Genomic DNA, 57,671 nt, shown 5'->3' on the forward strand with positions numbered 1-57,671 from the left:
AGCAGGTAGGCATGGGCATGCTGGCTGCGCCCGGCCAATTGCTGCCAGAGCGTATCCTGCCAGGCGAAGGCCTCAGCCACGGGCGCGCTCCAGCATGGCCGGCAACAAGCTGTCGATGTCACGCTGCACCGCCTCCAGCGATTGACCGGCGTCGAGGATGCTGTAGCGCTGCGGGTCAGCCTCGGCCCGTGCCAGATAGGCGTGGCGCACGGCCTCGAAGAAGGCTGTGCCTTCTTGCTCGAAGCGGTCCAACCTGCCGCGAGCAGCCGCACGTGACAGGCCGATCTCGATCGGCAGGTCGAACACCAGCGTCAGATCAGGGCGCAGATCGCCTTGGACAAATGTTTCCAGCGTAGCAATGCGCTCGACCGGCAAGCCGCGGCCGCCGCCTTGATAGGCGTAGGTGGCATCGGTGAAGCGGTCGCACAAGACCACTGCACCGCTCGCCAGCGCCGGGCGGATGACCTTGGCCAGGTGCTGGGCACGCGCCGCGAACATCAACAGCAATTCAGTATCCGCTGCCATGCTCTCGTCGCTGGGTGCCAGCAGCAGCTCACGAATCTGTTCAGCAACCGGTGTGCCGCCTGGCTCGCGGGTCAGCACCACATCCAGGCCCTGCTCGCGCAAGCGCTGCGCCAGGTACTCGCGGTTGGTGCTCTTGCCCGCGCCTTCGGGGCCTTCCAGGGTAATAAACAAGCCGCTCACGCGCAGTCCTTAGGGTTTGTCATCGGGGGTCGGCGCCGCTGCCGGAGCAGCGTCGGTCGCTGGTGCGGTTGGCGGTGTTGACGCAGGTACGTCTGCCGGTGCATCCGCAGCAGGTGACGCCTGGTCTCCCGCTGCCGGTTCTGGTTGCTCAATCGCATCCGGCTGCGCCTGCGGCGCGGGGCTGGAGCGGTAGTCGCTGCGGCGCTTGAGTTGATACTCGCGCACGGCCGAGTTGTGGTTGTCGAGGTCGTCGGAGAACACGTGACTGCCGTCACCACGGGCAACGAAGTACAGGCTGGTGCCGTTGGCCGGATTCAGCGCGGCATGAATCGCCTCGCGGCCGACGATAGCGATCGGCGTCGGCGGCAGGCCGCTGATGGTGTAGGTATTGTAGGGCGTGGGCTCACGCAGGTCGGCACGGGTGATCTTGCCGTTATACCGCTCACCCATGCCATAGATCACGGTCGGATCGGTCTGCAGCATCATGCCCAGGCGCAGACGCCGCACGAACACCCCGGCAATCTGCGCGCGCTCTTGCGGGATACCGGTTTCCTTCTCGACCAGCGAAGCCATGATCAGCGCCTGGTACGGGTCGCGGTATGGCAGATCAGAGGCCCGCTCGGCCCATTCCTTGGCCAGCACCTGCTCAAGACGCATGTACGCCTGCTGCAGGAACTCGACATCGCTCATGCCACGCACGAAGCGGTAGGTATCAGGGAAAAAGCGCCCCTCAGGGAAAACACCACTGTGGCCGAGCTTGTCCATCACCTCGGCATCGGACAAACCGTCCAAGGTCTGGGTGATTTTCTCGTGCTTGGCCACTGCCGCGCGCACCTGGCGGAAGGTCCAGCCTTCGACCAGCGTCAGGTTGTACTGGACCACGTCGCCACGGCGCCAGGCATCGAACAGCTGGTTGACGGTCATGCCCGGGGTCAGCCGGTATTCACCGGTGTGCAGGGGCGTGCCGGCCATGTTGAAGCGCCAGTAAAGGCGCAGCCAGACGGCATCGTCGAGCAAGCCGTCGGTCTGCATGCGGTAGAACATGCGATTGGGTGTGGTGCCATTGGGCACCTCGAGCATCCGCTCCTGCTCGACGTGCAGGGGCTGCTCAAGGGCCGAATGGACTTTCCAGGCCGACCAGCCCAACGCCAGACCGGCAAGGATCAAGCCTATTTCCAGCAGCAGGAGAAATTTGCGTCTCACGAATCAGGTATCCAGTAACGTCCGGGCAACGGCCTGCAGTTTACGGGTGAGCGGCCCCGCCGGCCAGTTCAGCTTGAGCGCAGAGCACTCCAGAACCGGCCAGATTCCATACACGCTGTTGCAGAGAAAGACTTCCTCGGCCTGTTCCAGGTCAGCCAGGGTCAGATCACTCACCTGCACGCGGATGCCCAATGCCGGCGCTTGCGCCAGCAAGGCGCCGCGCATTACCCCGGCTACACCGCAGCGACTCAGCTCAGGCGTATGCAGCACCCCGCCACGAACCATGAACAGATTGCTGTAAACGCCCTCGATGACCCGCCCGTGACTGTCACGGACCAGCCCCTCCGCGTGCTCGGCGTCCTGCCATTCGGCGCGGGCCAGCACTTGCTCAAGACGATTGAGGTGTTTGAGGCCAGCCAACAGGGGTTGCTCCGCCAGGCGCGTCTGGCAGGCGAACAAGCGCACGCCTTGCTCGGCATTGACTGCGGGATACTGTGGCAGCGGGCTGCCCTGAAGGATGCGCCGAGCCGCGGCGCCAATGCCTGGCGCGTAGCCGCGCTGGCTGTCGCCACGGGTGACGATCAGCTTGGCTACGCCCTCGCCTAGATGGCTGGCAAAGCGCAGCAGTTCATCGCGTACCAGTGGCAGGTCGATGCTGATAGCCAGACGCTGGCAGCCCAGTGCGAGGCGCTGCAAGTGCAGCTCCAGCAGGCTGGGCTTGCCGGCACGTACGGCGATGGTTTCGAACAAACCATCGCCGTAGGCCAGCCCGCGGTTATGCAGGTTGACTGCAGTCGCGGGTTGGCCGTCGATCCAGCTGTGCATCAGTCGGCGAACCGGCGGAACACCAGCGAGCCGTTGGTACCACCAAAGCCGAACGAGTTGGACAGCACCACGTCGATCGGCATGCTGCGGGCGTGATGGGCAACGAAGTCGAGATCGCAGCCTTCGTCCGGCTCATCCAGGTTGATGGTCGGCGGCGCCATCTGGCTGTTGATCGCCAGCACACTGAAGATCGCTTCCACGGCACCGGCAGCACCGAGCAGGTGACCTGTCATCGACTTGGTCGAACTCACAGCCACCTTGTATGCATGCTCACCAAACACACGCTTGATCGCGGCCACTTCGGCGATGTCGCCAGCCGGGGTCGAGGTGCCGTGGGCATTGATGTAGCTGACTTCTTCCGGGGCGATACCGGCATCGCGCAGGGCGTTGGTCATGCAGCGCGCCGCACCCTCACCGGAATCCGGTGGCGAGGTCATGTGATAGGCATCACCGCTCATGCCAAAGCCAACCAACTCGGCATAGATGGTGGCGCCGCGCGCCTTGGCGTGCTCGAGCTCTTCGAGCACCAGCGCACCGGCACCGTCGGACAGCACGAAACCATCACGGCCCTTGTCCCAAGGCCGGCTGGCCCGGGTTGGCTCGTCATTGCGCGTCGACAGCGCCCGCGAAGCACCGAAGCCGCCCATGCCCAGGCCACACGCGGCCATTTCAGCGCCACCGGCGATCATCACATCGGCTTCACCGTAGGCAATGTTGCGCGCGGCCATGCCGATGCAATGGGTGCCGGTGGTGCAGGCGGTGGCGATGGCATAGTTCGGACCCTGCAGACCCAGATGGATCGACAGGAAGCCGGAGATCATGTTGATGATCGAACCTGGCACAAAGAACGGCGAGATGCGCCGCGGGCCTTGCTCGTGCAGGGTCCGGCTGGTCTCTTCGATGTTGGTCAGGCCGCCGATACCGGAGCCCATGGCTACGCCGATCCGCTCACGGTTGCTGTCGTTGATTTCCAGCCCGGCGTTACGAAACGCCTGGAAACCTGCGGCCAGGCCGTATTGAATGAACAAGTCGAGCTTGCGGGCCTCTTTGACCGACAAGTACTGCTCGACTTCAAAGCCTTTCACCGAGCCGCCAAAACGGGTGGAGTAGGCCGTCAGATCGGAATGTTCGATCGGACCGATGCCACTGCGGCCAGCCAGAATGCCCTGCCAGGTGCTCGGTACATCGGTACCCAGCGGCGACAGCATGCCCATACCAGTGACCACGACGCGTCTACGCGACACAGTACTCTCCTCATTGTCCAGTAACAGAGTCTCTTGCCGTTGCATTCTGCAGCAAAAGGCAATGGCAAAAGGCTCTTGGGGCCTGTTTCACACATCTCGCAAAGAAAAAACCGCACGCCAGTGACGGCAGTGCGGTTTTCCCCGACAAGAAGCGTCGACTACAAACGTCTTAAGCCTGGTGGCTGGTGACGTAGTCGATAGCAGCTTGAACGGTAGTGATTTTTTCGGCTTCTTCGTCAGGGATTTCGGTCTCGAATTCCTCTTCCAGAGCCATCACCAGCTCAACGGTGTCAAGCGAGTCGGCACCCAGGTCTTCGACGAAGGAAGAGGTGTTCTTCACTTCTTCTTCCTTGACGCCCAGTTGCTCGGCGACGATTTTCTTGACGCGCTCTTCGATGGTGCTCATACCTAGTTTTCACTCCTAATGGACATATGTCAGGCAGCTGGCCGGTGACCGAGTTTATAGCAAGACGCCTGCTTTTCAAGCGTAACGCGCCCTGCCATCAACTGGCTAAGTGGTCACTCGACCCTCTGCCCGGAATCTGGTTGCAGCTTTATAACGGATTTTAAGCTCGGAGTATGACTCTTTTTTGAAGCAATCCGTCACATTGAGTTGCGGTGTTACATGTACATCCCGCCGTTCACAGGCACTGTAGCACCTGTGACATAGGCTGCGCCGTCGGACGCCAGGAAAGCAACTACCTTGGCGATTTCGTCGGCTTGGCCCAGACGGCCCAGCGGAATCTGAGTCTGCAACGCTTCACGTTGTGCCTCTGGCAGCTCACGGGTCATATCGGTGTCGATAAAACCTGGAGTTACCGAGTTGACGGTGATGTTGCGCGACCCGACTTCACGTGCCAGAGCGCGGCTGAAACCTTCCAGACCGGCTTTGGCGGCGGCATAGTTTACCTGACCGGCGTTGCCCATGGCACCCACAACCGAGCCGATGCTGATAATGCGGCCCCAACGCGCCTTGGTCATGCCGCGCAGCACGCCCTTGGACAAGCGGTACAGGCTGTTGAGGTTGGTGTCGATCACGTCGAACCACTCGTCGTCTTTCATCCGCAGCATCAGGTTGTCGCGGGTGATGCCGGCGTTGTTAATCAGGATCGCGGTAGTACCGAACTGCTCCTGAATCGCGGCCAGGACGCTGTTGACCGACGCTTCGTCAGTCACGTTCAGCTCCATGCCGGCGCCGGTGATGCCATGCTCCTTGAGCGTGGCAGCAATGCGCTCGGCACCCGAGGCAGAGGTCGCGGTACCGATGACGGTAGCGCCCTGACGGCCCAGTTCGAGGGCGATGGCCTGGCCGATGCCACGGCTGGCGCCGGTGACCAGTGCAACTTTACCTTGCAGGCTCATGCAAGCTTCTCCAGTTTCAGGCCAGCGCCGCACGGGTGGCGGCGATGGCATCAGGGGTATTGAGGTTGTAGGTGGTCACGCCTTCAGCGCAACGCTTGTTCAGGCCGGCCAGGACCTTGCCCGGGCCGCACTCGACCAGATTGACTGCACCATTGGCCGCCAGGGTCTGCACGCATTCAACCCAGCGCACGGGCTGGTACAACTGGGCCAGCAGGTCTTGCTTGAGTACGCTCAGGTCAGCCGGGATGGCTGCAGAAACGTTCTGCACCACAGGGATCTGCGGCGCCTGCCAGTCGATGGCGTTGACCGACTCGGCAAAGCGCTCGGCAGCAGGCTGCATCAGGGCGCAGTGCGAAGGCACGCTGACCGCCAGCGGCAAGGCGCGTTTGGCGCCCTTGGCCTTGCACAGCTCCATGGCGCGATCTACCGCTGCCTTGTTGCCAGCAATGACCACCTGCCCTGGCGAGTTGAAGTTGACCGCGCTGACCACTTGGTCTTCTGCGGCTTCAGCGCAGATGCTGACAACTACCTCATCGTCCAGACCGAGAATCGCGGCCATGCCGCCATGGCCTGCCGGGACCGCTTCCTGCATCAGCTGGCCACGGCGCTCGACCAGGCGCACTGCGTCTTTCAGGCTGAGGCTGCCGGCAGCGACCAAGGCGCTGTACTCGCCAAGGCTGTGCCCGGCGACGAACGCAGGCTTCGCGCCACCCTGGGCCAGCCACAGGCGCCACAAGGCGATTGAGGCCGTGAGGATGGCCGGCTGAGTCTTGTCGGTTTGATTGAGTTGCTCTTCCGGACCTTGCTGAACCAGTGCCCACAGGTCGTAGCCCAGAGCGTCGGAAGCTTCCTTGAAGGTTTCGACGATCACCGGCTCTACTGCGCCGATTTCGGCGAGCATGCCCAGTGATTGGGAACCTTGACCCGGAAAGACAAATGCGAGGGATGCAGACATTGAACAAGCCCTTATGATCTTGTCGTCGGAGAGGATGCGTCCAGCCCACGGCCGTACGCGGAATCTGAAAACTTGGATGGATACGAAAACCCAGCGGTCACATTTAACCACCTCATGGCGATTATGCCTAAGGCAGCAGGTCTTCAAGGCGACTGTGCAGGCGCCCTGGCAGGTTTTCCTCGATCTCGATCAGCGCACGCTGGATAGCGCTCTGCAGGCCCTCGACCCCTGCCGAACCGTGACTCTTGATGACGATGCCCTGCAAACCGAGAAAACTCGCGCCATTGTGCCGTGCAGGCGCCAGATCAGCCTGCAAGCGCTTGAGCAGTGGCATGGCCAACACGCCAACAGCGCGGGCCAGCACACCACCCTTGAACAGCGCCTCGATCCTGGCACTGATCATGGTTGCCAGGCCTTCGCTGGACTTGAGCAGGATATTGCCGACAAAGCCGTCACACACCACGACATCCGCTTCGCCGCGGTACAGGCCATCACCCTCGACAAAGCCGACGTAATTGATACCGCGGGCATTCTGCAGCAGCGTGGCCGCCAGCTTGACCTGCTGATTGCCTTTGATGTCTTCGGTGCCGATGTTGAGCAGCGCCACACGTGGGCTCTGAATGCCCAGGGCCTGCGCCGCCACCGAGCCCATCAAGGCGAACTGGTAGAGGTGCTCGGCACTGCAGTCAACGTTGGCGCCCAGATCGAGCAACTGGCAAAAGCCTGACTGGGTCGGGATCGCCGCGACCATGGCCGGCCGGTCAATGCCTGGCACGGTCTTGAGGACAAAGCGCGACAGCGCCATCAGCGCGCCGGTATTGCCGGCACTGACGCAGGCCTGGGCCTTGCCGTCCCGCACCAGTTCGAGGGCAATGCGCATCGACGAGTCAGGCTTGCTGCGCAACGCTTGCGAAGGCCGCTCGTCCATCTCCACCACTTCACTGGCCGCCACAATCTGCAGGCGCGCGCGATCGGCAGCTGCAAGGCCGCTGACGAGTGGTTCAAGAAGGGAGGGTTGACCGACGAGGGTCAGGTGCAGCGAGGGCGTAGCCGAGAGGCAAGCGATACTTGCCTGAACAATGTTGCGGGGACCGAAGTCCCCGCCCATTGCGTCGATCGCGATGATCTGAGCGGACAAGATTTACTCGTCAGCGCCCTTGTCGATCACTTTGCGGCCACGGTAAACGCCTTCTGGCGAAACGTGGTGACGCAGGTGAATTTCACCGGTGGTTTTTTCTACCGACAGCGCGTTTTCCGACAGGGCATCGTGCGAACGACGCATGTCACGGGCAGAGCGGGATTTTTTGTTCTGCTGAACAGCCATAATTGATTAACTCCTAAACGTTTGGGTCACGCTTTAACTGCGCCAGGACGCTGAACGGGTTGGACCGCGTTACCTCGTCCTCGCTCGATTCGGGCTCATCGAGGCCCGCCGGCTGCTGGCATTCTTCCGGATGATGAGCAGGCACGATGGGCAAGGCGAGCAAAAGCTCTTCCTCGATCAGCGCCTGCAGATCCAAAGGATCTTCGCCCAGTTCCAGCACGTCATAGCCTTTCGGCAACGACTGGGTATTCGCACCCTCCTTCACCACCGCGTAGGAACACTCGCTGTGGATCGGTAGGGTGACCAGCTCAAGACAACGCTGGCAAACCATTTTGACTTCGACGTCGAGCTCGCTGTGGATAACCACGGCATGCTGTTCATCTCGTTCAAAAACGAACTTCGCCTGCACCGTACCGACATTGTCGGAAAGCGGGTCGCAGAGTCTTTCCAAATCAGCGAGTTGCGACGAACCTTGGAGGGTTACGCCACGATCGGCCAATTTGCGCGGGTCAACGTGAGGTGGAATCGGGTCATTCAACATAGGCGCAGCATTCTAGGGATGGCCCCCGCCCCTGTCAAAGGAAATTCGGCGGCAAGTGGATGATAGAATCGGTTGATCTGCCAAGGAGTCTACCATGCTGCCCCTGTTACTGGCTTCCAGCTCTGCCTACCGGCGCGAATTGCTCGCCCGCCTGCGCCTGCCCTTCACCTCGGCAAGCCCCGACCTAGACGAACAGCGCCTGCCTGACGAACCCGCCATCGCGCTGGTCAAGCGGCTGGCGCAGCAAAAGGCCGAGGCATTGGCAGCAACCCACCCCAGCCATCTGATCATTGGCTCTGATCAGGTCGCGGTGCTCGGCGAACAGATCCTTGGCAAGCCGCACACGTTCGAGCGCGCCTGCGAGCAGTTGCTTGCCGCAAGCGGCCAGCAGGTGACCTTCCTGACCGGCCTGGCACTGCTCAACAGCAGCAGCGGCCACTGCCAGGTCGACTGCGTGCCGTTCACGGTGGTTATGCGCGAGTTGAGCCAGGCCAGCATCGAGCGCTATCTGCGCGCAGAGCAGCCCTACGACTGCGCCGGCAGCTTCAAGGCCGAGGGGTTGGGAGTAAGCCTGTTCCAGAGCACCCACGGCAGCGACGCGACCAGCCTGGTCGGGCTGCCGCTGATTCGGCTGGTGGATATGCTGTTGGTGGAAGGCGTGCAGGTGCCTTGAGGAATCATGATCTCTGGGCATCTTCAGAATTGCGAATGACTTGAGTACGCCGGGGCTGCGTTGCAGCCCTTTCGCGACACAAGGCCGCTCCTACAGTTGGGCGTCTGTAGGAGCGGCCTTGTGTCGCGAAAGGGTCGCGTAGCGGCCCCAGCATCGTTAGCCAGCAACGCTTAACGCAGGGTCGGGCCCTGGAAGCCCATCCACATCGCCAGGTGCTCAGCTACGCTGGCGCCGATGCGCTTGGAGAAGCGATCGAATGGCGATTCCTGAACAGTGAAATCCACCAGGTTCTTCTCGCCAACGATGTCTCTGGCGACGTAGCTGGCACTGCCCAGACCATCGACCAGACCCAGCGCCTTGGCCTGCTCACCAGACCAGATCAGGCCACTGAACAGCTCAGGGTGCTCTTTGTCCTTGAGCCGATCACCACGCCCCTGCTTGACCATCGCAATGAACTGCTGGTGAGTGGTGTTGAGCACACCCTGCCAGAACTCGGTCTCTTCAGGCTTTTGCGGCGAGAACGGATCGAGGAACGCCTTGTGCTCGCCCGCCGTGTAGGTGCGCCGCTCGATGCCCAGCTTGTCCATGGCGCCGACAAAGCCATAGCCCGCCGCGGTGACGCCGATCGAACCAACCAGGCTGGCCTTGTCGGCGTAGATCTCATCGGCAGCACTGGCGATGTAATAGGCGCCCGAGGCACCGAGGTCGGTGATCACTGCGTACAGCTTGATCTGCGGGTATTCAGCGCGCAGGCGGCGAATCTCGTCATAGACGTAACCGGACTGCACCGGGCTGCCGCCTGGGCTGTTGATGCGCATCACCACTGCCTTGGTATTGGCATCCTTGAATGCCTCGCGCAGGCTCTTGATCAGGTTGTCGGCACTAGCCGCCTCCTGATCAGCGATAACCCCACGCACCTCGACCAGCGCGGTATGAGCGCCACTACGCGAAGCAGCGCCGTCCATGCTCATCAGCGGCGAGAACAGGAACAGGATGCCGAACAGGTAGAGGAACGTCAGCAGCTTGAAGAAAATCCCCCAGCGTCGCGCTCGACGCTGCTCCTGCACGCCGGCAAGGAGGGTTTTCTCCAGCAGCTTCCAGCTCTTGCGATCTTCACTCTCGACCACTTCGGTCTCGGGCGCTTTCCACTCGTCAGCCATGCTCACCTACCTTGGAATTGATAATTGCGCCGAACCTGCCAACCACTCACGCAACTGGGAAAAGTGATCGATGCACACCTGCGGCCCGAACTCTGCCAGCGCCTGCAGCGACATTGCCCCGTAGCCGACAGCCACCGAGTGCATGCCGGCGTTATTGGCCATCTGCAGGTCGAACGCAGAATCTCCGACCATCAGCGCCTGACCGGGTTCGGCGCGGCAGTGGGCAAGAATTTCTTCGAGCATCAATGGGTGCGGTTTGCCGCGGGTTTCATCAGCCGCCCGGGTGATGTCGAAAAAGTTTTCCCAGCCATTGGCCTTGAGCACCCGATCGAGACCGCGACGGGCCTTGCCGGTGGCCACTGCCAGGCGGTAGCCCTGGGCGCGAAATGCCTCCAGCGATTCGACCACGCCGTCAAACAACAGTGACGGCTGCTGATCGAGCGCCATGTACACATCAGCATAGTGCTGACGGAAGCGTTCGACCTGCAGCGGCTCAAGGTGCGGATACAGGGTCCAGATCGCCTCGCCTAGGGCCAGACCGATAATGCCTTTGATCGCATCTTCGGCACTGGGCGCCTCACCGGCGCGCTCAGCCGCCTGATTCATCGCCAGAACGATGCGCCCGACAGAGTCAGCCAGGGTGCCATCCCAGTCAAAAATCAGCAGCTCGTAGGGTTTGCTCATGTGAAGTCAGGCCGCGCCAGGCGCTCTACAGTCTTGGCCCACATTTCGTCGACTGGTGCCTCAACCTTGAGCTCGCCCCCATCGGGCAGCGGCACGGTCAGGGCATAGGCATGTAAGAACAGACGCTTGCCGCCGAGGTCACGGATCTCACGGGAGAATTCTTCATCACCGTACTTGTTGTCGCCGGCAATCATGTGCCCGGCATGCAGGGCGTGCACGCGGATCTGATGGGTGCGGCCGGTGATCGGACGCGCTTCGATCATGGTGGCGAAGTCGCCGAAACGGCGCAGCACCTTGAACAGGGTCAGCGCTTCCTTGCCCTCTTCGTTGACCTCGACCATACGCTCGCCAGAACGCAGGTTGCTCTTCTGCAATGGGGCATTGACCTGTTTCTTCGCGGTTGGCCAGTTGCCACGCACCAGCGCCATATAGCGTTTATCCACACCGTCGCCACGCAGGGCCGCGTGCAGATGGCGCAACATGCTGCGCTTCTTGGCGATCATCAACAGGCCCGAAGTGTCGCGGTCGAGGCGGTGCACCAGCTCCAGCTCCTTGGCATCCGGGCGCAACTGGCGGAACGCTTCGATCACGCCAAAGCTCAGACCGCTGCCGCCATGTACGGCAATGCCGGCTGGCTTGTTGAGCACGATGAGCGCCTTGTCTTCATAGACAATCGCCGCTTCCAGGCGCTGCAGCAGCGACTGTGCCACCTGCACCGGCTCGTCGCGCTCGGGCAGACGCACCGGCGGCACGCGCACGATGTCACCGGCCTGGATCTTGTACTCAGGCTTGACCCGACCCTTGTTGACCCGCACTTCACCCTTGCGCAGGATGCGGTAGACCAGGGTGCGAGGCACGCCCTTGAGCGCCGTGATCAGGAAATTGTCGATTCGTTGGCCGGCAAGCTCCGGCGCGACTTCGATCAGCTGGACGCCGGAAGTCGGAGGGGTATTGGTAGTCATGGCGCCGATAATAACAATTTTTTAGGGAATTGAAGCACTTAATCATTGCTGCTATAGTCGCGAACGCCGCCAAAAGCGGTGGGCCAGCGGCACACGGCGCTTTGCCAGCCCCTGACCAACGCAATTCTCGAGGACGCGAGGCCGTCCTACGGGCTTTCGCCAGTTTATCGAAATACCTGGAAGCGCCACTCGCGCCGGGTAGAGAAGACCGAAAAAAATCATAAGTGCGGTAGTTCACCTGCTTAACTGGCTTTTTTCGCCGTGTCTCTGCACCGCCATCGTCACTTCCTCCTGCACCCGGCGAATGCTTCGGAAATACCTGCCTTGGACATGAATGGCGCCAGCTTCCCTTATGAAGATGGCGAAAAATGCAACCCGTTGCGGATTCAGCGCGCGGCAGCACCCGAATTATCAGGGATACGTGCAGGGTGGAGATGCACAGCCCTCGGACCGTGTAGCACCGCGTCCGGCCACCGCCCCACTGTAATGGGCGGCGAGCGGATAAGGTCCTTACAGATGCCACGTAGGCGTCCACGGCTGACGGTTGATTCCTCCTCCTGACTGAGTGCACCAGGCCTGCCAGGTTGATCCCGATACCACAGGCCCACAGCACCGCAGCAACAGGACGCGTCGTCGCGACAACGGCAGGCTGGGCAACCGGCTGGTGCCGAACGTCGCCGACACGGGGGTGGCTCGCCACCCTTTGCGCACCTTGACACCGACCATGAGAAGTCGTGTGTGCCGAACGCCGTTTCCGGCAGCCCGGAAACCGACGGTACAACATGAAAAGAATGCTGATTAACGCAACTCAACCCGAAGAGTTGCGTGTAGCCCTGGTGGATGGCCAACGCCTCTACGACCTGGATATCGAATCCGGCGCCCGTGAGCAGAAAAAGGCCAACATCTACAAAGGCAAGATCACCCGGATCGAGCCTAGCCTCGAAGCCGCCTTCGTCGACTTCGGCTCCGACCGTCACGGCTTCCTGCCGCTGAAGGAAATCTCCCGCGAGTACTTCAAGAAGGCCCCAGAAGGCCGCGTCAACATCAAGGAAGTGCTCAGCGAAGGCCAGGAAGTCATCGTCCAGGTCGAGAAGGAAGAGCGCGGCAACAAAGGCGCCGCCCTCACCACCTTCATCAGCCTGGCTGGTCGTTACCTGGTCCTGATGCCAAACAACCCACGTGCTGGCGGTATCTCCCGCCGTATCGAAGGCGAAGAGCGCAACGAGCTGCGTGAAGCGCTCAACGGGCTGACCGTACCGGGCGACATGGGCCTGATCGTGCGCACTGCCGGCCTTGGCCGCAGCAGCGAAGAAATGCAGTGGGACCTCGACTACCTGCTGCAGCTGTGGACCGCGATCAAGGAAGCCTCGCTGGACCGCACCGCGCCGTTCCTGATCTACCAGGAAAGCAACGTCATCATCCGCGCCATCCGCGATTACCTGCGCCAGGACATCGGCGAAGTGCTGATCGACAGCATCGAAGCCCAGGAAGAAGCCCTGACCTTCATCCGCCAGGTGATGCCGCAGTACGCCAGCAAGGTCAAGCTGTACGAAGACAGCGTGCCACTGTTCAACCGCTTCCAGATCGAAAGCCAGATCGAGACCGCCTTCCAGCGCGTCGTCGAGCTGCCGTCCGGCGGTTCGATCGTGATCGACCCAACCGAGGCCTTGGTGTCGATCGACATCAACTCGGCGCGTGCCACCAAAGGCAGCGACATCGAAGAAACCGCCCTGCAGACCAACCTGGAAGCGGCCGAAGAGATCGCCCGCCAACTGCGCCTGCGTGACATCGGCGGCCTGATCGTCATCGACTTCATCGACATGACCCCGGCTAAAAACCAGCGCGCCGTTGAAGAGCGTGTGCGTGAATGCCTCGAGGCCGACCGTGCTCGCGTCCAGGTTGGCCGCATCTCGCGCTTCGGCCTGCTGGAAATGTCGCGCCAACGCCTGCGTCCATCGCTGGGTGAAAGCAGCGGCATCGTCTGCCCACGCTGCTCGGGCACCGGCATCATCCGTGACGTCGAGTCGCTGTCGCTGGCGATCCTGCGCCTGATCGAAGAAGAAGCCCTGAAAGACCGCACTGCCGAAGTGCGCGCTCAGGTGCCAATCCCGGTTGCCGCGTTCCTGCTCAACGAGAAACGCAACTCGATCACCAAGATCGAAATGCGTACCCGTGCCCGCATCATCATTCTGCCGAATGACCACCTGGAAACCCCGCACTTCGAAGTCCAGCGCCTGCGCGACGACAATCCGGAAGTGCTGACCAACCAGTCCAGCTACGAAATCGCCACTACCGAAACCGAGGAAGCGCCGCAGCAGGCCGCGACCCGCACCCTGGTTCGCCAGGAAGCTGCGGTCAAGACCGCTCCACCACGCACCAGCGCTCCGGTACCGGCTGCTGTAGAAGAAACTGCTGCTCCGGCCGCCGCCGCGCCAGCACCAAGCATGCCTGAGCCAAGCCTGTTCAAAGGCCTGGTCAAGTCGCTGGTGAGCCTGTTTGCCGCCAAGGAAGAACCGGTCGTTGCACCGGCCGCCACCGAGAAGCCTGTTACCGAGCGCCCACAGCGCAACGAAGAGCGCCGCAACGGTCGTCAGCAGAGCCGCAACCGTAACGGTCGTCGCGACGAAGAGCGCAAGCCGCGTGAAGAACGTGCACCGCGTGAAGAACGTGCGCCTCGTGAAGAGCGTGCACCGCGTGAAGAACGCGCTCCACGTGAGGAGCGTGCACCGCGTGAGGAACGTGCTCCACGTGAAGATCGCCCACGTCGCGGCAACCGTGACGAGCGCCCTGTTCGTGAGCTGCGTGAGCCACTTGACGCTACCCCTGCATCTACTGAAGAACGCGCACCGCGTGAAGAACGTGCGCCTCGCGAAGAACGTGCCCCACGTGAAGAGCGCGCCCCTCGCGAAGAACGTGCCCCACGTGAAGAGCGTGCGCCACGCGAAGAACGTGCCCCACGTGAAGAGCGTGCGCCACGCGAAGAACGTGCCCCACGTGAAGAGCGTGCGCCACGCGAAGAACGTGCCCCACGTGAAGAACGCGCCCCTCGCGAAGAACGTGCTCCTCGTGAAGAACGCGCCCCTCGTGAAGAGCGTGCACCACAGGAAGAGCGTCAACTGCGCCCAGCTGCACAGGCTGATGAGCAGGCCGCAGAGGTCGCCGATGAGCAACTGCCGAACGACGAACTGCAGCAGGACGAGCAGGAAGGCACAGATGGCGAGCGTCCGCGTCGCCGTTCGCGTGGCCAGCGTCGCCGCAGCAACCGTCGTGAACGCCAGCGCAATGCCAATGGCGATCTGATCGATGGCGACGAGGAAGGCAGCGAAGGCAACGACAATGGTGAAGAGCAGCAACCACGTCAGGCAACTGATCTGGGTGCTGACCTGGCCGCTGGCCTGGCCGTGACCGCCGCTGTTGCTACCAGCAACATCAGCGCTGCAGCCGAAGCACAAGCCAATCAGCAGGCCGAAATCGCCTCTACCCAGGCGCCTGAAACGGCTACCGGTGAAGTTATCGCCCTGCCAGCCGAGCCTGCACAGCAAGCTGAAGAGGTCGCTATCGCCCCTGTGGTCGAGCAGCCTGTCAGCGAGCCAGTTGCCGTGGTCGAGCCGAGCATCGAGCCGGTTGTCGAAGTTGCGCCGCAGCCAGTAGTCGAAGCACCTGCCGTTGAAGCAACCCCGGTTGCCGCAGCAGAGGTGGAAACTGCAGCGCCAGTTGCTGAAGCGCCAGTGGTCGAGGCACCAACCGCCGAAGCCCCTGTGGTTGAAGCGCCAGTGGCCGAAGCCGCCGTGGTCGAGTCGGGTGAAGCCGAGAAGCCAGTGCACGTTGCCGAGGCCCCAGCGGCCTCGCCAGTCGAAGCACCGGTGGTCGAGCAGGCTGCACCGGTTGAAGCCAAGCCAGAGGTTGTCGAGGCAGCGACTGTAGCGGCTGAACCGGCGCCAGTAATGCTTGCCAACGGCCGCGCACCGAACGACCCACGTGAAGTGCGTCGCCGCAAGCGCGAAGCCGAGGCCGCTGCTGCCGCAGCTCAGGCCCAGGCATCGACCGATGAGCACAAACCTCATCACGGTTGATAACCAAGGCTGAATGAAAAAGCCCCGCCAGTGCGAACTGGCGGGGCTTTTTTTGGCGTTGGATTCAGCGTTGCGCTGGCATCTGCATGGGCCGCCTACTCAGTACAGATTCGGCTCCATCTCCAGCTCCACGCCAAACCTGGCGAAGATATCAGCCTGAATCTTCTGCGCCAGCGCATGCAGCTGCGCCCCCGAGGCCTGGCCATAATTGACCAGTACCAGCGACTGCAACCGGTGCACGCCGGCATCGCCATCGCGATAGCCCTTCCATCCTGCCTGCTCGATCAACCAGCCCGCCGCCAGCTTAAGCTGGCCATCGGCCTGCGGATAAGCCACCACACCCGGATAGCGAGCGCGAAGCTGCTCGCCGAGCACGGCGCTGACCAGTGGATTCTTGAAAAAGCTACCGGCATTGCCCAGCACGAGCGGGTCGGGCAGTTTTTCTCGGCGAATGCTGCAGATGGCATCACTGATTGCCTGCGCGGTCGGCTCGGCGACGCCCTGCTCGTGCAGGCGCTGCCGCACTGGGCCGTAGTCCAGGTGCGCGCGCAAGCTGCGGCTCAGGGCAAAGCGCACACGCAGGATCAACCAGCGACCGGGATTGCGTTTGAAGACGCTGTCTCGGTAACCAAACCCGCACTCCTCAAGGGAAAAATCCTTGAGTTCGCCCGTTTCTCGGTCGAGCGCAGTCAAGCCGGCAAACACATCCTTGATCTCGACACCGTAGGCACCGACGTTCTGCATTGGCGCCGCGCCCACAGTGCCGGGAATCAGGCTGAGGTTCTCCAGCCCGCTGCAACCCTGCGCCAGGCTCCATTGAACAAACTCATGCCAAGGCTCACCGGCTTCGGCCTCGACCACCACGCGGTCGCCCTCCTCGCTCAGCAGCCGCCGGCCACGGCTGGCCATATGCAGCACCAGCGCGTCGATGTCACCGGTCAACAGCAGGTTGCTGCCGCCGCCGATCACCAGCACCGGAACATCCAGGCGCGCTGCCTCGAGCAATGCAGCCCGCACGTCGGCGTCGTTATGCGCTTGGGTGAAATAGCGAGCTTTGACGTCAATACCAAAAGTATTGAAAGGCTTCAGCGATACCTGCTGTTGCCAGGTGGCAGTCATAGCCTTCCTCGGATTTCATTGACCAACTGCTCGCAGGCCAGCTCGATCAGGTCCAGGACCTGCTCAAAACCGGCCGCGCCGCCGTAATACGGGTCGGGCACTTCATCCAGTGCGCCGTCATAACGACGCAGGAACAGATCCAGCTCGCCCTTGGACGCCGGCGGGCGCATGGCCTTGAGGTCGGCGAGGTTGCTGGCATCCATGGCCAGCACCAGGTCGTACTCGGCAAAGTGGCTGGCCTTGACCTGCTGGGCACGTTGCGCCGACAGGTCATAGCCGCGTGCCAGGGCGGTTTTGCAGGTGCGCGCGTCAGGCGCCTTGCCCACGTGCCAGTCGCCCGTACCGGCCGAGGCCACTTCTACCTGGTCCGCCAGCCCGGCGCGTTGCAGCTGATGGCGCAACACCCCTTCAGCCGTGGGCGAGCGGCAAATATTGCCTAGGCACACAAACAGAACGCGCATCAGGCCTCCAACAAGCGCCGAACGCGCTCCAGGTCTTCTGGAGTATCAACGCCCACGGCCGGAGCCTCCAGTGCATCTTCAACGTGGATACGCACGCCATGCCACAGCGCCCGCAGCTGCTCCAGCGCTTCGGTCTGCTCGAGCCAGCACGGGCCCCAGCTGACAAAGTCCTGCAGAAAACCGACGCGGTAGGCATACATGCCAATATGGCGGCGATAAGGCACTGTCGGCGGCAACTGCTCGCGGTTTACCGCAAACGCATCGCGGGCCCACGGCAGCGGTGCACGGCTGAAGCTCAGGGCCAGGCCATTCTTGTCGCTGACTACCTTGACCGCATTGGGATTGAACACCGTCTGCGGCTCATGGATCGGCTCAGCCAGGGTGGCGATGCCAGCTTCTGGATGTGCCGCGAGATTGGCGGCGACCTGGTCGATGATCACCGGCGGGATCAGTGGCTCGTCGCCCTGCACGTTGACAACGATGGCATCACTGGCCAAACCCAACTGGGCGGCAACTTCGGCCAGGCGATCAGTACCCGACTCGTGATCAGCGCGGGTCAGCAAGACTTCGGCACCAAAGGCCTGGCAGGCGGCAACGATACTTTCGTCATCGGTGGCGATCACCACCCGGCTGGCGCTGCTTTTGCGCGCCTGTTCCCAGACGTGCTGGACCATCGGTTTGCCAGCGATCAACAACAGCGGCTTGCCCGGCAGGCGCGTGGAGCGCAGGCGGGCGGGGATGACCACGGTAAAGTTCAGGCTCATTTGTCCAGACGCTCGTCGTCGGTCAGGGTGCGTGCTTCGCTTTCCAGCATGACCGGAATGCCATCACGCACCGGGTAGGCCAGGCCTGCGCCTTTGCTGATCAGCTCGGTCTTGTCGGCGCTGAGCTTGAGTGGGCCTTTGGTGATCGGGCAAGCCAGGATATCAAGCAGTTTGGTGTCCATGAGTGCGTCCTTGGGGCCAAGCGGCCGGAAAATTGAACAGGGTCAGGGCTGCTGCGCAGGCAGCAGACGCTTAAGCTGGGCGTCGAACCAGGTACTGAAGGCCGGCGACGGTTGCGCCTCGACTGTCAGATACCACCAGTCGTCAGCGGCAAAGTCACGGCATTTCACCGCATCTTTTTCGGTCATCACCAGCGGCAGCGTCGGGCTGAACGTCAGCCCTTCAGCGCTGAACTGCGCATGGTCGGCAAACGGGTGCGGCACCGGCTGCCAGTTTAGCTGCAGCAGGGTGTTGAAGAAACGTTGTGGATTGCCGATGCCCGCCACCGCATGCACGGCCTGGCCAGGGCTGAAATGATCAAGCCCACGACGTTCGCCAGTGCGCAGGTTGACCAGCGCCGAAGGCTTGAGTTGAAAGGCGAAGCCGTCATCGCGGTCGCTGCTGGCGCCGTTGTAGAGCAGCGCGTCGACCTCGTCGAGGCGCTCGACCGGCTCGCGCAGTGGCCCTGCGGGCAGGCAGCGGCGATTGCCCAGACCGCGTGCGGCATCGATCAGCACCAGCTCAAGGTCACGCGCCAGGCGGTAATGCTGCATGCCGTCGTCGCAGAGGATCAGGTCAAGGGGTTCGCTGGCAAGCAGCCCGCGTACGGCCGCCGAACGGTCGGGATCAATCATCAGCGGCACACCTGTGCGCTGAACTATCAACAATGGCTCGTCGCCGGCCTGCTCGGCACTGTGCTCGGCCGCCACCCGCCAGGGCAGCGAAGGCGGCTTGGCACCGTAACCGCGGCTGACCACACCGACACGCAAGCCGCGCTTGCGGCAGTGTTCGATCAACCAGAGGATCATCGGCGTCTTGCCGGTGCCGCCAACGGTAATGTTGCCGACCACAATGACCGGCACCGGCGCGCGGTAAGCGGCGCTTGCACCACTGACAAAGCGCGCACGCTTGCGTAGCACCACGCGCCGGTACAACAGCTCCAGCGGCCGCAACAGAGCCAGGGCTGGATGGCCGTTATACCAGGCCGCAAGCAAGCGCTCGGTGAAAGCCATCAGGGCGTCCCCGCTGCGGCCTCGACCGTGGTCATGCGCAACTGGCTGAAACCAAGCTTGCCTGCCGCGTCCATGGCGGTCACCACCGACTGATGCGGGGTTTTGCCATCTGCGCTGATCGACAATGGCAGCTTGGTATCACCACCGGACTCCTGCTGCAGCGCCTCGACCAGAGTGGCCAGGTCGCTTTTCGGCAGCAGGTGATTGTTCACCGAGTACACGCCGTCGGCGCTGATGGTGATATCCACCCGCTTGCCGTCGTCGGCCTCGGCCGGCGCGCCTGTTGAGGCCTCCGGCAGCTCGACCCGCAGCTGGTTCTCGCGAGTGAAGGTGGTGGTGACAACGAAGAACAGCAGCAGCACGAACACCACGTCGATCAACGACGCCAGGTTGATGTCGACGTTCTCCCGCGCGCGGTTGCGCCGGAACTTCACGCCTTGCCTCCCGCCACTTCGACTTCGCGGTCACCTTGCACGACTTCGACCAGCTTGATCGCCTCTTGCTCCATGCCGACCACCAGCTCGTCGATGCGGCGCAGCAGGAAGCGGTGGAAGAACACCGCCGGGATACCGACCATCAGGCCTGCAGCCGTGGTCACGAGGGCTTTGGAGATACCACCGGCGAGCACCGAAGCGTTGGCGGTCATCTGCGACCCCATGAACGCGCTGAAGATGTCGATCATGCCGAGCACGGTACCGAGCAGACCCAGCAGCGGTGCCATCGCAGCGATGGTGCCGAGCGTGCTGATATAGCGCTCGAGCTCGTGAATGACTCGCGAGGCGGCTTCTTCGATGCACTCTTTCATGATTTCGCGGCCATGGCGCGAGTTGGCCAGGCCCGCAGCGAGGATCTCGCCCAGCGGCGAATCGGCGCGAAGGCTCTTGAGCTTGTCACTGGTGAGCTGCTTGTCCTTGATCCACATCCACACCTGACCGAGCAGGTGCGGCGGGGTTACGCGACTGGCGCGCAGGGTCCACAGGCGTTCGACGACGATAGCCATGGCGACGATGGAGCTCAGAATGATCGGCAGCATCATCCAACCACCGGACTTTACCAATTCCCACACAGTAATCATCCCCTCGAAAAAGGCCGCCACTCTACCATAGGATCGCCCTCGGCTGAGTTGCCGGAGGTCGCAACAATGCACGTGTCTGGGTCATTCTGTGTCACGCCAGAACCGGCGCTGGGTACGCTGCCCGGCAACCTCAGCGCGAGCGCCAAGGCGCAGGCTCAAGGCGCCCTCGACAGCAGTGTCGTGAATGGCCATGCCATGGCGCTGGTAGCGCTCGAGCACCTGCGCATGCGGATGGCCGAAACCGTTGTGCGCACCGCGGGAAATCAACACGCCACGCGGCGTGGTGGCAGCAATGAACGCTTCGGTGGACGAACTGCGACTGCCGTGGTGCGGCGACTGCAGCCAGTCGATACGTTTGTCGTCATGGGCCGCCAGCCAGGCGCGTTCGGCGCTGGCTTCAATGTCGCCGGCCAGCAGCAGACGCTCGCCCTGCGCCTCGACCAGCAATACGCATGAACGGTCGTTGCTCGAACGCCCCTGCGGCCAATGCCAGAGTGAGAAGTCGACACCGTCCCACTGCCAGCCCTGCCCCGCCTCACAGGGTTGCGCCAGGTGCGCCTGCTCCGGCTCACCGGCCACAACGCGCTCGACCGGCAGGCCACGCTGCACGGCCGCCGCACCGCCGGCATGGTCGGCATGGGCATGGCTGATCAGCAGCACATCCAGGCGATCGACGCCCAGCTTGCGTAAAGTCGGCAACACTACGCTTTCGCCCAGGTCACTGTCGCCGCGCGCCGGCCCAGCGTCGTAGAGCAGGCTGTGGTTTCGCGTACGCAAAAGGATCGCCAGGCCTTGGCCGACATCCAGCTGCAGCACTTCGACCTGCCCTTCCGGCAACAGCTCGCCAGGCACCCACAGCGCCAGCAGCATCAGCGCGCCCAGGCCACGCATCGGTACGCCACGGGGCAGCAGCATGACCAAGGCGCCGCTCAGCACCAGCAACCAGGCCAGCAGCGGCAACCGCCGTGCAGTCCATGCCGGCTGCCACTGGGCCACCAGCGCCAGCAAGCGGAACAGGCCATCCAGCGCTGCACCCGCCAGCCACAGCAGCATCTCGCCAAGCCCGGCCAGCGGTAGCAACAAGGCCCCCAGCAACGCCAACGGCAGCACCACGAAGCTGATCCAGGGCACCGCGAGCAGATTGGCCAACGGCGCGCTCAGACTGATCGGCAGGCCAAGCGCCAGCATCGCCGGCAACAAACCGATGGCGATCACCCACTGCGCACGCGTCCACGCTTGCCACGGCCGCCAACCGCCAAGGCGCTGAGCAAAGCAGTAGATCAGCACCGCAACTGCGCCAAACGACAACCAGAATCCCGGTAGCAAGCTGGCCAATGGTTCCACCAGCAACACGCCACACAGCGCCATCAAAAGCGGCACGAACGCGCCCAACTGGCGAAAACGCAGGCGCCAGAGCAGCACCACCGCCAGCATCAGACAGGCCCGCTGCACCGGCACGCCAAACCCGGCCAGCCAGCCGTAGCCCAGCGCCGCGATCATGGCCAAACCACACGCCCACGGCAGCCATGGCCAGCGCCGTGGCCAACCGCCATAACGTGCCAGCCCCGCCACCAGGCCGTAAACCAAACCTGCGACCAGACCGATGTGCTGCCCCGAGATAACCAGCAGGTGCACCGTGCCGGTCGCCTGTAGCGTCTGCCAATCCTGCCTGGCCAGCCCCGAGCCATCGCCCAGTACCAGCGCCGCCAACGCCGCTTCGCGGCCCCAGGCATCCACTGCCAGCAGGCGCTGGCGCAGACTGTCGCGCCAGCCGCCGGCCACCGGTGCCAGCAACTCCCCGGCCTTGACCGTGCCAGTGGCGCCGATGCGCCGGGCCAACAGCGTCGCCTCGCGGTCTGGTCCATGGGGATTGAGCAGGCCGCGCGGGCGTTTCAGGGTCACGGCCAGGCGCCAGCGCTCTCCGGCATGCACCTCAGGGCCGTCGAACCAGTTCAGTTGCAAGCGCCTGGGTAATTCGGCGCGGCGCGAAGCGGGTTCATCCAGTTCGAAGCGCACACCGTGGGCCGATGCCGCCGGCAGGCCGACCACGCGCCCCTCAAGCCATAGCGTGCGGCCATCGAGTGAATGCGCCAGACGATCATCCAGCGCCTGCTGCGCCGACCAGCACGCCCAGCAAAAGCCCAGCAGCAAGCAGCCCAGCGGCCAGACTCGCGTAGCCAGGCAGCCAAGCGCAGCCAGCAGCAGCACGCTCAGCCAGCCGACCGTCGGCAGAACGGGGAGAAAGCCCAGGCACAACAGCCCGAGCGCAAGCGCCAACATCCCTGTGCGCATGAAGTAGAGCTCCGCAAGCAAGAAAGCCTGCAGAGGAATAGCGTATTTGAGGGGCGGTCTTGCTCAACAATTGTCACAAACTCTGAACGAGCCGCTGCGGGAATCAAGGCATACTTGCCCGATCACTGCCCCGGGAGCCCCCATGCCGCGCCGCCTGTTCAAACGGTACATGCCGGATCCGACCAGCATTCGGGAACACAAGTCCTTACGCTTTTTCGGCAAATTGCTGCACGACCCCAACCTCTGGCACCTGAACCGTCACTCAGTGGCAAGGGCCATGGGCGTGGGCCTGTTTGCAGCATTGATCCCGATGCCGATGCAGATGCTGCTGGCCGCAGCACTGGCGATCCCGCTGCGCGGCAACCTGCCGATTGCGGTCAGCCTGGTCTGGCTGACCAACCCGCTGACCATGCCGCCGGTATTCTTCGTTACCTACATGACCGGCGCCTGGCTGTTGCAGACGCCGCCCCGCAGCCTGCCCGACGACCTCACCTTCGAGTGGATCACCAACCAGCTGGCTACCGTGTGGCAGCCATTTCTGCTCGGCTCGGTGGTGTGCGGCGTGGTGCTGGGCATCGCCGCCTACTTCATTACCATGAGCTACTGGCGCTGGTGGGTCGGCCGTCAGTGGCGCCGACGCAAGCAACGCAACTCAGGCACGCATGCCGCGGCCACTGACCAGCAGGCGAATGCACAGGGCATACAGCACAGCGGTGGCCACCAGCATGAAGGTGATCGCCGTACCGATACTGATATCCGAAACCCCTAGGATGCCGTAGCGGAACGAGTTGACCATGTGCAGCACTGGGTTCGCCAGTGACACCACCTGCCAGAACGGCGGCAGCAGGCTGATCGAGTAGAACACCCCGCCCAGATAGGTCAGCGGGGTCAGCACGAAGGTCGGGATGATCGAGATATCATCGAAATTGCGCGCAAACACTGCGTTGACGAAGCCCAGCAGCGAGAAGATGGTTGCGGTCAACAGCACTACCACCACGGTCACGCCCAGGTGATGCACCTGCAGGTGGGTGAAGAACATCGACAGGATGGTCACGATCACCCCGACCGCCAGCCCACGCAGCACGCCGCCGAGCACGTAGCCGACGAGAATGGTGTGCGGCGATACCGGCGACACCATCAACTCCTCGATCGAGCGCTGGAACTTGCTGCCGAAGAAGCTCGAGACGACGTTGCCGTAGGAGTTGGTGATCACCGACATCATGATCAGCCCAGGCACGATGTACTCCATGTAGGTGAAGCCACCCATATCGCCAATCTGTCGACCGATCAGGTTACCGAAGATGACGAAGTACAAGACCATGGTGATGGCCGGCGGCAGCAGTGTCTGCGGCCAGATCCGCAGGAAGCGGCGCACTTCACGGTAGACGATGGTGTTCAGGGCGACCCAGTTGGTGCGCAGTTCCACACTCATACGGCCACCTTCGACAGGTTTTTCTCTACCAGTGACACGAACAACTCCTCAAGCCGGTTGGTCTTGTTGCGCAAGCTCTGCACCTCGATGTTCTGCAAGGCCAACTGGCCGAACAGCGCGGTGATGCCGATATCCTTGTCGACCTGCACCTCCAGCGTGTGCGGGGTGATCAGCCGGCACGGGTAGCCATGCAGGGTTGGCACCGTGGTCAGGTCCTGCTTCAAGTCCAGCACAAAGGTCTCGACATGCAGCGTGCCGAGCAGTTTGCGCATGCTGGTGTTCTCGACAATGGTGCCGTGGTCGATGATGCCGATGTTGCGGCACAGCTGCTCGGCCTCTTCCAGATAATGCGTGGTCAGAATGATGGTGATGCCTTTCTCGTTGAGCTCGGTGAGAAAGCTCCACATCGACCGGCGCAGTTCGATGTCGACGCCCGCGGTTGGCTCGTCGAGGATCAACAGGCGCGGTTCGTGAATCAGTGCACGGGCAATCATCAGCCGGCGCTTCATGCCGCCGGACAATGAGCGCGACGGCACGTCGCGCTTGTCCCACAGCCCCAACTGGGTCAGGTACTGCTCAGCGCGTTCCTTGGCCAACTTGGGCGGGATACCGTAGTAACCGGCCTGGGTGACGACGATGTCGAAGGTCTTTTCGAACTGGTTGAAGTTGAATTCCTGAGGTACCACGCCCAGGCAGCGCTTCAGCGCGGCAGGCTCGCGGTCCAGATCATGGCCGAAGACATTGACGCTGCCGCTGGTCTTGTTGACCAGGGTCGAGAGAATGCCGATGGTGGTGGATTTGCCGGCGCCGTTGGGGCCGAGCAAGGCGAAGAAGTCACCTTCGGCGACATCCAGATCAATACCCTTGAGGGCCTGGAAGCCGTTGCCGTAGGTTTTGGTCAGCTGTCGGATGGACAGAGCAGAACTCATAGCGGGTCACGTACCATTCTAGGAGGTTCAGGACACGCCAGATCAGGTCACTGGCGCAGTGAGTGCGGCCCATGGTGCAAGCCAGGGCCACACAAGTACAGTCATGTGCATTGATAGTGACTATCGAAAGCGCACAGGTGTTCGATCAGGTCAGCGCGGTCATTACCGCCGCCTGATAGGCCGGCCGTGCCTTGAGGCGCTCGTACCAGGCCTGCAGGTGGGGCAACTCAGGGCGCTCGATGGGCATCTCGAACCAGGCGTAGGCGAAGCAGCCCAGGGGAATGTCACCCATGCCGATCTGCTCGCCGGACAAGTACGGTTGCCTGGCCAATGTTTCATCGGCAATAGCCAACAGGTCGCCACAGGTCTTCAGCGCGGCGTTGATCGCGACCCAGTCGCGTTGCTCTTCAGGCGTACGCAGCATGCCCCAGAACAGCGGCCGGAACGGCGTGGCCAGGGCAGATGTGGTCCAGTCCATCCATTTATCCGCCAGCGCTCGCTGACGCGGATCTTCCAGGTACCAACCCTGCTCGCGGCCGTATGCAGCGCACAGGTAGCGAACGATGGTGTTGGATTCCCACAGCACCAGGTCGTCATCTTCGAGCATCGGCACCAGGCCGTTAGGGTTGCGCGCGCGGTACTCGGGGTCATTGACCACACCAAAGGCGCCGCCAGCATCGATGGCCTGGAACTCCAGCCCAAGCTCGTGGGCAATCCACAGTGCCTTGCGCACGTTGCTCGAGTTTTTACGGCCCCAGATCTTCAGCATGGCAAGCTCCCTGTGTATGCAATAGAGGCATCAGTCTACTCCAGCCGAGCACGCTTATGGGTGGGTGTTGCCGTATCACAGTCGTTCACGACACATGCGTTGACATCAACCTGGCGAACTCCCAAGGTCATGTCCTGTCACTGAACAGACGAGGCCGTTCGGCAGATGCCGGCTAAGCTCTGTGGGGTCGGCCCAAGCCCAAGCTTCCAAGGAGGAAGACCTATGTTGCTGTTGTGGTTGGTGGTGCTGCTGATTGGTGTGGCATATCTCACGCACCGGCGCTTGCCGCCTTTGCAGATCCTCGGCATCGTTGCCGCCTATACCTTGCTGATGGGGATCTTCAGCAGTGCACCAGGCTGGTTGCTGGTGCTGATCTGGCTGCCGCTGGCGGCGATCACCGCCCTGCTGGTGCTGCCTGACTGGCGGCGCAAGGTGTTTACCGGGCGCGTGTTCAGCTGGTTCCAGAAAACCCTGCCGCCCATGTCGCAGACCGAGCGCGAAGCGATCGATGCCGGCACGGTGTGGTGGGACGGCCAGCTGTTCAGTGGGCAACCGAACTGGAACACCCTGCTCGACTACCCCGCTCCGAAGCTCACGGAAGAAGAACAGGCGTTCATCGACGGCCCGACCAACGAGCTGTGCGCGCTGGTCAGCGACTGGCAGATCGGCCAGGACCTCGACCTGCCGCCTGCAGCCTGGGCGCATATCAAGGAGCATGGCTTCTTCGCCCTGATCATCCCCAAGGAATACGGCGGCAAAGGCTTCTCGGCCTATGCCCATTCTCAGGTCGCGATGAAACTGGCGACCCGCAGCGGCGACCTGGCCTCTACCGTGATGGTGCCCAACTCGCTCGGCCCGGCCGAACTGCTGCTGCACTACGGCACCGACGAGCAACGCAACCACTACCTGCCACGCCTGGCGCGCGGTGACGAGATCCCCTGCTTTGCCCTGACCGGGCCACTGGCCGGCTCCGACGCCGGCGCCATGCCCGACACCGGCATCATCTGCAAAGGTGACTGGCAAGGCGAGGAAGTGCTCGGGCTGCGCCTGAACTGGGAAAAGCGCTACATCACCCTCGGCCCCGTCGCCACCCTGCTCGGCCTGGCCTTCAAGGCCTATGACCCGGAACATTTGCTTGGCGACCGGGAAGAACTGGGCATCAGCCTGGCCCTGATCCCCACCGACACCCCCGGCGTCGATATCGGTAAACGCCACCTGCCGCTGGGCGCCGCCTTCATGAACGGCCCCAACAGTGGCAAGGATGTATTCATCCCGTTGAGCTACCTGATCGGTGGCCAGGAGATGCTCGGCAAAGGCTGGATGATGCTGATGAACTGCCTGTCGGTAGGCCGCTCGATTTCGCTGCCTGCCGTCGGCACCGGTGCTGCCAAGTACACCAGCCTGGTGACCGGACAGTACGCCCGCGTGCGCGAACAGTTCAACGTGCCACTGGCGGCATTCGAAGGCATCCAGGAATCGCTGGCGCGGATTGGCGGCAACGCCTGGCTGATGGACAGCGCCCGCCTGCTGACGGCCAAGGCCGTCGACCTCGGCGAGAAGCCCTCGGTACTGTCGGCGATCCTCAAGTATCACCTGACCGAACGCGGCCGCGAGTGCATCCAGCACGCCATGGACGTGCACGGCGGCAAAGGCATCATTATGGGCCCGAACAACTACCTGGGCCGCAACTGGCAAGGCGCGCCGATCTTCATCACCGTCGAAGGCGCCAACATCCTTTCGCGCAACCTGATGATCTTTGGCCAGGGTGCGATCCGCTGCCATCCGTTCGTGCTCAAGGAAATGGCCCTGGCCGGCCGCGAAGACCGCGACCAGGCACTCAAGGAGTTCGATGCGCTGCTGCTCAAGCACATCGGCTTCGCCGTCGGCAACGCCGCCAGCACGCTGGTGCTCGGCCTGGGACTGGGCCGCTTCGAGCGCGTCCCCGGCGATGTCCTCAGCCAAGGCTACTTCCGCGCCCTCAACCGCCAGGCCGCAGCCTTTGCCCTGCTCGCCGACCTGTCGATGATGCTGCTGGGCGGCGCACTGAAACGCCGCGAGCGGCTCAGTGCACGCCTGGGCGATGTGCTCAGCTACCTCTACCTCGCCTCCGCCGCGCTCAAGCGCTACCACGATCAAGGCTCGCCTGAGTATCTGCGACCGCTGCTGCGCTGGGCCATGGAAGAAAGTCTGGGCAAGGCCGAGCATGCGCTGGACAGCCTGCTCGACAACTTCCCCAACCGCTTCGTCGGCTGCGCCCTGCGCGTGCTGGTGTTCCCGTTCGGTCGCCAGCACACCGGCCCAAGCGACCAGCTCGACGCCGAAGTTGCCGAGTTGATCGGCCGCGGCAAAGGCGACCCAGCCCTGGAAGAGTTGCTTGCCGGTTGCTACCGCCCGGATGGCCAAGATGATCCGGTCGCCGCCCTGCAGCGCGCCTGTGAGCTGCTTGACGACGCAGCACCACTGCACATAGCCCTGCATCAAGCGATCAAGCAGGGCAAGGTCGCGCCAGCGCCTGGCCAGTCGGTGATCGATGCCGCTGTGATTGCCGGCGTGTTGCAACCCGACGAAGGGCAACGCCTGCACGCCGCCGAAGCCGCACGCCGCGTGGTGATCGACGTCGACGCCTTCGACAAGGAGCAACTGCTGCCAACAGCCGACAAGGTGCGTTAAGCGCCATGTGCTTAAAGGGCTTCTGAACTTGCCCCTGTTCGGGTACGTCGCCCCGGCAAGTCCGCTCCTACAGTTTGCCTATGCCCGTCGTTAGTGCGCGGTCTCTGTAGGAGCGGCCTTGTGTCGCGAAAGGGGTGCGTAGCGCCCCCATATTGCAGACCTGCATCGAATGCAGATGGCGAATACTCTGAGAAAAATATCACTAGTGGCGCCAGCGTAGTGCCCACACATGACCCTGGGTCGCCTGAGCCAGCATTCAAGCGTATACTCCGCGCCCCGTTTCAGCCAACCCCGAGGAATCTGCTCATGGCCAACACCCACCTGGAGTATCACCTGCAACTGCTCCAACATCTGCGCACCATTTTGGTGGCCCTGGGCGAAGCCGAGCAAGTGCCGGAAGAAAGCCACGGCCTGTTTCTCGAGCGCTTCGACGAACTGCTGACCCTGCTCCCGCAAGACCCACTGGAGAGCCAGTACCTGGGTCAGGACCTGCTCTGCCAGGTCATCCAACGCTACCCGCAAATCGCCCACCTGGTCCCTCGTGACCTGTTGTGGTTCTTCGGCGGCGACTGCCTGCACTTCATGCCTGATGACGAGCTGGATTTGTATCAGGCGCTGGAAGAGCGGCGGTTTGAAGCTGAGGAGAACGATGAGCCGTTTGACTGGCACCTGGAGAAGCGCTTGCTTAGCCAGGCGGCGCCGGGGGATACCCAACACTGATTGCCAGCCGCCCTGCCGTTATCAGAGTAACCGTGGGTTACCCTGATAACGAATTGGGTTCGCTTCAAGCAAATCCCAGCCAAAAAAAAACGCCACTTCAAACGAAGTGGCGTTTTCAAATTGGAGCGGGAAACGAGACTCGAACTCGCGACCCCGACCTTGGCAAGGTCGTGCTCTACCAACTGAGCTATTCCCGCGGGGTGAAGCAAACTGCTGATGGCGTGAAGCAGCATGAAGCCCTTCACCACCCTGTACCGTCATGAACGCCACAGTTTTAAACTGGAGCGGGAAACGAGACTCGAACTCGCGACCCCGACCTTGGCAAGGTCGTGCTCTACCAACTGAGCTATTCCCGCAAATGGCGTCCCCTAGGGGACTCGAACCCCTGTTACCGCCGTGAAAGGGCGGTGTCCTAGGCCACTAGACGAAGGGGACAATGCCGACGCTTTGCAGCGCACCAGGTACAAGCCCTGGATTTCTTTTTTCGAGCCCTGCCGTGAGGCAAAACCCTGAAAACTGGAGCGGGAAACGAGACTCGAACTCGCGACCCCGACCTTGGCAAGGTCGTGCTCTACCAACTGAGCTATTCCCGCAATGGCGTCCCCTAGGGGACTCGAACCCCTGTTACCGCCGTGAAAGGGCGGTGTCCTAGGCCACTAGACGAAGGGGACACGCTACATCTTCACTATTTTTTACTGCCTTGGTGCTACTGACTTGCTGCATCGAGCGGTTAGCTTTCCGCTGCAAGTGGCGCGCATTCTAGGGATGCCTTCGAAAGCCGTCAACCCCTTTGTATAAATTTATTGAAATCAATGACTTCGCGGTTGGCCGCGCAGCTATATAGGCAGCGTCCGGGGATTGGCGTTGATTTTCTGACAGCAGCCCGGCAAGCTCGCAGCAAAGTGCCACTAGCGGTGGGCTGCACTGCAGTTTTTGCCGTGCGAGCCGACACAGGATACAGGCGTTGTGCCTGGCGTCCGCCAAGCTGCACTGTTCGCCCTTCAGCGAACTCACTACACTCATTGCAGCAAAACTTATTCATGAGGCGTTAACGGTGACACCACTTCTGATCACTCTGCTCATCGTTGCCGGCATCGCCCTGCTGATCGTCATCGGCTACCTCAACAATGTGGTCGAGAACAGCAAGCTAGAACGCGCACGGCTGAAAATCGAGCTGGCCGAACGCGCACGCCGCTGCGGCGAAATCAACGAGACTTTCCCCGGGCAATTGATGAACCCGGCACTGAAGCTGTTGATGACTCGCCTTGAGCAAAATATCACTCAGCGCCAGCTGGCCGTAGACAAGCACAGTGCCCCGCTCAAAGCGCGTCTGGCCGAGCTGGACGGTTTGCTTGCTCTGGGTGACAAGCTGCCGGTGAACAATCCGCCAAGCCCGATCCAGACAGAAGCCAAGGCCAAGGATGTGCGCTTTTTGCTTGAAGCCCTGCACCACCAGATCGTGCGGGCGACCCAGGAAGGCTTCCTGGCCAGCAACGAGGGCAAGTACTGGGTCAAGGAGATCCGCCACATCCTGGTGCTGCTGCACATCGAGTTCTTCAACAACCTCGGCCAGCAGGCGCTCCAGCAAAATCAGCCAGGCCAGGCGCGGCTGGCCTTCGAGCGCGGCGTGCAGTACCTGCGCAAGCAGCAGGAGCCCAAGCAGTATGAAGAGCAGCTGACCTATCTGGAAAAACTGCTGGCCCGCGCCAACGCCATGGTGCTGGACCAGATGGAGCCTGCCGAAAGCGACAACAACGAGCTGACCGCAGGCCTCAAGACCGACGAAGAAGAGAACTGGAAGAAGAAGGTTATCTACGACTGAGCATAAGGCCATGGGGTCAGCAAGCGGGCCATGTGCAGCAAGCGTGCAAAAGCCTGGAACTGAATGAAATCAGCGCCAGGCTTTTGCTGGTATCCGACATGATGTGGACCACTGGCTCTTGCGTAGGTCTGGCAGAGACAACCCGCGCGGGTGGCCAGTTACCCCCTCTCTAAGAAGCCCTTTCCACTGAGTACGAAGCAACCACCTCATGCCCGTCGTTTGCGTTGACCAGCGCTTTACTGATCGCTAGTTCAAACTGTGGCAGACCGATGTTGTCAGCATCGATCTTGATCGACTGGACCAACGAAGACGCATCATCCTGCCCCCTCCAACTGAAAGACAACCAGTCGCCCAACTTGATCCCCGCATACGTCTTGACCACCAATGTGGTTCCTTGTGCTGGCACTTTGTCAGGATCCAGTACCCCATCCTCAATATGCGGCACGCTCGGAGCGGGCAGTTCGCCAACTGGCGCACCGACTTGCAATTTCAACAGGTCGGAGCGACTCTGCCCTCCCCCTGCCCTGTCCACCCAATACGAAGCCACCACTTCATGTCCGTCGTTTGCATTGACCAGCACCCGGCTGATCGTCAGGTCGAACGATGGGCGATCAACATTGGAATGGGTAATCCTGATCGAATCCTCCAGTGAAGACTCGGCATCTTTGCCCTCCCAACTGAAGAACAACTCGTCATCCACCGCAATCCGTGCATAGCTTTCGACTACCAACTTGGTGCCCGCCACTGGTACCTTGGCTGGATCGAGCACCCCGTTTTCAGCATGGGACACACTCGGCGCTTTCAGTTCGGCTCGTGGCTCACCCACGCTCAAGATGCCTGAACGGTTTGAGCGCTGCGGCGACTGGTGATCGCGCTCCAGCACGTAAAGCAGCACCAGCGTGCCGCCCTCGATAGCCCTGAGGTGCAGGCCATCGACTGTGAACTGGAAAGCCTGCTTGAATTCAGCTTCTCCGCGGGTAATGTGATGGGGGTCGATATCGGGGTAGTAATCGGTAAAGTCTGGCCGTTTGCCTTCCCACACCAGCGTGATTACATCGCTTTCCTGCATCGCGTTGTCCCAGGGTACTTCGACGGTTGTCGTCGAGCGGTCCGGATCAAGCGTTCCCTGTTCGGCATCTATCGCTACCGGGGCGGCAAGGCGGACCGCCTCGCCGACGATGTTGACGAATTGCCCCTTCGACTTGTAGACACCCTCAGCCAGCTCGCGACTATAGCGCTGGGGGTCGTCGACGCTGATCGCCGCGCGGGCTGCCTCAGACTTGACCAGCTCATAGCTGAACCTGGCCTGGGTCTTGGCCAGTTGCCGCACATCGGCATTGGGCACGCTAATCTCGACCACCTGAGGCACGCCTTCAATGAGCTCTGGCCGGTAGGTGAGGTCCACGGCGCGACCGTCTTCGGTCTCACCGAGGAGATGGGCCACCACGGTGTCGCCTACTGCGAACGGCTCACCACCCGCCCACACCTGCAAGGTAACGTTGGCATCGTTCAGTGCGTCCAGGTCTAGCACATTGCTCCTGGCCTCCTTGACGATCGCCGCATCCAGTCGAGCGCTGCCGGTGTCGACCACCACCCGCTCTTCGGCACTCCAGTCTTCAGAGCGATTGTCCACCAGATCGGTGACTTCGAACGCTACCGCCAGCTTACCCTCACTCGAATCACCGGCTGCCAGGATGACGGACTCGTCGACCAGGATGGGTATATCAGTACCTACCTCACCCGCAGTCACCGTGTGATAAACAAACTGGCCACCCCAGGTCACGCGAATGCGGTCGTGCTCCGCCATGGACGGATACGGCTTGATGATCACCTCCACGCCTTTGGCTGCACGCTCCTTGTCGACGCCGTCCCTGGTCACATCCTCGGGCAGGCTGAACGTGAGTTCAGAATGCCCAGGCTGCTCGCCGTTCTGGTCCTGCCCGCCGGGGCGGTCAAGCTTGACGAAGATGTCCGTTACCGCCGCAGATTCTTCGACCTGCCCCAGCCGCTTGACCTTGTAGGTCAACGTAGCGCTGCCGTTACGCAAGTTCACGAACGGCACGAACAGGATCTGGCGTTGCCCCTCCAGCCCTTCGGTGATGGTTTTGCGATCGACTTCGTCGTCTCCAAGCAGGATCCGCACTGTATCCCCACGACCCATGGTCGACCAGGCCGGGACGTACACCTGCAACCCTTTTTCGGGGAAGTTATCTCGGGCAGCGGCGACGTTGATGCCCCATTCACCTGTAGGAACAGGGCCGGTGGCACCGGGGATGGAAAGCTCATCGAGCAAGGGCCCGAACGCTGATGGCTCGACGACAGTGCCATCTGTCGATTGATTGTTGCTCGACATGAGCGATCTCCTTGACCGGTAGTAAGTAGATATAAGTTGAAGCACCTCTACAGCTACAGCGACTCCGCCAACGCTGTAGCCATGGAGAAAACATCAGGGAAGTTCATAAAACCTGAACCAGAGCGTACTAATCAGTTACTCAGTCATGGAGCTTTCTGCCGCACTTCGAAACTATATGTATCCGACACCGGTTCATTGGCATATCGACCGACCAATTTAAGGACGTGATGGCCGATGGCGACATCGCTAAGCGTTATCGACCAGTTTATGGCGTAGTGGGTAGTAATCTCATCCAGATAGGTGTCACCGTCGAACAACTCAACCCGCTGCCTGGGGTGGGAGATGCCGGATATCTTGAGTTTCGTAGAGTAAGTAACGCCCCCTGAGTGCACGTTTTTGTTATGCTCGTCATACACCATTTGTATGGAGGGCCCCAGCGGCTTGGCTATTGAAAATTGGTAAACTCTCGACTTCAGGCCGGTGCCGGACTTTCCGACCGCTACGAGTTCGTGGCGACCATCGCCTAGACTGTTGATCGGCGTGCTCCACTCTCCGCTGCTATTAGCAGTCACCTTCATGAACGACTTTTCATTGTCGAACAGTTCGATCTGCTCATCAGTGCTTGCCGTCCCTGATACCGTTATCTGTTTTGACAGCGCGTCGCCCTCGTAGGGCACTGTGCCGTACACGTCCGTTATCAAACGAATGTGCGGCCTACCCAAGTCTTCGACAACCTCGAATTCGTAGGCCTCCGACTTTGCATCAGGTTCCTGCACTCTGACGGCAACGATGCTGTGATGCCTGGCGTCCAGACCGCCAATAGAGGCGATGAATTCCCCGTTTTGTCTGACAGGTACTTTGGCAATGGATTTGCCATCGTCGAACAACTCAATCTCTCCCTTACGCGCCCAGCCCATCACCGTGACCGACTTATCTACGGTAAATTCACCCCAGGGTAAAAGGCCCCAGGAGTCGTTGACAAAGCGGATTAACGGTGCATCACCCTGCGGAGTCACGCCCCCTTCGGATCCTTGATCGCTTGGGTCGCTGACGTGTGAGATTTCGTTGGGGGCTTGGCGCCCGACAGCTGAACTCTCATCGGGAGCGTAACCTGCGGGTTTATCTTCAGTCGCCATGATGTTTCTCCTTAACGATTAATGAATACCTACCTCATGAGCTAGCCCAGCCTGATCCCTGGATATGAGGGCCCAAGCTGTGCCGACCATCCTTCTCCTCCACCATTCATGTCCTTGTGCATTGCCTGTTGCCGGAACCCATTGAGACGCTGATCCCTCGACCAGTACGTACCGCCCGGCCAGCCCAATTGCGCCAAGCCACCGCCTGCGCTGTACTGGTTGAACACTTCTCGCAGATCCGCCATGTAAATGCGTTGGCCCCAGTCGACGACGTATTGCGTAGAGGCCATCAGGTACATCCGCACAACGCCCTGTACGGTTACGCTGAAGCTGGCTGACTGCCGCGCCTGATCCCTCACAGTGATGGTGGTACTACCGTTGCTGACGGACCTGACCATGCCCGTGCCATCAACGGTCGCGACTCCTGGGTTGCTGGAGGAGTAGGTGTAGGACGGTACCCCCCCGTTGGCGACCCGTTGCCGGGACGCGTTGGCCGGAGCTGGGTTGGGCCCTCTGCCAGAGTTGCCGTCGACGAAGACCTTGCCGTTGAGCAGCATCAGGCTGGTGTCGATCCGGAGGGGTGGCCGGTTCTCGACAGTAACGATCCATTCATTGGAAACCGGCTCGTTGCCGTACAGACCTTTGCCAGTAAAGACATGGCGGCCCGCAGCAAGGCCATTCAGTGCGGCTTGCCAGCTGCCAGCGGGAGCAGGCACGGTTGTGCGCAGGGCACCGTTATCGAGAACTTGCACCTGCATACCGGTTTGCGCGGTGCCATGCAGCGTGAGCGAGGTCTCGTAGGTACGGCCGCCGTTGCCAATCGGTTGGCCATTACCGTCGACCGCGCGAGTAATCACAGGCTTAATCAACTCTTCAACGGTGACGATCCACTCAGCGGAAACAGGTTCTTCGCCGTATAGCCCTTTGGCAGTGAATACATGACGACCTAAAGCGAGGCCAGACAGCGGCGCCTGCCAGTTACCATCTGCGGCGGAGACGATCTCGCCAGGAGTGCCGTTGTTGAAAATCTGCACCTGCATGCCGGTTTGCGCTGTGCCATGCAGCGTGAGCGAGGTCTCGTACGTGCGCTCGCCATTGCCAATCGGCTGGCCATTACCGTCGACCGCGCGAGTAATCACAGGCATAATCAACTCTTCAACGGTGACGATCCACTCAGCGGAAACAGGTTCTTCGCCGTATAGCCCTTTGGCGGTGAATACATGACGACCTAAAGCGAGGCCAGACAGCGGCGCCTGCCAGTTACAATCTGCGGCGGAGACGATCTCGCCAGGAGTGCCGTTGTTGAAAATCTGCACCTGCATGCCGGTTTGCGCTGTGCCATGCAGCGTGAGCGAGGTCTCGTACGTGCGCTCGCCATTGCCAATCGGTTGGCCATTACCGTCGACCGCGCGAGTAATCACAGGCTTAATCAGCTCTTTAACGGTGACGATCCACTCAGCGGAAACAGGTTCGTCGCCGTACAACCCTTTGGCAGTAAATACATGCCGACCTAAAGCGAGGCCGGACAGCGGCGCTTGCCAGTTACCATCTGCGGCAGAGACGATATCGCCAGGAGTGCCGTTGTTGAAAATCTGTACTTGTGTGTCGGCGGGTGCGCTGCCATGCAGCGTGAACGAGGTCTCGTAAGAACGGTCGCCATTACCTATAGGTTGGCCCTTGTTGTCCAACACGTGGGTAATCAGTGGCGCAGCTCCCTGCCGCACCTCGAAGCTGCGTATACCCGAGTCTTGCTTGCGTCCATACAATGCCACCGCTTTGATGTCATGCTGACCGATGCCCAAGCCGGTAACGCTGGTACTCCAATTACCGCTCATATCAACAGCTGCTTGGTCCTTCGGGGTGCCGCCATCGAACAGTTCGACCCTCTGGCCGATACTGGCTGCGCCTATTACAACCACGCTGCCATCGAACGTGAAACCGCCCGGGGCGACTTCACCCCGGCTGTCCTGGATGCTACTGATAGTGGGCGCGACCTCTCCCACTGCCGTAAAGATGTGGGCAGGGGAAACCAGGCCGCCGCCATATAGTGCTTTGGCCGTCAGGCTGTAGCGCCGCTGCTGCAGCCCAGACATTTCGTAGCTCCAATTGCCGCTTGCATCCACTGGCAATTCAGCGAGAGAGACTTCGCCCTCGAAAAGCTCAATGCGCTGATTGAGGCTCGCCTGACCCGCCACTACGACGTCGTCGTACACGGTAGTGCCCGCCTCGACCACGTCGCCGTCCATGTCGCTGACGCTGGTGATACTCGGTCTGACTTCCTCGTGAATGGTGAACGTACGTACCGGCGACTGCTCGCCTGCGCCATACAATGCCTTGGCCGTGATGCCATAGCGCTTGACCGGCAGACGCTCGAGGACTAACGACCACACGCCGGCAGGGTTCACTGTGGGTGTTCCAAGACTGTCGTTGCCGTCGAGGATTTCCACTTGCTGGCTAGCACTGGCATTGCCGGTCAAAGTGAGCGAGGTATCGACCGTGGCACCGCCGTCGAGCAGTTCGCCCCGGGAATCACGGACGCTTTCGATGGTGGGGAAGAGGTAGTCGACCACCGTGAAACGACGTTCGCCCGACGCCCGGCCTGCCCCGTACAGTGCCCTGGCCTTGATGACATGGCGCTCGACCTGCAGCCCCCGCAAGGTCGAGGTCCACTCGCCGGTCGCATTCGCCTCGACGGTGTCCACTACCCGCGCGCCATCGAGGACCTCCACCTGCTGGTGGATACTGGCCTTGCCTGCCAGCTGCACTTGCGTATCCACGGTAGTCTTGTCGTCCGCCAGTTCGCCGCGCGAGTCCTGCACGCTGTCCAGGGTCGGGGCCAGCTCATCGACAACCCGGAAAGCCCTGGGCGTAGAGACGTCTCGGCCGCCGTAAGCGGCCTTGGCGGTGATTTCGTAACTCTGAACGGTCAAGCCACCACGGGCGAGGCTCCACGAACCGTCAGGGCCGACGACCACGCTTCGCCAGAGCGCCTGGCCGTTCATCACCTCGACACTAAAACCTGCACTTGCCGTGCCGCTGACAGTGATCGCCGTGTCGACGGTCGCCGCACCCTCGGCCAGCTCGCGCCGCGAATCCTCTATGCGAGTGATACTGGGCACTGCGTACTCGACCACAGTAAATGCCCAGGGCTCCGACTCCTGGCGCTGGCCGTACCGGGCTCTGGCGGTGAAGCTATACGAACGCGGCTGCAGGCTGGTCATCGGAAATTGCCAGATGCCCTCGGCATTGGCACCTGCGTCCCCCACCTTGTCGCCGCCGTCGAGCATGTCGACGCCAGACCTGGCGCGTGCGGTGCCGTTCAAGGTTACAGCCGTATCAACGCTAACGCCGCCATTGGCGACTGCACCATAGCTGTCGACGGCTCCGGTGATCGCCACTGGAGTTGGACTACCGATGTACAGCTCCAGAAAATCAGACACGTCGACCAACCCGGTGCTTTCGCGCTTGAGGGTATAGAACGCGACGATGGTGGTGTTACGCGAGACCTCCACCAGCGCTGGGCTGATGCGAAAGTTTACCGGCCGCCCCTGCTGCCCTTGGGTAATCTGCAGCCAATCGCTGCTGGTGCCTGCGGGATACACACTGCGCCAGTGGTAGGTCAGCAGATCGCCTTCAGCGGTTTGTGTATAACCGACCCGCAACGTGGCGCCATTGGGCTGGATCCACGCCGGGTCCAGCACCTCGCCATCCGACTCCAGGACCTCAGGTGCCGGCAGCGTCGGGCGGATGCTGGTCACGCGGTAATAGCTGCGGTCGGACTCACGCAGGTCATAAACACTGACGCGGTCATTGGTCACCCGGTAATACAGCTCAAGCGTGCCCTCTGCCAGTTCGCGAATGTGCTCGCCATCGACTGCAAACTGCAGCGCCTGGTCAACCTGCGCTTCGCTGACGACTGTGTCATCCTCGTGAAGATAAGGCGTGCCATCGGCACGCTTGCCCCGCCACACCAGGTTGACCAGGTCACCGCTGGCCATCCGTGGATAGGGACCCGCCAGCACCCATGCGGAATCGATCGCACTGTCCAGCAGGCCCTCGACCGCTTCAAGGATCACTGGTGCCGGCACTTCATAGATGTTGCCTTCGATACGCGCAAAGGCACGCTTCGACGACTGCGCCGGCGTGCCGTCCGTCGGGCGCAGTACGTAGGACGCATCGCCGCTACCCTGAGCAGTGCTGCGCACCAGTCGGTTGGGCACCGTGGCCTCGAGAAGCTGCGGCACGCTGTCCACTCGCAAGGTTTGCGTGTGCACCAGCGGCGGCCCAATGGCCGGCGTACCTACCCAGGTAAACTCGATACTGTCGCCAATGGCGATCGGCGGCTGGTCGATGCGGATAGACACCGTCACGTCACTCGGTCCGAGATCGATCAGGTCTATCACACCGTCGGTCGCTTGCTTGATGATCGGCGCGTCGAGCCTCCATGCCCCCGCCTCGACTTTGATGGTGGTGGCGCGAGAGCGGTCGCTGGCGAAGTTCCAGACCTCATCATTGGGCCAGTGACTGAGTTGCAGCGCGTCCGAATCGCCTGCGGCAAGAATCACCGCCTGATCAACATCGATCTGCACCGGGGCGGTGCCGGCGGCCTCTTCTGCCGTGATCACCCGCGGTACTTTCACGCCACCCCAACTCAGCACCACAACATCCTCTGCGGCTCGGTCGGGGTAGTGGTCGATGGTTACTGGTACGCCTTTCTGCGCCCACTCTGCAGTGACGCCATTGTCGATGACATCCTGCGGAACCTTGGGCCGCGGCAGCTCGGAGTGCCCGGGCAGGTGCGGCTCCTTGTCGGTGCCTCCGGGACGATAGAGCTTCACCCGCAATCTCAGGGGCGCAGAGGGCTCTACTACCGTAGCGCCTTTGCGCAAGATTTCGAAATGAAGGTCATCGACCCATTCAACGCCGTCCCAGTCGACAGGCAGGTAAAGAAATACCCGCTTGCCCACATCACTCTCCTGCACCGTGATGGGGTTCATGGGTTTGGTTTCGATATAAACCGTCAGCTGATCGCCTGCGGCCATGTCGAGATAAGGATCGATAGCGGCCAGTACGCCATCGGGGTCGTCGTTTACAACAGTGATGTTCACCCCGCCATCAGCAGACGCCACCGGCGTGATCATGCCAGCCACGAGCAAAGGCCTCTGAATCAGCGGAACGGCGCCATCGGCAAGTTCGGGAAACAGTCTTGCAGAGAAGCGAGTCATGGGTAGCCTCGGTGATCAACACATAGGGGCACACTGGCGTGTATTCGAGCGGGTTAACTTGCCCCGTAAAGTGCCTTTCAGTGAACGCTCTTACCATTGTTTTTCCAACTAGCAGAATTACCAGGTAACTTCCCGAGCACATGAACTTAGTGCACTGTCAACTGGTAAATATGTCAGGTGGCCCGTCTATATATATGCCCTACCATCACACGTGCCCCACGACGCGCGCATCCCACTGTCGAGCTTCCCTTAGCCTGACTTCAGCGGAAAACTACAGAGATAACTGCTGACTTTTCCTACATAACGATCGGCCATTGTCCAGTTTAATGCGCGCACTCGACACGCCCCCTGGAGTACCGATATCGATGAAAGCGCTGACCGCCCCTCCCCATGCCCGTGCCAAAAAAACCGTATATCTGGCAATGTTGCCCCTGCTCTTCAGCGGCCCGGTGGCGCATGCCGCAATCGTCGATAACGGCGACACGCTGACCATCGATGCCGACACGCCGACTGAGGGCTACTCCGTGCGCAACGGCAGCGCTCTTATCGCTGAGGGTGCGAGCCTTCGCTCAAGCAACATCACCTTGGGATCAAGCCTGCAAATGACCGGCAGCGCCGTCGAGGGCGGGAGGTCCACCGGCCTGACGGTCAATGAGAGCACGGCGAACATCAACGACTCGTCGATCACCAGCGACAGGCTGGCGCTGTCGGTCAATCGCACGATCGGCGGTACAGGCGGCTCTCTGGTGCAGATAGGCAACAGCCTGGTCAGCGGCGGCCAAATTGGCGCGCAGGTCACCGGCGGCAGCAGACTGGTGATGACCAATACCGACATTATCGGCACCGAGGCCGAAAGCGTCGGCGTCCAGCTGCGCGGCGGTGAGCTGCAGGCGCAGGGCAGCAGCATTAGCGGTGGCAGCAGTGGCATCCGCCTGCTGCGCGATCCCGATGACCTGACCAACAGTACCCTGACCCTCGACGGTACCCGTGTAGAGGGCCGCGAAGGGCCTGCGCTGCTGGTGGATGAAGGCGCTCAAGCCAACATCCTGCTGCGCAATGGTGCACGTCTGATCGGCGCCGATGGCGTACTGCTGCAAGTGCGTGACGCGTCCAGCGCCACGGCCAGGTTCCAGGTAGACCTGCAAGGCGATGTCCGGGTGGACGCTGACAGTCGCGCTGACCTGACCCTGGAGCGGTCGCGCTGGGATGGCGACTTCGTCATCGACAGCGGTGGCAAGGGCGCCCTGAGCCTGCAGGACGGATCGCGCTTCAGCGGCCGGCTGGTGAATGCCGACAGCCTGGAAATCGCTGGCCAATCCAGCTACAGCATGGCCGAGGACACCCGGCTCGGCACCCTCAGCCTGAACGACGGCACCGTCAACATGGGCAGCGGCGGCCAGTTCTACACCCTCAATGTGGACAAGCTGTCAGGCTCCGGCGTGTTCGCCATGAACGTCGACTTCGCCAGCAATGCGCACGACAAGCTGGTAGTGACCGGCACCGCTACTGGCAACCATCAGTTGCTGGTAACTGACGCCGGTAAAGACCCGACTTCGCCCGAACAACTGACCCTGGTGAGCACTCACGCCGGCGACGCCAACTTCAGCCTGTACAACGGCAGGCCAGTCGCGGTCGGCGCCTGGGCGTACGAGCTGAGCGCCCGAGAAGATGGCAGCGGCGGCACCGAGTGGTTCCTCGACCCGGCGACCAAAGTCATAAGCCCCGGCACCCGCTCGGTCATGGCGTTGTTCAACACTGCGCCGACGGTCTGGTATGGCGAGATGACCTCACTGCGCAGCCGCATGGGTGAGCTGCGCTTGAACGGTGGCCAGACCGGCGTGTGGATGCGCACCTACGGCAACCGCTACAACGTCGCCGATGGCAGCGGTACCGGTTACCAGCAGAACCAGCATGGTGTCTCATTAGGTGCTGATGCACGCCTGCCCTGGGGCGACGGCCAATGGCTGGCCGGTGGCCTGCTGGGCTACAGCAAGTCGGACCTGGACCTGAACGAAGGCACCTCCGGCACCATCGACAGCTACTACCTGGGTGGCTATACCACCTGGCTCGACCCCGAGTCCGGCTACTACTTCGACGGGGTGGCCAAGTTCAACCGCTTCCAGAACAAAGCCAAAGTGGCAATCAACGACGGCAGCCACGCCAAGGGTGATTACGACAACCTCGGCCTGGGTGTTTCTGCTGAGTTCGGTCGTCACCTGGCATTGGCTGACGGCTACTTCGTCGAGCCCTTCACCCAGTGGTCGGCCGTGGTGATCCAGGGCAAGGACTTCCGCTTGAGCAATGACCTCGAGGCCGACGGCGACCGTACCCGTTCACTGTTGGGCAAAGCCGGTGTCACCGGCGGCCGAACCTTCGACCTGAAAGGCGGCAACAAGCTGCAACCCTATCTGCGTGCAGCCTGGGCGCACGAGTTTGCCAAAGGCAATGACGTGCAGGTGAACAACAACCGGTTCAACAACGACCTGTCGGGTTCGCGGGCTGAACTGGGCGCCGGGGTCGCGCTGCAGATGGCGGGGGGATTGCAGGTCCATGTGGACCTTGAGTATGCCAATGGCGAGCATATCGAGCAGCCGTACGGCGCCAATATCGGGCTGCGCTATGCGTTCTGATGCTGTCTGCCACGAAAAGAAATAGTGGACGTTAATGACAAACCACTGACAGCCCTTCAAACAAACGCCTCGAAGAGTTCGGGGCGTTTGCTTTAGCGTTAGTCTTCCAGCTTCAGCCCGTCAGCCGTATGTTTCGAAGCACTTGTAGTCGCTAGTCTGGGTCATCTACGCACGCGGCCATCTCCTGCCATGCGACCTTTAACGAGAAATGCTCCCTCTCATTCGAGACGGAGCACTGTTGGGAAGCCGAGCAGATTGCCAAATTTCACACAGCCTGCATGGCTCCACTTTACAGCGTCAGGACCTGATCATCCGAGTAGCCGGTCAATCAGGCCCTTTGCTTCAAGGCAGTTCGCAGGCCAGGCCGCCGGGGCGCCGCACTTCAACGTCCACCAAGTGGCGCTCCGATGTCGCCTCAGTGGTCTCCCCCTCCAGCAGGACTGTAAAGTGAATACTGCCATAGTCCTGTAGGGTCCTTGCCAACGCGCCCAGGTACGGCAGGCGCACCACAAACCCGTTTTCTGCCTCAGCCTGGCTGGGCGTGTACTCGAAGCTCGTGTCAGTATCAGCAATCGGTACAGTTCCCAACGCATCACTCCAACCTTGATAGAAAAAGGTCAGTTTCTTGCTGGCAAGCCGGTCATCCCCGGGAACTTCAATTTCTGCCACCAACGCACCTTCGTGTACGCGCAGCGATGGGCAATTGAGCACATTGAATCTAGGATCGAGATTCAAGAACTGCGGCTCCGCCAGCACGATCTCGACACCTGAGACATCCACGGGCTGGGCGGCAGAGTGATAGATGTTGTCGTTGAGCGCATGGCCGACGATGTAATGGACCGGGATCGCACGGCCATTACCGGCCTCCCTGACGCTATCCCATGGAATGACGAAAGGCATCTTGAAGCCTGACGCTTCGCTACCCTGCACGTCATACCTCCCCCCAGGCCCAGGCACCTCAACTCCATTCCAGTACAACTGTGCGTACTCCCCCGGCGCGAAATTGTTATAGATAAGCGCAGTGGCGGTCACGTCCTGGTCGGCATCCTCCAGAGTCAACACGTTGTCTGTCGTGGATACCGCACCCTTGATGGTAGGGATTGTGAGACCAGGGTGAACGCTTCCTGGCGGATCCTCCGGATTAGGACCTGGCACGCGCAGGTCCACCTCGAAATCAACTCCGGTGAGCTCAGGATAAGGACGCCCATTGCGTTCGATCCTGTAGGTGACCTTGGAACTCTTCAGGCCAGGATCCCCGCTGAAAATCAATGAATAGGGGAGACTAACCGAAGCACCGTTCTGGGGCATTTGCTGCGGCGCGTGATCGGTGCCATCGAACGTCACGATTACCAGGTCGTTGGCGAACCAATTGGTGTAGGGCTGAATATGAACTTTGACGCCTTCAACTACATCGGCATAGTCAATAAGGCCATCGTCGGCCAGTGGCACCTGGGGCGGCAGCAAACCCGAGGGTGCTGGAGTCAAGCTGACTAATACAACCTTGTCAGCAGAGGTTGGCCCTTGATTGCCCTTGCGGTCAATGAGTGTGTACCAAAATGAATGCAATCCCGATTGCTTGATATCCGCCTGTTCCAACTCAAGCACAATGGGATCGGCAAGATTGGTGCGCGGGAAGGTATCGACCTCGACAGCCAATGGTAAGGACGTGCCAAACTTGAGAACCACCTTATCATCGATTTTGGCGTCGAAATAGTCGCCCGGAACAGTGACTTGGACTTTACCACCGTTGGCATCCAGGTATTCTCTGGTAATACCCTCTCTCTCGACATCCGCAGGCAGAGTGACCGCAGCGCCAGGTCTATCTCCATTGGGGGGCGTGGTATCAATATTAAAGAATAGGGTATCAGAGGACGTTTCGTTACCTTGAATATTCACTTCGTAGTCAAGTGTATAGCCTCCTTGTAACGCGATTGACCTACCCGGCACTTCCAGTTCCACCGGGAAGCGGATCGGCGTGGTCAATATCGGCGTTTCAACGACATTTTCGCCGTTCAAGAAGAGCTTGAGGACTACCGATCTACCTGCGCCACCCTCATCAAACTGATTGATATCAATAGTCAGATCCTTGCCGCGCAGATCCTTGTGAAGCTGATTCGGCTCATCGTCAGCCGTATCCGGCAGCAGGGGATTCTTGCTGCTGAATGTCGGAGTATCCAGTTTAAGCAGCCCAGGCTGTTTAAACTGGCGCGCTGCCGCTCTCGCCGCTTGCGCAGGTGTCTTCGTTTTATTGCTGGCCATTGTGCATTCCTCACAGTCAATTGTTTTTCGGCCTGAATCCAGGCCGCACGAACCCGTGCAACTGATAACGTTGCAACTGTCCATCAGGGTTTAAACGACTTACGGTTTACACAGTTCGCCGCTCGATAACGTGCGGTCGATATAGAACAACGCGCGTTGCGACTTGCCATAACCTCCGGCTAATTTGAACAGTTCATAGCTGATGACAGCGGATGCCTTCTTGGCCATCGGCTCGATGTGCTGGTCGTAGGGCAATACCGTGACCTCGAAGCCGTGTTCGGCTTCGGTTTGGGTCAGGTAGCGAGTCGCGCTGAATGCGGTGTCTGGCAGCGGCTGCGTGCCACCAAGGTCTTCGTAGCCCAGCCAATCGACGATCACGGTGTCGCCTTGGGCGAAGTTCTCGTTCCCTTGCACGGTGATTGTGACCCCCTCCCAGATCGGCGGTTTGGTGCCGCAATTGAGATAGCCTGAGGCATCAGCCTGAGGAATGTCTGGTGCCGGCAGGCCTTGAATCGGCACGATATCCACGCGCACTGGCGTGCTCGCAGCCCGCTGCTGGTTCACCCCGTTACTGGTGGTGTAGTACACCGGCAGCGCCGCGTTGTTCTTGTCTTGCTCGATGATGCGCCATGGCACCGCGAGCTCAAGCGGCTTGCCTGCGGCATCGCCTGGCTGCACCTGGTAATGCGCCGCGACCTCGGCCACTGCTCCCCAGTAGAGATCCAGCTGATCGCCAGGCTGCGGATCCTCGAACAGGTTCAACAGGACTCGCGCGTCCAGGCCTTCGTCTGCAGCAGTCAGTTCGTCAGGCAGATCCGACTTGGCGCCGCGCACGTCGAGCATGGCGAGGGTGAGATTGAGCACAGCTGGCGCGTTGGCATGATCCTGCCCGGCAAGGGTGAAATCGAACGGTGCGGTAGCTTCAGCAGCCGCAGGCGAATAATTACTGCCGTAACGCACACGGTAGGTCACCCGCGCAATGTCTGGGCCCAGGCCAGCGGCTACCAGATCGCGCCACGGCACGTAGGCCTGCAAGGGAAAAGCGCCCGGATCAACGGCGAACTCGCGCAGGGTCTGCCCAGACCACAGGATCTCGATGAAATGCGCTGCGTCGGCGTTTTCATACTCGTCGATTTCAACGGTGACACCCTGTTGATCCGTCGCACCCTCGCGGGCATGCTCGCGGTCGATCAGGCCACGGGACGACAGCGGGATACGCGCTGGCGGCAAGTTGCTTGGCAACGGCAGCAGGTCGACCTGGATCGGCGAACCGAAGGCCAGTGCGCTCTCGTTACCCGCTATGTCGTACAACCGATAGAAGAAGTAGCGAATGCCGACGCCACCGGCGCGTATTTGCGAATCGGTCAGGACGACGAACAGCTGTCTGGAGTCGATTTCCGCTTGAGTGAATATGCGCTCGCCCGCCGACGGCAGATTGTCGGGCAGCGGATCCTGCTCTGACCAATAGTAAACGGCTTTATCGAACCCGCGCATTCCCCGGTAGTCGGGCACCTGCACGGATACCTCACCATGCTGAGTGAGATAATCGTCGCTGATGACACCACCCAGCTCCTGCGGAAACAGCCCCGGCTGCAACCTTTGGTTTTCGCCTGGCGGTGTACGGTCGACCGTTATCAGTTTGATCACCGATTCGGTCGAGTTGTTGGTCCGTGTAACTCTATAGGAAAGTGCGTACACCCCCTCATTCAGTAGGTCGCTGGGCACTTTGAGGGCTTTGTCGCCAGGGTCGATCGGTGGCCAGAATTCCTGCCTGGCGACAGTGACGAAGTCTGCTCCATCAGGACGCCAGCCCAGCTCCAGCACGTCGGCGTACACCGGGTTCTGCGAAAACTCCCACGCCGGAACGATAACCTGTAAATCGTCCTTTAGCGCGGCTACCGCAATGATCCCTTGCGGGTTTTCAGCGCCACTCTCGTCACGCACGATCGCGGGCACCGTAGGTTCTGGAAAGCTGAAATGCGTAGGCCACATAACGGCGAATTTCAGCGCGCTCATGCACGTCCCCTGGGATCGTATGAAAGGTGATGGGGGCAGCAACATTGCGGCCCGCCAAGTGCCTTCATTGAACGCCCAAGGGAATGTGTTGAAAACTGGCAGAAATGCTAGGTAGACAAAACAACAGGCCCCGAAGGGCCCGTGGATTCAAGCAGAAAGAATTGCCGCCCGCTCAGACTGCCGAGCAGTCGGTCAGCTCGAGAAAGATCGCCGCCAACCGCTCCAGCCCGACCTGATCGGCCTCACTGAAACGCGCAAGCCTGGGGCTGTCGAGGTCGAGCACGCCAACCAGCCTGCCGTCCTTCACCAGTGGGATCACCAGCTCACTTTCCGAAGCGCTGTCACAGGCGATGTGCCCAGGGAAGGCATGCACGTCTTCCACCCGCTGAGTCTGGCGGCTGGCTGCCGCCGCGCCACACACGCCCTTGCCGAAGGGGATGCGCACGCAGGCTACCTGGCCCTGGAACGGGCCGAGCACCAGCTCCTCACTGCGGTTGATATAGAAGCCGGCCCAGTTCAGGTCATCCAGCTGGCTGTAAAGAAACGCCGAGAACTGCGCGGCGTTGGCGATGAAGTCACGCTCATCGGCAAACAGCGCCTGCACTTGCGCGGCCAGCAGGTGGTAGCCGTCCAGGCCTGCGCCACTGGCATTGAGGTCGATCATTTCAGTTTTGCTCCAGCAATTGCAGGCCGACCCAGTAACGGGCGAACTGATAGGCACAGCGGCCGTTACGATTACCGCGCCCGGTTGCCCAGCGCACGGCGAGAATTTCCAGGGCTTCGTCGCGCTGCCATTGCAACCCGGCAGTACTGGCCAGTTGGCCAATCCAGTGCTCGACCACGTCGAGGAAGTGCTCCTGAGTGAAGGGGTAGAACGATAGCCACAGGCCGAAGCGGTCAGACAAGGCGATTTTGTCTTCGACGGCTTCGTTGGGGTGCAGCTCGCCGTCGACCATCTTCCAGTTTTCGTTGTCGCTCTGCTTCTCCGGCACCAGGTGACGGCGGTTGGAGGTGGCGTACAGCAGGACGTTGTCCGGCGCCTGCTCCAGCGAGCCATCGAGCACGCTCTTGAGCACGCGGTAGTCGCCCTCGCCCGCTTCGAACGAGAGGTCATCGCAAAACAGCACGAAGCGCTGCTTGAGCTTGCTCAACTGCTCGACCACCCGCGGCAGGTCGGCCAGATGATCGCGTTCGATCTCGATCAGGCGCAAACCGGCACCAGCGTGCTCGGCGAGCAAGGCGCGCACCAGCGACGACTTGCCGGTGCCACGCGAGCCCCACAGCAGGGCGTGGTTGGCCGGCAGGCCGTTGATGAATTGATGGGTGTTGCGGCCCAGCTGGTCGCGCTGCTTGTCGACCCCGATAAGGTCGGACAGGCGCATGTCCAGGCTGACCTCCAGCGGCATCAGATAGCCGCTGCGGCCATCGCGCTGCCAGCGGGCAGCCAGGGTAGTGTCCCAGTCGATCTGGGGGCGCAGCGCGGGCAGCAGCGGTTCAAGCCGGGCGAGCACCGATTCGGCGCGCTCGAGAAAGGCGGTGAGGCGGGGGTCCATGGTGACTCCTGGTTAAAACGGATGCAGGGAAAGGCTGAATGTTTGACAGACCCACCAGCTGCCGAGGTTGATCGGCTATGCTTGCGCAGCGCAGGAGCGCGAAACCGGTTTGGGATCCATGGATATAAAGTTCACCAATCGTCTGTCTTACAAGCAAGCCCGGCTGACTGTCCTGGTCGGCTTCATACTGGGAACATTGCTCAGTCTCATCCAGATCGGTATCGATTATGCCAGCGAAGACGCGTCTATCAACCGCGAAGTGCAGGCATTGCTGCAAATCAGCCACAACCCCGCCTCGCGCATCGCCTACAACATCGACACCGAGCTTGCCCAGGAGCTGACTGGCGGCCTGCTGCAATCGCCGGCGGTGATCCGCGCGCGGCTGATCGACAACAACGACACGGTGCTGGCCGATGTGCAGCGCCCGCGCCTGGAAGACCGCTACCGGCTCCTGAGCGACTTTCTGTTCGGCGAGCAACGCCAGTTTCAAGAGCGCCTGTATCTGGCACAGATGCCCAAGGACTACCTCGGCACGCTGTACCTGGACGTCGACACCTACACCTTTGGTGGGCGCTTTCTCGAACGCGCCTGGGTCACCCTGCTCAACGGCTTTACCCGCAGCCTGATACTGACCGGCATCCTCCTCGGCCTGTTCTACATGATGCTGACCAAGCCGTTGGTGACGGTGATAGCCGCGCTGAGCAAGAGCGACCCGCGCCAGCCGCAGCAGACCCGTGTGGAGTGTCCACCCGGGCACGAGTCGGATGAAATCGGCGTGCTGGTCAAGGTGGCCAATCGGCAGTTCGTCAGCATGGCCACCGAGATCCAGCAGCGCCGCGCCGCGGAAAACCGCCTGACCGACTACCTCAACGAGCTGGAAGACCGCGTCTCGGCCCGTACCGACGAGCTCAGGGCGAGCAATGATCGCCTCAGCCAGACCAACCAGGACCTTGAAGAAGCACGCCGCCGCGCTTTGGAAATGGCCCAGGCCCGCGCGGCGTTTCTGGCCAACATGAGCCACGAGATCCGCACCCCGCTGAACGGCATGCTCGGCATGATCTCGCTAGCCCTGGACAGCGGCCTGCCGGCCGAGCAGCGCCAACAGCTGTCGATCGCCCATGATTCGGGCAAGGTGCTGGTCGAGCTGCTCAACGATATCCTCGACCTGTCCAAATTCGACGCCGGCCAGCTGGAGCTGGAGCGTATCCCGTTCGATCTTGGCGCGATGGTCGAAGACACCGCCAACCTGCTGTCGCAGAACGCTGCGGCCAACGTCGAGCTGACTTGCCTGATTGCCAGCCAATTTCCCACCACGGTGCTCGGCGACCCGACCCGGGTCCGCCAGATCGTCAGCAATCTGCTGTCCAATGCGCTCAAGTTCACCCGCTTTGGCCGTGTCGATGTGCGCCTGTCGCCGATTGTCGGCGGCGTGCGCCTGGAAGTCTGCGACACCGGCATCGGCATCCCTGAAGAAGCCCAGGCACGGATCTTTCAGCCGTTCACCCAGGCCGGTGCCGGCATCACCCGCCAGTACGGCGGTACCGGCCTGGGCCTGGCCCTGACGCGCAACCTGTGCAAAGCCATGCAAGGCCACCTGCATATCCAGTCAGCCGCAGGCTTTGGCAGCCGTTTCAGCGCCGACCTGCCGCTGCTGACCCACACCGAAGCGATCCCCGCCGCGCCGCTGCGTGGGCGCGTGGTGATCCTCAGCAAGGCCGGCAGTGGCATGGCCGAGCTGCTGAGCAGCAACCTGCCTGGCTGGGGCCTGAGCTATCAGCACCACGAGGGCAGCAGTACCCTGCAGCCAGGTGACTTCGAGTTATTGGTCACCGATGACCTCGAGCAACTGCTCGCGCTGCGCCCGCAGTTCACCACACCGATCCTGCTGGTCACCGCCTACGGCAATTTCCTCCCCAGCGAGCGCGCCGCCGAGTTGGCTCCACTGGTACAGCTGGCTCGACCGCTGGCGCGCAACGTGCTTTATCAGACGCTACGGCGGTTGCTTCAGGGCGAACAGAGCAACATCGGGCCGACGCAGGCATCGTCTAGCGAGCAAAAACACCGCGCACGGGTGCTGCTGGTTGAGGACAACCCGGTCAATCAGCTGGTGGCCAAAGGCATGCTGGGCAAGCTCGGCTGCCAGGTGCTGATCGCCAGCCAGGGCGCTGAAGCCCTGGAAATGCTCGAGCGGGAAACCGTCGACATGGTCTTCATGGACTGCAACATGCCGGTCATGGACGGCTATGAGGCCAGCCGGCGGATTCGCCAGAGCGGCCGCTGGCCGCAATTACCTATCGTTGCCCTGACCGCCAATGCCATGCCGGAAGAGCGCGAACGCTGCCGCGCCGCCGGCATGGATGACTACCTGGCCAAACCGTTTCGCCGCGAAGACCTGCTCGCCCTGATCGAGCACTGGGTGCCGCTCAACGGTTGAGCAGCTTCTCCACCGCAGCCTGCAACGCCTGCGGTTTAGTCGTTGGGGCAAAACGGGTGACCTTGCCGCTGACCGGGTCGAGCAGGAACTTGGTGAAGTTCCACTTGACCTTCTCGGTGCCAAGCAGGCCCGGCGCGCGTTTTTTCAGCTCGACGAACAGCGGATGAGTCCCTGGGCCGTTGACGTCGATCTTGCGCATCAACGGGAAGCTGACACCAAAGCGTGCTTCGCAGAACGAGGCGATTTCGCGGGCATCGCCAGGCTCCTGCTTGCCGAACTGATTGCAGGGAAAGCCCAGCACCACCAGGCCCTGCCCGCGATAGTCGCGCCATAGCTGTTCCAGACCCTGATACTGCGGGGTAAAGCCGCACTGGCTGGCGGTGTTGACCACCAGCAGCGCCTTGCCAGCGAAGTCGCCAAGTACCTTGTGCTCGCCGCTCAAGGTCACGCAGGGGATGCTCAGCAAAGAATCGTCCATGGTCGCTCTCCGATCAGTCACGCGGCTTGAAGTCCAGGCACACCGAGTTGATGCAGTAGCGCAGCCCGGTCGGTGGCGGGCCATCGGGGAACACATGGCCCAGGTGCGCGTCGCACTGGGCGCAGGTGACTTCGGTGCGGATCATGCCGTGGGTCGTATCACGAATCTCGATCATCGCGCTGTCGGCGATCGGTGCATAGAAGCTTGGCCAGCCGCAGCCGGAGTCGAACTTGGTGGTGGAGTCGAACAGGTCGGCATTGCAGCAAATGCAGGTGTACACACCGTCGGCCTTGTGGCTGTTGTACTTGCCGCTGAACGGGCGCTCGGTGCCTTTCAGGCGACACACCTGATACTGCTCGGGGTCGAGCATGGCGCGCCATTCATCCAGGGTTTTGTCGATCTTTTGCATGTTGTCACCTCGGCAGGCTGAATTTCACCTCGCACCGGCTTTTCCACGGCGCGGGTGGCACGTATATTAGTTGGCTTCGTGCGCAAGGCTCCAAGTCTGGCACCCGCGCCGCGCCCTTACAAACCTTTCGACGGCGACGCGTCCGCGACTTCTCAATCGGGATCACATCATGCAGTTCAGCAAATCGAACAAGCTCGCCAATGTCTGCTACGACATTCGCGGCCCTGTGCTCAAGCACGCCAAACGCCTGGAAGAGGAAGGCCACCGCATCCTCAAGCTGAACATCGGCAACCCGGCGCCGTTTGGCTTCGAGGCGCCGGATGAAATCCTCCAGGACGTGATCCGCAATCTGCCGACCGCCCAGGGCTACAGCGACTCCAAAGGCCTGTTCAGCGCGCGCAAGGCAGTCATGCAGTACTGCCAGCAAAAAGAGATCGAAGGTGTCACCATCGAGGACATCTACCTTGGCAACGGTGTTTCCGAGCTGATCGTGATGTCGATGCAGGCGTTGCTCAACAATGGCGACGAAGTGCTCATCCCGGCGCCGGACTACCCGCTGTGGACCGCCGCAGTGAGCCTGGCCGGCGGCAACCCGGTGCATTACCTGTGCGACGAGCAGGCTGACTGGTTCCCCGACCTCGCCGACATCAAGGCCAAGATCACCCCCAATACCAAAGCGCTGGTGATCATCAACCCGAACAACCCAACCGGCGCGGTGTACTCCAAAGAGATGCTGCTGGGCATGCTCGAACTGGCTCGCCAGCACAACCTGGTGGTGTTCTCCGACGAGATCTACGACAAGATCCTCTACGACGAAGCCGTGCACATCAGCACCGCCGCGCTCGCCCCGGACCTGCTCTGCCTGACCTTCAATGGCCTGTCCAAGTCGTACCGGGTAGCGGGCTTCCGCTCCGGCTGGCTGATCATCTCCGGGCCCAAGCACAACGCCCAGAGCTACATCGAAGGCATCGACATGCTGGCCAACATGCGCCTGTGCGCCAACGTACCGGCCCAGCATGCGATCCAGACCGCCTTGGGTGGGTACCAGAGCATCAATGACCTGATCCTGCCGCCAGGCCGCCTGCTCGAGCAGCGCAACCGTACCTACGAGCTGCTCAACGACATCCCTGGCGTCAGTTGCGTCAAGCCGATGGGCGCGCTGTATGCCTTCCCGCGGATCGACCCGAAGGTTTGCCCGATCCTCAACGACGAGAAGTTTGCCCTCGACCTGCTGCTCTCCGAGAAGCTGCTGATCGTCCAGGGTACTGCCTTCAACTGGCCGTGGCCGGACCACTTCCGGGTAGTTACGCTGCCGCGTGTGGATGACCTGGAGCAGGCCATCGGCCGCATTGGCAACTTCCTGCGCACCTACCAGCAGTGATCCAGCCGTGAGCATGACGGGGCCGCGCTGCGGTCCCGTCTACGGGTGCGGAATTCCCCTTACATCCTGCAACGCTCTCGCCTACAGCTCGGCGAAATTCCTCTGCCATACTCCGCGCTACACAGTTTGAAATAGTCGCCCGGTTGAATCGGCGCGACAGCCCCCTTATATACCCCGCAGTCAGCAAAATTTTCATCCGTCAGGAGAACGTAACAACCATGATGCGCATTCTGTTGTTTGTAGCCACCAACCTCGCGGTGGTGCTGGTTGCAAGCATTACCCTGAGCCTGTTCGGCTTCAATGGGTTCATGGCCGCCAATGGGGTTGACCTCGACCTCGGCCAGTTGCTGGTCTTCTGCGCCGTGTTCGGCTTCGCCGGCTCGCTGATCTCGCTGTTCATCTCCAAGTGGATGGCGAAGATGAGCACCGGCACGCAGATCATCACCCAGCCCCGCACCCGCCATGAGCAATGGCTGTTGCAGACGGTCGAAGAGCTGTCCCGCGAAGCCGGCATCAAGATGCCCGAGGTGGGTATCTTCCCGGCTTACGAGGCCAACGCCTTTGCCACCGGCTGGAACCGCAACGACGCCCTGGTCGCCGTGTCGCAAGGCCTGCTCGAGCGTTTCTCGCCCGATGAAGTCCGCGCGGTGCTGGCCCACGAAATCGGCCACGTCGCCAACGGTGACATGGTCACCCTGGCGCTGGTGCAGGGCGTGGTCAACACCTTCGTGATGTTCTTTGCACGGATCATCGGCAACTTTGTCGATAAAGTGATCTTCAAGAATGAAGAAGGCCGCGGTATCGCCTACTACGTCGCGACCATCGTTGCCGAGCTGATCCTGGGTATTCTGGCGAGCATGATCGTCATGTGGTTCTCGCGCCGCCGCGAGTACCGTGCCGACGAAGCCGGCGCTCGCCTGGCCGGCACTGGCGCGATGATCGCTGCTCTGCAGCGCCTGCGCGTCGAGCAAGGCATGCCGGTGCATATGCCCGACACGCTGAAGGCCTTCGGCATCAATGGCGGCCTCAAGCAGGGCCTGGCTGGCCTGCTGATGAGCCACCCGCCGCTGGAAGAGCGTATCGAAGCGCTGCGCCAACGCGGTTGATCATCCCCGTGGGGGGGGGGGGGGGGGCGCCCCCCCCCCCCCCCCCGGGGGGGGGGGGGGGGGGGGCGCCCCCCCCCCCCCCCCCCCCTGCCCGACCTGGAGATTCTGCACCGCAGCGAGGACCTCAGGCCGTATGAGTGCGATGGCCTCTCGGCCTATCGCACACTGCCGTTGCTGGTGGTTCTGCCAGTGCGGCTGGAGCAGGTGCAGACGCTGCTCAAGGTCTGCCACCAGCGCGGCGTGCCGGTGGTTGCGCGTGGCGCAGGCACTGGTTTGTCCGGCGGCGCCTTGCCGTTGAGCAAAGGCATTCTGCTGGTGATGGCGCGCTTCAACCAGATCCTTGAGGTCAATCCGCAAGGGCGCTACGCCAGGGTGCAGCCTGGCGTGCGCAACCTGGCCATCTCCCAGGCGGCAGCACCGTACGGCCTTTACTACGCACCTGACCCGTCGTCGCAGATCGCCTGTTCGATTGGCGGCAACGTGGCTGAAAATGCCGGCGGCGTGCATTGCCTCAAATACGGCCTCACCGTGCACAACCTGCTCAAAGTCGACATCCTCACCATCGAAGGCGAGCACCTGAGTCTGGGCAGTGATGCCCTCGACACACCCGGTTTCGACTTGCTGGCGCTGTTTACCGGCTCCGAAGGCATGCTCGGCATTGTCACCGAAGTCACCGTCAAGTTGCTGGCCAGGCCGCAGGTGGCGCGGGTGCTGCTGGCCAGCTTCAATAGCGTCGAGGACGCTGGCCGCGCGGTTGCCGACATCATCGGCGCGGGGATTATTCCCGCGGGCCTGGAGATGATGGACAACCTGGCTATCCGCGCCGCTGAAGACTTCATCCATGCCGGCTACCCGGTGGACGCAGCGGCGATCCTGCTGTGTGAACTGGATGGTGTCGAAGCCGATGTGACGGCTGACTGCGCACGGGTGCAGGCGGTGCTGGAGCAGGCAGGGGCGAGTCAGGTGCAACTGGCCTGCGACGAGGCGCAGCGGGTGCGTTTCTGGGCTGGGCGCAAGAACGCCTTCCCTGCCGTGGGGCGCATCTCACCCGACTACTACTGCATGGACGGCACGATTCCCCGCCGCCAGCTGGCGCGGGTGCTCGGTGCAATCGCTGAGTTGTCAGTCGAATATGGCTTGCGCGTGGCCAACGTGTTTCATGCCGGCGATGGCAACATGCACCCGCTGATCCTGTTTGACGCCAATGTGCCGGGCGAGCTGGAGCGGGCTGAAGCCATCGGCGGCAAGATCCTCGAGCTGTGCGTGGCGGTGGGTGGCAGCATAACCGGCGAGCATGGCGTCGGTCGGGAAAAGATCAATCAGATGTGCGCGCAGTTCAGCAGCGACGAAATCACCCTGTTTCACGCGGTCAAGACGGCGTTCGACTCGCGCGGGTTGCTCAACCCCGGCAAGAACATTCCGACCCTGCAGCGCTGCGCCGAATTTGGCGCGCTGCATGTGCACCACGGTCAGTTGCCCTTCCCTGACCTGGAGCGTTTCTGATGAGCCTTGTCGCTGATCTGAGCCAGGATCTGCTTGACCAGGTCAAGCAGGCGCTGGCTTCAAATACGCCGCTGCGCATCCAGGGCAGCAACAGCAAGGCCATGCTCGGCAACCCTGTTGCAGGCGAGCTCATCGACACCCGCGGCCATACAGGCATCATCAGTTACGACCCTACCGAGCTGGTCCTGACCGCCCGCGCCGGCACACCGCTGGCTGAAATCGAAGCTGCAGTGGAAGAAGCCGGGCAGATGCTGCCTTGGGAACCGCCGCATCTGGGGTCAGGGGCAACGGTCGGCGGTATGGTAGCCGCGGGTCTGTCCGGCCCGCGCCGGCCCTGGGCGGGTGCGGTGCGCGACCATGTTCTCGGCAGCCGCGTCATCACCGGCCACGGCAAGTTGCTGCGGTTTGGCGGCGAAGTGATGAAGAACGTCGCCGGCTATGACCTGTCACGGTTGCTCACAGGTAGCTTCGGCTGCCTTGGGCTGCTCACCGAAGTCTCGCTCAAAGTGCTGCCGCGACCGCGCCAATGCCTCAGCCTGCGCTTGCACATGCCTGTACATCTGGCCCTCACCGCCCTCGCCGATTGGGGTCAGCAGCCGCTGCCGATCAGCGCAGCTTGCCACGACGATGAGGCACTCTGTCTGCGCCTGGAGGGTGGCGAAGGGTCGGTACAGTCGGCGTATCAGCGCCTCGGCGGCGAGCTGCTCGATAGCCGCTTCTGGGACGATCTGCGCGAGCAGCAGCTGGCGTTTTTTGCCGATCCGCAGCCGCTCTGGCGCCTGTCGCTGCCAATTGCCTCAGGCAGCACCGGCCTGCCTGGGCGTGAGCTGATCGACTGGAGCGGCGCCCAGCGTTGGCTGAAGTCCACAGCACCCGCTGCGCAGATCCGCAGCCAGGCCGCTGCCCTCGGCGGGCACGCCACGGCTTATTCAGCGGCTGCTGACAGTTTTACCCCATTGCCCGCAGCGCTGCTGCGCTACCACCGAGCACTCAAACAGCAGCTCGACCCCCAGGGCATTTTCAATCCCGGGCGTATGTATGCAGACTTGTGAGGGCAGATCATGCAGACCAATCTGAGCGAAGCAGCCCAAGGCCTGGCCCGCGGCGCAGAAGCCGAGCGCATTCTGCGCTCATGCGTGCACTGTGGTTTCTGCACCGCCACCTGCCCCACCTACCAACTGCTGGGCGACGAGCTGGATGGGCCACGTGGGCGGATCTACCTGATCAAGCAAGTGCTCGAAGGCGCACCGGTCACCACCAGTACCCAACTGCATCTGGACCGCTGCCTGACTTGCCGCAACTGCGAAAGCACCTGCCCCTCAGGTGTGCAATACCACGACCTGCTGGACATCGGCCGCGCCGTGGTCGAGGCACAGGTGCCCCGCCCGCTCGGTCAGCGCCTGCTGCGTGGCGCACTGCGCGCCGTGGTGCCACGCCCAGCCCTGTTCCAGGCGCTGACCCGCAGCGGCCAGGTTCTGCGCCCGCTGCTACCGGCGGGCCTTAAAGCCAAGCTGCCTGCAAGCGTGACAGCACCAGGCCTGCGCCCGGCGCAACGGCACAATCGTCGCGTTCTTTTGCTGGAAGGCTGCGTACAAGCAGCATTTTCACCCAACACCAACGCCGCCACTGCACGCGTGCTCGATCGCCTGGGCATCAGCGTCGAGCCGAGCCCCACGGCGGGCTGCTGCGGCTCGGTGGAGTATCACTTGAACGCCCAGGAACATGGTATGCAACGCGCCCGGGACAACATCGATGCGTGGTGGCCGGCAGTTGAAGCCGGGGCCGAGGCCATCGTGCAGACCGCCAGTGGCTGCGGCGCGTTTATCCATGAGTACGGCCATTTGCTTGCCCACGACCCGTTGTACGCCGGCAAAGCCGCCCGCATCAGCGCCCTCGCCCGTGACCTGGTAGAGGTCGTGCGCGACGAGCCGCTGGAGCAGCTTGGCCTGTGCCGCGAACAACGGCTGGCGTTCCACTGCCCCTGCACGCTGCAACATGCGCTAAAGCTCGGCGGTGCAGTGGAAGCGGTGCTGACGCGGCTGGGCTTCAGCCTCACCAGTGTGCCGGACGGGCACCTGTGCTGCGGCTCGGCAGGTACCTACTCGCTGACCCAGCCCGAGTTGGCGCGGCAATTACGCGACAACCGCCTGGATGCGCTGGAAAGCGGCAAACCGCAAATCATCGCCACTGCC

At 61.7% G+C, this 57,671-nt stretch carries 45 protein-coding genes, 5 tRNA genes and 2 pseudogenes (2 of these 52 running past the window's edge); 13 read left to right on the forward strand and 39 right to left on the reverse strand.

From position 1 onward, the window contains the following. The 11 genes from ACQZ2L_RS11150 to ACQZ2L_RS11200 form a co-directional block, all read right to left on the reverse strand. Positions 1–80, reverse strand: partial view of a DNA polymerase III subunit delta' gene (locus ACQZ2L_RS11150; RefSeq protein ID WP_430326081.1) — the start only. Its footprint begins 907 nt before the window's first position; 80 of the gene's 987 nt are visible here — the first part of the coding sequence; the start codon lies at positions 78–80; its stop codon lies beyond the left edge, outside the window. After that, positions 73–705, reverse strand: coding sequence for a dTMP kinase (gene tmk / locus ACQZ2L_RS11155; protein ID WP_430326082.1), 633 nt, complete (start codon positions 703–705; stop codon positions 73–75). Before tmk ends, ACQZ2L_RS11150 begins: the two co-directional genes overlap by 8 nt. Before the next feature lie 9 nt (positions 706–714). Then, positions 715–1,908 (reverse strand): endolytic transglycosylase MltG, encoded by a 1,194-nt coding sequence (gene mltG, locus ACQZ2L_RS11160; RefSeq protein ID WP_430326083.1) that lies wholly within the window; start codon positions 1,906–1,908, stop codon positions 715–717. A 3-nt stretch (positions 1,909–1,911) separates the two neighbouring features. Further along, a complete protein-coding gene (pabC, locus tag ACQZ2L_RS11165) occupies positions 1,912–2,733 on the reverse strand; it encodes an aminodeoxychorismate lyase (RefSeq protein ID WP_430326084.1) in 822 nt (273 codons plus the stop codon). Next, on the reverse strand, positions 2,733–3,977 hold the full coding sequence (fabF, locus tag ACQZ2L_RS11170; RefSeq protein WP_101321480.1) for a beta-ketoacyl-ACP synthase II: 1,245 nt from the start codon (positions 3,975–3,977) through the stop codon (positions 2,733–2,735). Before fabF ends, pabC begins: the two co-directional genes overlap by 1 nt. 169 nt (positions 3,978–4,146) lie before the next feature. After that, positions 4,147–4,383 (reverse strand): acyl carrier protein, encoded by a 237-nt coding sequence (acpP, locus tag ACQZ2L_RS11175; RefSeq protein ID WP_430326085.1) that lies wholly within the window; start codon positions 4,381–4,383, stop codon positions 4,147–4,149. Positions 4,384–4,598: 215 nt separating this feature from the next. After that, on the reverse strand, positions 4,599–5,339 hold the full coding sequence (gene fabG, locus ACQZ2L_RS11180) for a 3-oxoacyl-ACP reductase FabG (RefSeq protein WP_430326086.1): 741 nt from the start codon (positions 5,337–5,339) through the stop codon (positions 4,599–4,601). Between the two features lie 16 nt (positions 5,340–5,355). Then, positions 5,356–6,294, reverse strand: a complete 939-nt coding sequence (gene fabD, locus ACQZ2L_RS11185; RefSeq protein WP_430326087.1) for an ACP S-malonyltransferase — start codon at positions 6,292–6,294, stop codon at positions 5,356–5,358. A gap of 127 nt (positions 6,295–6,421) precedes the next feature. Further along, positions 6,422–7,432, reverse strand: coding sequence for a phosphate acyltransferase PlsX (gene plsX / locus ACQZ2L_RS11190; protein WP_430326088.1), 1,011 nt, complete (start codon positions 7,430–7,432; stop codon positions 6,422–6,424). A gap of 3 nt (positions 7,433–7,435) precedes the next feature. Further along, entirely contained in the window at positions 7,436–7,618 is a 183-nt protein-coding gene (gene rpmF, locus ACQZ2L_RS11195; protein ID WP_016485486.1) for a 50S ribosomal protein L32, read from the reverse strand. 13 nt (positions 7,619–7,631) lie between these two features. After that, positions 7,632–8,159 (reverse strand): YceD family protein, encoded by a 528-nt coding sequence (locus ACQZ2L_RS11200; RefSeq protein WP_314878168.1) that lies wholly within the window; start codon positions 8,157–8,159, stop codon positions 7,632–7,634. 94 nt (positions 8,160–8,253) lie between these two features. Here ACQZ2L_RS11200 and ACQZ2L_RS11205 point away from each other — a divergent pair, with 94 nt between their 5' ends. Then, positions 8,254–8,832 carry a Maf family protein gene (locus ACQZ2L_RS11205; protein ID WP_430326089.1) on the forward strand — a complete coding sequence of 193 codons (579 nt, stop codon included), beginning with the start codon at positions 8,254–8,256 and terminating at the stop codon, positions 8,830–8,832. Positions 8,833–9,002: 170 nt separating this feature from the next. Here ACQZ2L_RS11205 and sppA read toward each other — a convergent pair whose 3' ends face one another. The 3 genes from sppA to rluC are packed head-to-tail and all read right to left on the reverse strand — an operon-like array spanning position 9,003 to position 11,638. Further along, on the reverse strand, positions 9,003–9,992 hold the full coding sequence (gene sppA / locus ACQZ2L_RS11210; protein WP_430326090.1) for a signal peptide peptidase SppA: 990 nt from the start codon (positions 9,990–9,992) through the stop codon (positions 9,003–9,005). Between the two features lie 6 nt (positions 9,993–9,998). Then, entirely contained in the window at positions 9,999–10,676 is a 678-nt protein-coding gene (locus ACQZ2L_RS11215) for an HAD family hydrolase (protein ID WP_430326091.1), read from the reverse strand. After that, positions 10,673–11,638, reverse strand: coding sequence for a 23S rRNA pseudouridine(955/2504/2580) synthase RluC (rluC, locus tag ACQZ2L_RS11220; protein ID WP_430326092.1), 966 nt, complete (start codon positions 11,636–11,638; stop codon positions 10,673–10,675). The genes ACQZ2L_RS11215 and rluC overlap by 4 nt, the downstream gene beginning before the upstream one ends. Before the next feature lie 782 nt (positions 11,639–12,420). On the opposite strand from rluC, the gene rne reads away from it, so the two are divergent. Then, on the forward strand, positions 12,421–15,711 hold the full coding sequence (gene rne, locus ACQZ2L_RS11225) for a ribonuclease E (protein WP_430326093.1): 3,291 nt from the start codon (positions 12,421–12,423) through the stop codon (positions 15,709–15,711). 99 nt (positions 15,712–15,810) lie between these two features. On the opposite strand, the gene murB is transcribed toward rne, so the two are convergent. From murB to ACQZ2L_RS11265, 8 genes are all read right to left on the reverse strand, one after another. Continuing rightward, positions 15,811–16,830, reverse strand: a complete 1,020-nt coding sequence (murB, locus tag ACQZ2L_RS11230; RefSeq protein ID WP_430326094.1) for a UDP-N-acetylmuramate dehydrogenase — start codon at positions 16,828–16,830, stop codon at positions 15,811–15,813. Beyond that, positions 16,827–17,291 carry a low molecular weight protein-tyrosine-phosphatase gene (locus ACQZ2L_RS11235; RefSeq protein ID WP_430326095.1) on the reverse strand — a complete coding sequence of 155 codons (465 nt, stop codon included), beginning with the start codon at positions 17,289–17,291 and terminating at the stop codon, positions 16,827–16,829. Before ACQZ2L_RS11235 ends, murB begins: the two co-directional genes overlap by 4 nt. Beyond that, the gene (gene kdsB, locus ACQZ2L_RS11240) at positions 17,291–18,055 is read right to left on the reverse strand and encodes a 3-deoxy-manno-octulosonate cytidylyltransferase (RefSeq protein ID WP_430326096.1); all 765 of its coding nucleotides are present in this window, start codon (positions 18,053–18,055) and stop codon (positions 17,291–17,293) included. Before kdsB ends, ACQZ2L_RS11235 begins: the two co-directional genes overlap by 1 nt. Continuing rightward, positions 18,052–18,237, reverse strand: coding sequence for a Trm112 family protein (locus ACQZ2L_RS11245; RefSeq protein WP_028633616.1), 186 nt, complete (start codon positions 18,235–18,237; stop codon positions 18,052–18,054). Before ACQZ2L_RS11245 ends, kdsB begins: the two co-directional genes overlap by 4 nt. A gap of 42 nt (positions 18,238–18,279) precedes the next feature. Next, entirely contained in the window at positions 18,280–19,287 is a 1,008-nt protein-coding gene (gene lpxK / locus ACQZ2L_RS11250) for a tetraacyldisaccharide 4'-kinase (protein WP_430326097.1), read from the reverse strand. After that, positions 19,287–19,721 carry an ExbD/TolR family protein gene (locus ACQZ2L_RS11255; protein WP_430326098.1) on the reverse strand — a complete coding sequence of 145 codons (435 nt, stop codon included), beginning with the start codon at positions 19,719–19,721 and terminating at the stop codon, positions 19,287–19,289. Before ACQZ2L_RS11255 ends, lpxK begins: the two co-directional genes overlap by 1 nt. After that, the gene (locus tag ACQZ2L_RS11260; RefSeq protein WP_314878178.1) at positions 19,718–20,353 is read right to left on the reverse strand and encodes a MotA/TolQ/ExbB proton channel family protein; all 636 of its coding nucleotides are present in this window, start codon (positions 20,351–20,353) and stop codon (positions 19,718–19,720) included. The genes ACQZ2L_RS11255 and ACQZ2L_RS11260 overlap by 4 nt, the downstream gene beginning before the upstream one ends. A 90-nt stretch (positions 20,354–20,443) precedes the next feature. After that, positions 20,444–22,654, reverse strand: a complete 2,211-nt coding sequence (locus ACQZ2L_RS11265) for a DNA internalization-related competence protein ComEC/Rec2 (RefSeq protein ID WP_430326099.1) — start codon at positions 22,652–22,654, stop codon at positions 20,444–20,446. Positions 22,655–22,796: 142 nt separating this feature from the next. On the opposite strand from ACQZ2L_RS11265, the gene ACQZ2L_RS11270 reads away from it, so the two are divergent. Then, on the forward strand, positions 22,797–23,423 hold the full coding sequence (locus tag ACQZ2L_RS11270) for a DUF2062 domain-containing protein (protein WP_430326100.1): 627 nt from the start codon (positions 22,797–22,799) through the stop codon (positions 23,421–23,423). On the opposite strand, the gene ACQZ2L_RS11275 is transcribed toward ACQZ2L_RS11270, so the two are convergent. The 3 genes from ACQZ2L_RS11275 to ACQZ2L_RS11285 form a co-directional block, all read right to left on the reverse strand. After that, positions 23,307–24,086 (reverse strand): ABC transporter permease, encoded by a 780-nt coding sequence (locus tag ACQZ2L_RS11275; protein ID WP_103438136.1) that lies wholly within the window; start codon positions 24,084–24,086, stop codon positions 23,307–23,309. The two genes, ACQZ2L_RS11270 and ACQZ2L_RS11275, sit on opposite strands and share 117 nt — an antisense overlap. Beyond that, complete coding sequence (locus ACQZ2L_RS11280) at positions 24,083–25,015, reverse strand: ABC transporter ATP-binding protein (RefSeq protein WP_060481534.1); 933 nt, start codon at positions 25,013–25,015, stop codon at positions 24,083–24,085. Before ACQZ2L_RS11280 ends, ACQZ2L_RS11275 begins: the two co-directional genes overlap by 4 nt. Before the next feature lie 145 nt (positions 25,016–25,160). Further along, the gene (locus ACQZ2L_RS11285; protein ID WP_430326101.1) at positions 25,161–25,784 is read right to left on the reverse strand and encodes a glutathione S-transferase; all 624 of its coding nucleotides are present in this window, start codon (positions 25,782–25,784) and stop codon (positions 25,161–25,163) included. A 222-nt stretch (positions 25,785–26,006) separates the two neighbouring features. Here ACQZ2L_RS11285 and ACQZ2L_RS11290 point away from each other — a divergent pair, with 222 nt between their 5' ends. Both ACQZ2L_RS11290 and ACQZ2L_RS11295 read left to right on the forward strand, forming a co-directional pair. Further along, positions 26,007–28,454 (forward strand): acyl-CoA dehydrogenase, encoded by a 2,448-nt coding sequence (locus ACQZ2L_RS11290; protein WP_430326102.1) that lies wholly within the window; start codon positions 26,007–26,009, stop codon positions 28,452–28,454. 306 nt (positions 28,455–28,760) lie between these two features. Further along, positions 28,761–29,174 (forward strand): PA2817 family protein, encoded by a 414-nt coding sequence (locus ACQZ2L_RS11295; RefSeq protein ID WP_430326103.1) that lies wholly within the window; start codon positions 28,761–28,763, stop codon positions 29,172–29,174. Positions 29,175–29,295: 121 nt separating this feature from the next. Here ACQZ2L_RS11295 and ACQZ2L_RS11300 read toward each other — a convergent pair. The 5 genes from ACQZ2L_RS11300 to ACQZ2L_RS11320 form a co-directional block, all read right to left on the reverse strand. Then, positions 29,296–29,371: transfer RNA gene (locus ACQZ2L_RS11300), tRNA-Gly, on the reverse strand. An 83-nt stretch (positions 29,372–29,454) separates the two neighbouring features. Continuing rightward, positions 29,455–29,530, reverse strand: a tRNA-Gly gene (locus ACQZ2L_RS11305). A 3-nt stretch (positions 29,531–29,533) separates the two neighbouring features. Continuing rightward, positions 29,534–29,609: transfer RNA gene (locus ACQZ2L_RS11310), tRNA-Glu, on the reverse strand. An 82-nt stretch (positions 29,610–29,691) separates the two neighbouring features. Then, positions 29,692–29,767 (reverse strand) — tRNA-Gly (locus tag ACQZ2L_RS11315). A 2-nt stretch (positions 29,768–29,769) separates the two neighbouring features. Then, positions 29,770–29,845, reverse strand: a tRNA-Glu gene (locus tag ACQZ2L_RS11320). Positions 29,846–30,228: 383 nt separating this feature from the next. Here ACQZ2L_RS11320 and ACQZ2L_RS11325 point away from each other — a divergent pair. Continuing rightward, positions 30,229–30,996: a hypothetical protein gene (locus ACQZ2L_RS11325; protein WP_430326104.1), complete on the forward strand. Its 768-nt coding sequence runs from the start codon at positions 30,229–30,231 to the stop codon at positions 30,994–30,996. 169 nt (positions 30,997–31,165) lie between these two features. Here ACQZ2L_RS11325 and ACQZ2L_RS11330 read toward each other — a convergent pair whose 3' ends face one another. The 3 genes from ACQZ2L_RS11330 to ACQZ2L_RS11340 all read right to left on the reverse strand — a co-directional run bounded on the left by ACQZ2L_RS11330 (position 31,166) and on the right by ACQZ2L_RS11340 (position 39,710). Continuing rightward, complete coding sequence (locus ACQZ2L_RS11330; RefSeq protein WP_430326105.1) at positions 31,166–33,349, reverse strand: hypothetical protein; 2,184 nt, start codon at positions 33,347–33,349, stop codon at positions 31,166–31,168. A 143-nt stretch (positions 33,350–33,492) separates the two neighbouring features. Then, the gene (locus ACQZ2L_RS11335; RefSeq protein WP_430326106.1) at positions 33,493–34,485 is read right to left on the reverse strand and encodes a hypothetical protein; all 993 of its coding nucleotides are present in this window, start codon (positions 34,483–34,485) and stop codon (positions 33,493–33,495) included. Positions 34,486–34,526: 41 nt separating this feature from the next. Further along, a complete protein-coding gene (locus tag ACQZ2L_RS11340) occupies positions 34,527–39,710 on the reverse strand; it encodes an Ig-like domain-containing protein (protein WP_430326107.1) in 5,184 nt (1,727 codons plus the stop codon). Between the two features lie 365 nt (positions 39,711–40,075). Here ACQZ2L_RS11340 and ACQZ2L_RS11345 point away from each other — a divergent pair, with 365 nt between their 5' ends. After that, positions 40,076–42,340, forward strand: coding sequence for an autotransporter outer membrane beta-barrel domain-containing protein (locus ACQZ2L_RS11345; protein ID WP_430326108.1), 2,265 nt, complete (start codon positions 40,076–40,078; stop codon positions 42,338–42,340). Positions 42,341–42,682: 342 nt separating this feature from the next. Here ACQZ2L_RS11345 and ACQZ2L_RS11350 read toward each other — a convergent pair whose 3' ends face one another. The 4 genes from ACQZ2L_RS11350 to ACQZ2L_RS11365 all read right to left on the reverse strand — a co-directional run bounded on the left by ACQZ2L_RS11350 (position 42,683) and on the right by ACQZ2L_RS11365 (position 48,168). Then, on the reverse strand, positions 42,683–44,599 hold the full coding sequence (locus ACQZ2L_RS11350) for a hypothetical protein (RefSeq protein WP_430326109.1): 1,917 nt from the start codon (positions 44,597–44,599) through the stop codon (positions 42,683–42,685). A gap of 99 nt (positions 44,600–44,698) precedes the next feature. Next, a complete protein-coding gene (locus ACQZ2L_RS11355; RefSeq protein ID WP_430326110.1) occupies positions 44,699–46,615 on the reverse strand; it encodes a hypothetical protein in 1,917 nt (638 codons plus the stop codon). A gap of 172 nt (positions 46,616–46,787) precedes the next feature. Further along, positions 46,788–47,279, reverse strand: coding sequence for a GAF domain-containing protein (locus ACQZ2L_RS11360; RefSeq protein ID WP_430326111.1), 492 nt, complete (start codon positions 47,277–47,279; stop codon positions 46,788–46,790). Between the two features lies 1 nt (position 47,280). Beyond that, complete coding sequence (locus ACQZ2L_RS11365) at positions 47,281–48,168, reverse strand: ATP-binding protein (protein WP_103438142.1); 888 nt, start codon at positions 48,166–48,168, stop codon at positions 47,281–47,283. A 77-nt stretch (positions 48,169–48,245) separates the two neighbouring features. Between ACQZ2L_RS11365 and ACQZ2L_RS11370 the strand changes: the two are divergent. Continuing rightward, positions 48,246–50,602: pseudogene (locus ACQZ2L_RS11370) on the forward strand (response regulator). On the opposite strand, the gene ACQZ2L_RS11375 reads toward ACQZ2L_RS11370, so the two are convergent. Beyond that, positions 50,592–51,080, reverse strand: a complete 489-nt coding sequence (locus tag ACQZ2L_RS11375; RefSeq protein WP_430326112.1) for a glutathione peroxidase — start codon at positions 51,078–51,080, stop codon at positions 50,592–50,594. The pseudogene ACQZ2L_RS11370 and the gene ACQZ2L_RS11375 overlap by 11 nt on opposite strands. A 13-nt stretch (positions 51,081–51,093) precedes the next feature. Beyond that, a complete protein-coding gene (gene msrB, locus ACQZ2L_RS11380) occupies positions 51,094–51,489 on the reverse strand; it encodes a peptide-methionine (R)-S-oxide reductase MsrB (protein WP_101321551.1) in 396 nt (131 codons plus the stop codon). A gap of 169 nt (positions 51,490–51,658) precedes the next feature. On the opposite strand from msrB, the gene ACQZ2L_RS11385 reads away from it, so the two are divergent. The 5 genes and pseudogenes from ACQZ2L_RS11385 to glcF all read left to right on the forward strand — a co-directional run. Continuing rightward, on the forward strand, positions 51,659–52,870 hold the full coding sequence (locus ACQZ2L_RS11385; protein ID WP_101321553.1) for a pyridoxal phosphate-dependent aminotransferase: 1,212 nt from the start codon (positions 51,659–51,661) through the stop codon (positions 52,868–52,870). Between the two features lie 218 nt (positions 52,871–53,088). Further along, on the forward strand, positions 53,089–53,976 hold the full coding sequence (gene htpX, locus ACQZ2L_RS11390; protein WP_101321555.1) for a protease HtpX: 888 nt from the start codon (positions 53,089–53,091) through the stop codon (positions 53,974–53,976). 87 nt (positions 53,977–54,063) lie between these two features. Further along, positions 54,064–55,479, forward strand: a pseudogene (glcD, locus tag ACQZ2L_RS11395) (glycolate oxidase subunit GlcD); the annotation flags it as partial. Next, entirely contained in the window at positions 55,479–56,531 is a 1,053-nt protein-coding gene (gene glcE, locus ACQZ2L_RS11400; protein ID WP_430326113.1) for a glycolate oxidase subunit GlcE, read from the forward strand. The pseudogene glcD and the gene glcE, both read left to right, overlap by 1 nt. Before the next feature lie 9 nt (positions 56,532–56,540). Then, on the forward strand, positions 56,541–57,671 hold the 5' portion of the coding sequence (gene glcF / locus ACQZ2L_RS11405; protein WP_430326114.1) for a glycolate oxidase subunit GlcF. 96 nt of this gene lie beyond the right edge of the window; the window shows 1,131 of its 1,227 coding nt (coding positions 1–1,131); its start codon is at positions 56,541–56,543; the stop codon falls past the right edge of the window.

This window comes from Pseudomonas shirazensis, from assembly GCF_050496565.1.
GTDB lineage: Bacteria > Pseudomonadota > Gammaproteobacteria > Pseudomonadales > Pseudomonadaceae > Aquipseudomonas > Aquipseudomonas shirazensis_A.

Excerpts from the sequence above, each read along its gene's own strand:
- pabC (WP_430326084.1), bottom strand. The coding sequence starts at position 2,733 with ATGCACAGCTGGATCGACGGCCAACCCGCGACTGCAGTCAACCTGCAT.
- acpP (WP_430326085.1), bottom strand. The coding sequence starts at position 4,383 with ATGAGCACCATCGAAGAGCGCGTCAAGAAAATCGTCGCCGAGCAACTG.
- fabG (WP_430326086.1), bottom strand. The coding sequence starts at position 5,339 with ATGAGCCTGCAAGGTAAAGTTGCACTGGTCACCGGCGCCAGCCGTGGC.
- fabD (WP_430326087.1), bottom strand. The coding sequence starts at position 6,294 with ATGTCTGCATCCCTCGCATTTGTCTTTCCGGGTCAAGGTTCCCAATCA.
- rpmF (WP_016485486.1), bottom strand. The coding sequence starts at position 7,618 with ATGGCTGTTCAGCAGAACAAAAAATCCCGCTCTGCCCGTGACATGCGT.
- ACQZ2L_RS11200 (WP_314878168.1), bottom strand. The coding sequence starts at position 8,159 with ATGTTGAATGACCCGATTCCACCTCACGTTGACCCGCGCAAATTGGCC.
- ACQZ2L_RS11205 (WP_430326089.1), top strand. The coding sequence starts at position 8,254 with ATGCTGCCCCTGTTACTGGCTTCCAGCTCTGCCTACCGGCGCGAATTG.
- sppA (WP_430326090.1), bottom strand. The coding sequence starts at position 9,992 with ATGGCTGACGAGTGGAAAGCGCCCGAGACCGAAGTGGTCGAGAGTGAA.
- ACQZ2L_RS11215 (WP_430326091.1), bottom strand. The coding sequence starts at position 10,676 with ATGAGCAAACCCTACGAGCTGCTGATTTTTGACTGGGATGGCACCCTG.
- rluC (WP_430326092.1), bottom strand. The coding sequence starts at position 11,638 with ATGACTACCAATACCCCTCCGACTTCCGGCGTCCAGCTGATCGAAGTC.
- rne (WP_430326093.1), top strand. The coding sequence starts at position 12,421 with ATGAAAAGAATGCTGATTAACGCAACTCAACCCGAAGAGTTGCGTGTA.
- murB (WP_430326094.1), bottom strand. The coding sequence starts at position 16,830 with ATGACTGCCACCTGGCAACAGCAGGTATCGCTGAAGCCTTTCAATACT.
- ACQZ2L_RS11235 (WP_430326095.1), bottom strand. The coding sequence starts at position 17,291 with ATGCGCGTTCTGTTTGTGTGCCTAGGCAATATTTGCCGCTCGCCCACG.
- kdsB (WP_430326096.1), bottom strand. The coding sequence starts at position 18,055 with ATGAGCCTGAACTTTACCGTGGTCATCCCCGCCCGCCTGCGCTCCACG.
- ACQZ2L_RS11245 (WP_028633616.1), bottom strand. The coding sequence starts at position 18,237 with ATGGACACCAAACTGCTTGATATCCTGGCTTGCCCGATCACCAAAGGC.
- lpxK (WP_430326097.1), bottom strand. The coding sequence starts at position 19,287 with ATGGCTTTCACCGAGCGCTTGCTTGCGGCCTGGTATAACGGCCATCCA.
- ACQZ2L_RS11265 (WP_430326099.1), bottom strand. The coding sequence starts at position 22,654 with ATGCGCACAGGGATGTTGGCGCTTGCGCTCGGGCTGTTGTGCCTGGGC.
- ACQZ2L_RS11270 (WP_430326100.1), top strand. The coding sequence starts at position 22,797 with ATGCCGCGCCGCCTGTTCAAACGGTACATGCCGGATCCGACCAGCATT.
- ACQZ2L_RS11275 (WP_103438136.1), bottom strand. The coding sequence starts at position 24,086 with ATGAGTGTGGAACTGCGCACCAACTGGGTCGCCCTGAACACCATCGTC.
- ACQZ2L_RS11280 (WP_060481534.1), bottom strand. The coding sequence starts at position 25,015 with ATGAGTTCTGCTCTGTCCATCCGACAGCTGACCAAAACCTACGGCAAC.
- ACQZ2L_RS11285 (WP_430326101.1), bottom strand. The coding sequence starts at position 25,784 with ATGCTGAAGATCTGGGGCCGTAAAAACTCGAGCAACGTGCGCAAGGCA.
- ACQZ2L_RS11290 (WP_430326102.1), top strand. The coding sequence starts at position 26,007 with ATGTTGCTGTTGTGGTTGGTGGTGCTGCTGATTGGTGTGGCATATCTC.
- ACQZ2L_RS11295 (WP_430326103.1), top strand. The coding sequence starts at position 28,761 with ATGGCCAACACCCACCTGGAGTATCACCTGCAACTGCTCCAACATCTG.
- ACQZ2L_RS11330 (WP_430326105.1), bottom strand. The coding sequence starts at position 33,349 with ATGTCGAGCAACAATCAATCGACAGATGGCACTGTCGTCGAGCCATCA.
- ACQZ2L_RS11335 (WP_430326106.1), bottom strand. The coding sequence starts at position 34,485 with ATGGCGACTGAAGATAAACCCGCAGGTTACGCTCCCGATGAGAGTTCA.
- ACQZ2L_RS11340 (WP_430326107.1), bottom strand. The coding sequence starts at position 39,710 with ATGACTCGCTTCTCTGCAAGACTGTTTCCCGAACTTGCCGATGGCGCC.
- ACQZ2L_RS11345 (WP_430326108.1), top strand. The coding sequence starts at position 40,076 with ATGAAAGCGCTGACCGCCCCTCCCCATGCCCGTGCCAAAAAAACCGTA.
- ACQZ2L_RS11350 (WP_430326109.1), bottom strand. The coding sequence starts at position 44,599 with ATGGCCAGCAATAAAACGAAGACACCTGCGCAAGCGGCGAGAGCGGCA.
- ACQZ2L_RS11355 (WP_430326110.1), bottom strand. The coding sequence starts at position 46,615 with ATGAGCGCGCTGAAATTCGCCGTTATGTGGCCTACGCATTTCAGCTTT.
- ACQZ2L_RS11360 (WP_430326111.1), bottom strand. The coding sequence starts at position 47,279 with ATGATCGACCTCAATGCCAGTGGCGCAGGCCTGGACGGCTACCACCTG.
- ACQZ2L_RS11365 (WP_103438142.1), bottom strand. The coding sequence starts at position 48,168 with ATGGACCCCCGCCTCACCGCCTTTCTCGAGCGCGCCGAATCGGTGCTC.
- ACQZ2L_RS11375 (WP_430326112.1), bottom strand. The coding sequence starts at position 51,080 with ATGGACGATTCTTTGCTGAGCATCCCCTGCGTGACCTTGAGCGGCGAG.
- msrB (WP_101321551.1), bottom strand. The coding sequence starts at position 51,489 with ATGCAAAAGATCGACAAAACCCTGGATGAATGGCGCGCCATGCTCGAC.
- ACQZ2L_RS11385 (WP_101321553.1), top strand. The coding sequence starts at position 51,659 with ATGCAGTTCAGCAAATCGAACAAGCTCGCCAATGTCTGCTACGACATT.
- htpX (WP_101321555.1), top strand. The coding sequence starts at position 53,089 with ATGATGCGCATTCTGTTGTTTGTAGCCACCAACCTCGCGGTGGTGCTG.
- glcE (WP_430326113.1), top strand. The coding sequence starts at position 55,479 with ATGAGCCTTGTCGCTGATCTGAGCCAGGATCTGCTTGACCAGGTCAAG.